The following is a 54,156-nucleotide window of genomic DNA, read 5'->3' on the forward strand; positions in this document are numbered from 1 at the left end:
GTGTCGAGCCGGGCCAGGCTGCCCATGACGAGCACGCAGTCGGCGTCGTACCCGGCGGCATGCTCGGCGAAAGCGAGCACGCCGGTGCGCTCTCCGGCCGCGCGCGCTTCGCGAACGGAAGACCCGATCCAGGCGGTCACCGCCGCCGGATCGCCTTGAACCAGCTGCATCTGCCCTTGCGGCGCGTAGTGCGCGTACTTCATGCCGGGCGAGCGCGGCGCCTGCACGGCGCCCGCATCCGCTGCGCCGTCGGGCGCGGCCACGGCATCATAGACGACCGCGGCCCCGGCTTCGCGCAAAGCCTCGGCGGTCACGCCGCCCGGGCGCAGGATGCGCACCGTGCCGCCGTCCACCACCTCGATGACGGTGGACTCCAGTCCGACGCCGGCCGCGCCGCCGTCGACGATGCCGTCGATGCGTCCGTCCAGGTCGCCCTGCACATGCGACGCCAACGTTGGGCTGGGACGTCCCGAGCGGTTCGCGCTCGGCGCGGCGAGCGGACAACCCGACTGCGCGATGAGCGCGAGCGCGACGGGATGGGCGGGCATCCGCACGGCCACGGTCTCGAGGCCGGCGGTTACGCGCGGCGACACCGCGCCGGGCTTCGCCGGGAGCACGAACGTCAGCGGTCCCGGCCAGAACCGGTCCATCAGCCGCTCGGCGAGCGCGCCGGCGCCCGCCGGTTCAAGCGGCAGCGTCAACGACGCCAGCTCCGCGCGGTCCGCGATATGCACGATGAGCGGATTATCCGACGGCCGGCCTTTGGCCTCGAAGATACGCTCGACCGCGGGCGTGCTCCGCGCGTCGGCGCCCAGCCCGTAGACGGTTTCCGTCGGAAACGCGACGGTGCCGCCCGCCTTCAAAAGCTCCGCGGCCGCCCGCAGCCGCCCGGCATCCGGCGTACGGCCCTCCACGCTCCACAAGCTTGTGTTTCTAACAGGTATGTTCACTTTCGATTCCCCGGCTTCTGCTGAATAGCTTCGTTTTATTTCTATTATACCATACGCGCCCCCGCGCGAAACAACGCGGCGCGCCGATGTGCGCCCGGTTCCCGCTTGATCGCGCACCCTCTTCCCCATTCGAAGCATTCGAGAGAAAAACGATGCTGCCGAATGCATGTATGCGCTTCAATTGACTGCTTTCGCCCGGAATCGCCTTGCGCCGTCTTTGACTTGTCGCGTTCGCGGCGTTATGCTACATAAGCTATGTTTATATGTCATTGGAGACATATAACGATCGAGGAGGCAATTATTCATGCAAGATCCAGCCACGGCTTCAAGCAAACCTGTTCGCATCGTGCCGATCATGATCGCCATATTCTTCGGCAGTTTCGTCTCGGTGCTTAACGTCAGCACGATCAACATCGCGATTCCGGTGCTGACGAATCAATTCCACACGGAGCTCAGCACCACGCAATGGACGTTGACGGGCTTCATGCTCGCGATGGGCACGTTCGCGCCGATTACCGGCTATTTCGGCGAGCGGTTCAGCTACAAGCGTCTCTTCCTGTTCGCCATGACCGGCTTCACGCTCGCCAGCATCTGCTGCGCGCTGGCCTGGAACGTGGAATCGCTGATCGCGTTCCGCATCCTGCAGGGCGCGTTCACCGGCATGATCTCGCCGATCACGATGGCGATCGTGTACCAGATCATCCCGCGGGAAAAGGTCGCCATGGCCATCTCCTTCTGGGCGGCCTCGTCCATGCTCGCGCCGGCTATCGGGCCGACGTACAGCGGCTGGCTGCTCGACAACGTAAGCTGGCACTGGCTGTTCTTGCTGAACGTGCCGATCGCCGTCGTCGGCATCATCCTGATCAGCATTTACATTCCTTACTATCGGCTGAACGTGCCGAAGAAATTCGACCTGATCGGCTTCGTCACGGTCATCATCAGCAGCTCCACGCTGCTCGTCGCCTTGTCGCACGGGAGCGAATGGGGCTGGGGCTCTTGGCAGACGGTCACGCTGTTCGCCACGGGCGTCGTCTTCCTCGGGCTGTTCATCTGGCGCGAGCTGGCGACGGACACCCCGCTGCTCAATCTGCGGGTCTTGAAAATATCCCGTTACAGCGTCGCGCTGCTGATCACGAGCATCATTACGATCAGCCTGTACTCCGGCACGTTCCTGACGCCGGTGTTCCTCCAGAACATTCAGAACGTCACGCCGCTCGATACGGGGCTTATCCTGCTGCCGGCTTCCTTGGCGATGGCGATCATGATGCCGTTCGTCGGCAAGCTGTACACCAAGACCGGCCCGCGCGTGCCCCTGGCGATCGGCATCATCCTGATGTTCATCGGCACGGTACCGCTCAGTTGGCTGAGCATCGACATTTCTCACAAGTACATCATCTTCTGCATGATCGTCCGGAACATCGGCATATCGTTCGCGATGATGCCGGCGAGCAACGCGGGCATGGAAGCCGTGCCGAAGCAGTACAGCGGCCACGCGTCCTCGCTGACCAACTGGGTCCGCAACGTGCTCGGCTCGTTCGCGATCGCCGTGTTCACGTCCCTGCTGACCTCGCGGACCGCGAGCCACGCGAAGGATTTCGTCCAATCCGGCGTGACGGACCAAAAGCATATCACGCTCATGTCCGTCACGATGAGCGTCGACGACGTCTACTTCATCGCCTCCATCATCGCGCTCGTCGCGCTGCCGGTCGCGCTGTTCATTCCGAAGCTGAAGCGCAAGCCCGAAGAAACGGTAGAGCAAGCGGCTTAAGCTCGATTCGGTTTTCCGGCTAATCCGCGTTAAAGATGCTGGATCGTCGGCTTGTTGCTCGGACGCGCTCAGGATCCTAACCGGATATGCAATAAAAACACGCGATACAGATATGCAGCTAAATACGAAAGGCTCACTCGCGAATCGCGCGAGCGAGCCTTTTTGTTTTTAAAACAAGTGCTTGAAGAAACTGAAGATGGACTTGAGGAACTCCCAGAGGAAGAATTTCACTTCCGGTTGTTTCGGCGTGCCGTCCTGGTCGGCATGCTGCGATTGTTGGCTTTGGTCAGCGTTTGATTTCACGTCGCCGCCGGCCTTGACCGCGCCGTCTTGCTGCTTGCCGCCGGCTTGCGCCGCCGCGGCCGTCGTTGCCGTCGCCGCCGGCGTCGAAGCTTCGCCGCTTACGGCGTCCACGAAGCACAGCGGCGGGAACAGGACGCACCACCAATTCTGGCCCGCGCCGGCGCCGAGGGTGATCCGGAGCGCTTCATAGTTGCCTGCAGGGTACACTTCCGTGCCGTATATTTTGGTGGGGAACGGCACGATGCCGAGCTCCGCCTTGTAGCCGTAATGGAAACCGCGCGCCGCCAGCTTCGCGGCGATGATCGTCTCGATATCGCTCATATGCGCGCGGATCGTGCCGCGGGCTTCTTCGATCGTTTGCGGGCCTGCGACCCAGGTTTTCATTTCTTCGACGACGGCGTCGCGCACCTCGCGCTTGACCAATTGATCGGACGCGCCGTCCGAGTTGGCCAGAATGCGCAGCCGGATGGACTCCGAAGGGATGCTGCCGCCGGCGATCGCCGCGTCGGCGCGCTGGTTTTCCCAGCTCATCAGAAGGATTGCCGCAATCAGCAGCACGTAGCCGTACACCGGACGATAAGGAAAGCGGGAATGAGTGCGGATCATTTGACACAAGCTCCTTTGTGGCACCCGTCGGTGCGGCGGCTTGCGTTCCGGAACGATAATACTCCCATTATGTCCGGCGATGCGGCTCTCTAAACCTCGCAATCCCATGAAAACGAAATGAAAACGCCGAGAGGGAAAAACGCGAAAAAGACGTCCCGTCCAGGACGCCTCCAGCGGCATAAACACGCGGTTCCCGCATGAGATTGGCATGCGGCCGCGCCTATCGGAATGGCTATGAATCTAGCGCTTCTATTCAATCGCCAGCACGTGCCGGTCGATGCCCGCGTAGTCGGGGATGATGCGCACCTCGCGCCATGCGCCGATGCCGCGAAGCAGATCGGCGACGGCCTCCGCTTGGCCGATGCCGAGCTCGAAGCCGACGATGCGCGGCATCGCGGAGAGCCGCGCGAGCTGCTCGGCCATGCGCCGGTACGGCGTCAGGCCGTCGTCGCCGCCGTCCAGCGCGAGGCGCGGCTCATGATCGCGCACCTCCGGCTGCAGGCCGGCAATGTCGCCCGCCGGGATATACGGCGGGTTGGAGACCAGCACGTCGATGCGCAGGCCGGCCACGCCGTCCCCGGCCGCTTCATCGAGCGCCTCGGGCCGCGGCCGCGCGAACGGCCCGAGCAGGTCGCCCTGCACGAACGTCATGCGCGCCGCCGCCCCATGGCGCGCCGCGTTCGCGCGGGCGACCGCGAGCGCGTCCGGCGACAGGTCGGACGCGCATACCCGCCATCCCGGACGCAGCGCCGCCAGCGTCACGCCGATGGCACCGCTGCCCGTGCCGACATCGACCACCGTCGGCACGCGATCATCGGCGGCGGCGCCGCCAGGCACGGCCTGCTCGCAGAGCGCCATGCCGCCTGCGCCATCAGCGACGCCAGCTTGGCCAGGCGCAGCGGCACCCGCGGCCTCCGGCCACAGCCGATCGGCCGCTTCCAGCACGGCCTCCACGAGCAGCTCCGTCTCCGGCCGCGGGATCAGCACCGCCGGCGTCACCGCGAACGGCAGGCCGTAGAACCACTGCTCGCCGATCAAGTACTGGACCGGCTCGCCCGCCGCCTTGCGCGCCAAGAGCGCTTCCCACGTCGCGCGGCGCTCCGCGGGAAAAGGATCCCGCCAATCCCGCAGCAGCGCCGCGCGATCCAGCCCCAGCACATGCAAGAGCAGCAGCTCGGCATTATTCCGCGGCTCCATAATGTCCCGTTCCTTCAGCATGGATGCCGCCCGCAGACAAGCTTCCCCGATCGTCTCCGGCAGCGTGCGTTCCGGCGCACCCGCCGTCTCGCCGGCTGTCCTCGCCAGCGCATCGCCGCTTGCCGCAGCCGCTATGCGCAAGGCATTCCCTGCCCCTGGCTCCCCGGTGCCGCCGGACGATGCCGCAATTGCTGCCCCGTCGCGCCGATGCCGTTGCGCCGCGTCTTCCGACAGGCCGTCGCCGTCCAGGGCCTCGACGCCGTCCGCGCCGTCTTTCCATTGCTCCGTCATTCTCGCACCATCCCCACTCCGTTCATGACTCCCGGCCGCCATGCGGCAAAAACGGGAGCATGCCCGGGGAGAACGCTGAAACTCATGTTCAGCATTGATCCCCTAGGCCGCTCCCGTTGCGTTCGCTTATGCCGTTCCAGCTTACGCGAGGTTCTCGCGCTCCATCAATTCCGTCTGCGCCGTCAGCGTCAGCGCGTTGATGATTTCTTCCATATCGCCGTTCAGCACGGAATCCAGCTTGTGCAGCGTCAGGCCGATGCGGTGATCCGTTACCCGGCTTTGCGGGTAGTTGTACGTGCGGATCCGCTCGCTGCGGTCGCCCGTGCCGACTTTGCTCTTGCGTTCGCCGGCGTACTTCGCCTCTTCCTCTTGACGGTGCATATCCGAGATGCGCGCGCGAAGCACTTGAAGCGCCTTCGCCTTGTTCTCGTTCTGGGACTTGCCGTCCTGGCATTGCGCCATGATGCCCGTCGGCACGTGCAGCACGCGCACGGCGGACTTGGTCGTGTTGACGGACTGGCCGCCCGCGCCGCTCGAGCAGTACGTATCGACGCGGATGTCTTTATCCAGAATCTCGACTTCGACTTCCTCGACTTCCGGCATGACGGCGACCGTCGAGGTCGACGTATGGATCCGTCCGCCGGATTCCGTGACCGGAATGCGCTGCACGCGATGCGCGCCGCTCTCGTACTTCAGCTTGCTGTACGCGCCTTTGCCCGTCACCATGAAGATAACCTCTTTGAAGCCGCCGAGATCGCTCTCGTTGGACTCCATCAGCTCGATGCGCCAGCCTTGGGCGTCCGCGAATTTCATGTACATGCGGTACAGATCCGAAGCGAACAGCGCCGCCTCGTCGCCGCCCGCGGCGCCGCGGATCTCGACGATGACGTTCTTGTCGTCGTTCGGGTCCTTCGGCAGCAGGAGGAAGTGAATCTCTCCTTCCAGCTCCTCTTTGCGCGCGCTCAGTTCGTCGATTTCCATCTTCACCATTTCGCGCATGTCGTCGTCGAGCTTCTCGTTCTGCATGGCTTTCGCATCCTCGAGCTGCTCCGACACTTGCTTGTAATCCGTATATGCCGCGTAAGCGGGCTGCAAATCCGACTGTTCCTTGGAGAATTCGCGCAGGCGCTTCGGATCGCTGGCCACATCCGGATCGCATAATAATTCGCTCAGCTTCTCGTAGCGGTCGGCGAGTGCTTGCAAACGGTCCAACACTGTCATTCACCTCTTGGTTATTAGAATGAATCCATTCTTCGTCTTCTTAGTATAACATAACGCGCGGCAATCCATAAACGTTACAATTATGGAGAAATGGAAGCCTGCCGCATCGCTTGCGAACCGTCAAAAAAAGGTCTTCCGCGCGCGCTTGACCGACGCGGGACTGACGAAAGTCCCGATCGGTCGCGCAGACGCATTCGCGCCCCGCGGAAGACCCTTAATTATTCGCATGGCATGAAAGCCGAAATCAATTGGTCATTTCGTTATAGCTCGTCACTTCTTCCACGGCCAGACGCACGGTTTGACGGCCCGGGTTCAACGCTTTGCCGACCGCGATCAGCATGATCGGCAGGTATCGCTCGCCGACGCCGAAGGTTTCTTTGAACTTCGCGGCGTCGTAGCCGCCCATCGGCACCGTGTCCCAGCCGCGCGCCCGCGCCGCAAGCATCAGCTGCATGGAGACGAGTCCCCCGTCCGTCGCGACGATCTTCGATTTCACTTCCGACGAAAGCGAGGAATACATGCCGACCATGCGCTCCACGTACGCTTTAGCCGTGTCGGCAGGCATGAAGCCCGCGTCGACCGTGCGGCCGTAAATCATTTCCGCCAGCGTGTAGGATTCCAGGTCGCCCAGCACCGCGATGACCGCGGAAGCGTCCGCCACTTGCTGCTGATTGAACGCGATCGGCAGCAGCTTCTGCTTCTGCTCCTCGGAGTCGATCACCAGGAAGCGCCACGGCTGAAGGTTCGAGGACGATGGAGCCAAGATGGCATCGCCAAGCAGGGCGTTGATGTCCTCGCGGGAAATTTTGAAGCTCGGATCGTACGATCTGACGGAACGGCGCTCGCGGATCACCGCGGAAAAAGCTTGTTCTTGCACTTGGGAATTAGTCATTATGAGTTCCTCCTCGAAATGTTGTCTGTGGAAAATATCGCACAGTATATGGCACTAAAAAATCGTTCTACGCGATTCAGGTCCAAACAGCTAACTGTTGCATTTATTGCACAGTATAATGCCGAATCGCCTTGCTGTCAATCGGCGGATTTACCCGTGCCTTCGCAACGATTGGCGCGGTCGGCCAAGCCCCCGAGCGTATAGGTTCCGAGCAGCGCTTTGAGCGATTTGTCCATCTCGGCGGCAAGCTCGGAGAAAATCGCGTTCATCTCCTGGCCGAACGGGTTCGAGCCCGTCGTATCCTTGATGCCGCAGCGAAGCGGATCCGCGACCTGCAGCGCGTCGAAGATATCGGCCAGCGATATCGCGTGCGGGTCCGTGCGCAGCCGGTAACCGCCGTCGCGGCCTTCGCGCGTCTCCAGGATGCCCTCTCTCGCGAGGATGGCGAGGATGCGGCGCAGCAAGGTCGGCTCGGACTGCAGATGCAGCGCAAGCTCCGCGCTCGGGCAGGTCTGGACCTGATCCCGGGACAAAATGACAAGTGCCTGCAGCGCAAGCCCGAACCATTTCGGATGATTGGACCCCGACCCCGCGCATTTCTCCATGTTCATTTTGAATCCCTCCTTCAAGCTTGGCGTGCTTGAATTGTATCGAATACGCGCGCCGCCAGCAAGAGGAAATTTCCTGCTTTCATGCATCGGGCGCGGGCTTCCCGCAGAAGTCGAGTACGGCGCGAAGCCGGTAGGGCTCGGCCGATTCAACAGGCGCGCGCGTCGGATATGAACAAAAGACCCGGTTCCCCGGGTCCTGTCGATCACGATTATCAAAACGAATCCTTACACGTTGAAACGGAAATGCATGACGTCGCCGTCCTGCACGATGTATTCCTTGCCCTCGAGGCGAAGCTGCCCGCGCTCTTTGGCCGCGTTCATCGAGCCCGCCGCCATCAGATCGTCGTACGACACCACTTCCGCGCGGATGAAGCCGCGTTCGAAATCCGTATGGATGACGCCGGCCGCCTGCGGCGCCTTCATGCCCTTGCGGATCGTCCAAGCGCGCACTTCCTGCACGCCGGCCGTGAAGTACGTGTACAGGCCAAGGAGCTTGTAAGCCGCGCGAATAAGGCGATTCAAGCCGGACTCCGTGAGACCGAGCTCTTCGAGGAACATGTCCTTGTCTTCGCCTTCCAGCTCGGCGATCTCGGACTCCACCTTCGCGCTGATCGGCACGACTTCCGCGCCTTCCGCTTTCGCGAATTCGCGGACGAGGTCCACGAAGCCGTTGCCGTCGGAGTTGGCCGCTTCCCCTTCGCTGACGTTCGCCGCGTACAATACCGGCTTCATCGTAAGCAGGTGAAGATCGCGAATGAGCGCCTGCTCTTCGTCGGAGAGGTCCAGGCTGCGCGCCGGCATGTCGTTGTACAGCGCTTCTTTGACGCGCTCCAGCGTTTCCACCTCTTGGGCTACTTTCTTGTCGCCGCCCTTGAGGTTTTTGCGGGAACGCTCGATTTTGCGGTCCACCGAGTCGATATCCGCCAGGATCAGCTCGAGGTTAATCGTGTTGATATCGCCGATCGGATCCACTTTGCCCGAGACATGCGTGATGTTGTCGTCCTGGAAGCAGCGCACCACGTGCACGATCGCGTCGACCTCGCGGATATGCGCCAGGAACTTGTTGCCGAGGCCCTCGCCCTTGCTCGCGCCTTTCACGATGCCCGCGATATCGATGAATTCGAACGCCGTCGGCACCGTTTTGTTCGGCACCACCAGCTCCGTCAATTTATCCAAACGCTCATCCGGCACCTCGACGACCCCGACGTTCGGGTCGATCGTGCAGAACGGATAGTTCGCGGACTCCGCGCCCGCTTGCGTAATTGCGTTAAACAGCGTCGACTTGCCCACGTTCGGCAAACCTACGATTCCAGCCTTCAAAGCCATGCCGTACACCCCTGTTCCGTATTAAACAATCTCACGCCATTATACCCGAAGCATGGCCGGATGGAAAGAAGGTTTGCCTGGGAGAACGGGGATCCGGGCCGGAACTTTCCGAACGGCAGCGCCCGTTTTTCTTTGATCGGCTCACATGAACAGCTTGGAAAGCAGCGCCACGATAATCACGTAAACGGCGATGCTGCTCCCGATGAAAGAGAACCGGCGCTCCCTGGACACTCGGGCGATCTCCAAGCCCGCGAGCAGGTTCATGGCCAGCGCCGACAGCAGCACGATGGATAGCGCCGCGAAGGAAAGGCCCATATTGACGAAAGCCAGCATCCCGGCCACGACGAAGCCGGCCGCGAACGTATATTGCGCGCCGCCGACGTAGGTCGCCAGCTCCCGGACCGAGAGCTTCCGGCCGCCCTGCCAGCTGCCGACGAGCCACAGCGTTGTCAGCAGCGACGCGAGCGAGATCACCGCGAGCACGAACAGCCTTCCGGTCAGCATGGAGCCGATCGTTCCGGACGTATCCCAGACATCCGTCAAGCCGCCGAAGCCGCCAAACCATCCTCCGAACAGCGAATCGATCTTCTTGCCGATCATCCAGACCCAGATCATAAAGCCGAGGATCGACGCGACCAGGCCGATCGCCCCGTAGATCCAATCCTTGCCCGGCTGCAGATTTTCGGCATGCTGCGGATTGCGGACCAGGGCCAGCATTCGATGGACATCCACCTTGAACGCGGCGGCTCCAGGCAAGCCCGGGTTGCCGCGATTGCGCGCCGAACCGAACCCGGCCGATGCCGCAGCCGTCTCTTGGCAGGCGTGCACCTCGCCATCGATCGTTTCCTGGCCGCATTGCATGCAATAATTCATCGTTAATAAGCCTCCGATTCGTTCATAGTCGTGATGTCTTAGTAAAAATTGCCATGATTAGACATTGAAGCCCATTATAACGAATCGAAAATGTCGAAGTATGTCGCATCCTGCAGCCATACGCACTTTTTACAATCGCTGCCATGAGCGGCGGACAGTAACGGCCGTCCCGCGCCTCCGCATGCGCCCCGCTCAACGCGCGCATACTATTTCCCGGAGGTGATTGTCGGCATGGAAAACCAAACCCACGAAGGCAACTACAAGGGCACGACCCGCATGAAGGCGAAAAACCAGGATATGGCGTTCGTCAACGACGTCCTCGAGGATGCCAAATCCGTCACCAACTACAGCAGCGTAAAAAAGAAGACGGATAAGTAAACAAGCCGGCGCCCGGCGGGTTATCCGCGAAAAAGGCGAATCCCATCCCTGTCGCGACAGGGATGGGATTCGTCCTTTTTATTGCGCTGCGTGCGTTAAAGCAAACATTGATTAATGCATAAGCAGTAACGTTCGCGTTCTTGTTCAGCATCGTGCGAAACGAAACTTCGGCGGCGGAACGAGCGCCCGATCCGGATCTTGCGCTTCGGTCCGGGGCGGTATCCAACAGCTTCGTGTCCCTGCATCGCTGTATCGCCTTTCCTCCGAGAGCTCCGACGTTGCCCGCTCCATGGATCTGCCGCTGCTCTCCCACGACGAGCCTAAAGGACGTCTTGTCAGGTCTCCGGAACCTATGGACTCCTTTTCTCGCCGCTCTTGCTCCCCTTGCTCGCAACGTTACTGCCCATTCCCCGCCGCGCCGGTATAAATATGGACCGCATCCCTCAGGAACTCGGCCGTTCCCGGCTGCTTCGCGTCGTAATACGCCTTGAACCGCTCGTCGTCGACGTACATCTGCGCCAAATTCGCGTGCGCTTCCTTGCTGTAGGCATCCCAGTGGAAGGTCAGCCATTGCCGGTGCAGGTCCGCCGCCCTCTGCGCGAGTTGGCCCGCCGGATCGCCGGTCTCGAACGCTTCCGCGAGCGTATCCGTCACTTCCTGCGTCAGCCGGTTCAACCGCTCATGCTCCTCCTGCGTCATGCCTTTCAGCTTCGCGTTGGATTTGTTCACGGCCTCGTCGCCGTATTTCTCCCGCGCTTCCTTGCCGTACCGCTGCTCGTTCTCGTCGATCATCCGCTGCTTGAAGCCCTCGAATTTCGCTTGATCGCTCATTTCCGTTCTCCCTTCGGCCGATGCGATCGTCGTCTCCACGTTCGCGATAAGCGCATCGAGCTGTTTTCGTTTAGCGAGAAGCTGTTCCCGGTGCCGGAGCAGAGCCGCCGCGCCGTCGAAGGACGGATCGGTCACGATCGCCCTGATGCTGTCCAAGCTCACGCCAAGCTCCCGGTAGAACAGGATCTGCTGCAGCTTGTCGACCTCCGCCTGCCCGTAGATCCGGTAGCCGGACGAATTGGTCCTGGCCGGCTTCAGGATGCCGATCTCGTCGTAGAACCGCAGCGTCCGCGTGCTGATTCCCGCGAGCCTGCCCAGCTTTTGCACGGTGTATTCCATGTTCTTCGCCTCCCGACAACCTCACTCTACACCTTTACGTTACGTGAATGTCAAATCGATCTTGCGTGGAAAATAAATCCGGCATTCGCCGCCTGCGACCGGCCTGCCGCCGCAGCGAATGGGCAAACCAAAGACCCGGCGCATCCCCTGCGCCGGGTCGCGTACTTATAGCCGAACTCCTTATACCCACGCGTCATTCGAGTAGCCGCGTTGTTCCCAATACCCGATATGGTCGCCGTCGATCAGCTCGATGCGGTTCAGCCACTTCACGGACTTGTACGTGTACATCTTCGGCACGACGAGCCGCACGGGTCCGCCGAGGTCGCTCGGAATCGGCTTGCCGTCGTGCATGACGGCGACGAGGATGTCGTCCATGTTCGCCTGCTCCAGCGTGAGCGCATCCGTATACACGCCGTCGCCGGAGTAGAATTTGACCGTCTTCGCGCCCGGCTGAACGCCCGCCATCGCGAGAAAATCCTTGAGCTTGATGCCTTCCCAGGTGTTGTTGTACACCGACCAGCCCGTCACGCAGTGAAAATCGCTCACCTGCACCTCGCGCTTGAGCGCCACGAACTGTTCCCAGTTCCACTGCAGCTTCTTGTTCACCAGGCCGTCCACCTTGAACGAGAACGTGCTGTTGTCGAATTTCGGAATCGGCGTGACCGTGTAGATCCGGAACGACCCTTTGCTGCCGCCCCCGATCGGCGGCATGGAAGCCGGCAGCGGCGCGGGAGCCGGAAACAGCTTGTTGGCGTCCGTCGCGACCGCCGCGTCGTAATCCGTGCCGGCGCTCAGCTGATTGCCGAGCCATTGCAGAAAGGACGGCCCCACCGTGATGGCGATCCCGGCGCCTATGGCCGTCTTGATGAAGCTGCTGCGCGACATGACGGCCGCGGGATTCGAAGCGGGATGCGGCGTGACGCCCTCGCCGTCCCGGCCCGTCTTCACGGTACGGCGATGCGGTTCCTTGAGCCATTTGAGCCGCGTGACGGAATGATAGATGATATACGGCAGGCCGACCCAGGTCAGCAGATCATGCACGACCAGCGCGTTGTTCGACCATAGCGGTCCGACGGCCCTGAATTGCCAAAGCAGCAAACCCGAGAGCAGCCAGCCGACGAGCAGCGCCAGCACGATGATCACGTTGACCCGCTGCGCCGTCTTCCCCCGCAGCTGCTTCCAATGCTTGCCGGCCAGCAGCAAGTAATACACGACCGGCACGAGCGATGCAATCCCCACGACGATATGTATGTAGCGGATAACCACGCGGCCTTCGCCAAGAATGCCCCGCCACAACCCTTGGAACAATATCAGCCCCGTAAACGCCAGCACGACGACAATCCAACCGTTCCACGTATGCAGGCTCGCCAATTTCTTGCCGTAGCCTTTCCTCACCTTCTGCAGCCACTCCGCCACCGGATCGGCCTCCTTTTCCGCGCATTCGCGTCCGCATGACTTTCCCTGCTTATTGTAACGTCGGGAACCACCTATTCGGTTCGATGTCTCGTTCAATTATCTTTAGTATACCGCTTAGCGCATCAATTCGCGAAGCAGACGAGGGACCCGCGCGAAGCGCAATCACTCACGCGAAGCAGACGAGGAATCCGAGGCGGCGCGAGCGCAAGCGCGAAGCGCCATCACTCCGCGAAGCAGACGAGGGAACCAAGGCGGCGCGAGCGCAAGCGCGAAGCGCCATCCCTCCGCGAAGCAGACGAGGGAACCAAGGCGGCGCGAGCGCAAGCGCGAAGCGCAATCATTCATGCGCAGCGCAAGCGAAGCCGGCCCAAATAAAAACGGGGCGAGACGAAGGAGAGCGACCTTGGTGTGAAACACCACGGAAGCGCTCATTCGTCTCGCCCCGAGTCCCGGGCCGGCAAGCTGCTCTACCCAGAGGGGGAGGGGGCAATGCCCCACATGTATTTCTGCCGCGCAGGTTTTGCGAATGGGAACGACTTTGGTGCGGAGCACCACGGGAGAGCCCATCGCAAAACCGGAGCATTAGATTTGGTTTTGGATTTTGTTTTTCAACGCGTCCTTCGACTGCAAGCCGACCATTTTGTCGACGGGCTGTCCGTCTTTGAAGACGATCAGCGTAGGGATGGACATGACGCCGAATTGGGATGCCAGTTCAGGCTCCTCGTCGACGTTGATTTTGCCGATCGTCGCCGTGCCGGAAAGCTCGGTCGACAGCTCGTCAACGATAGGAAGCTGCATTTTGCAAGGTCCGCACCACGGAGCCCAGAAATCCACGAGCGTTACGCCGCTCTCGATGCTTTGGTTAAAGTTATCTTTCGTCAATACTTGTGTCATGGTCAATCATCCTCTCTACAATAAGTTCGATGCTATGGGAAGGGGGGGAACCCGTCTCACCAAAAAAGGGACTCGGCGACGGCAGCTAACAATCGCTGCACTCCTTGATCTGGCCCAAAACGTCGGAAATCGTAATTCCGCCGAAATAAGCCTCCAACTGCTTCTCCGCCCTGCAGAAAATCCCGTCCATGACTTCCCGCATGTTGGAACCGACGACGCAATCCATGTCCGGATCGCCCGAGCACCAGCTCGGAATAACGGAGCCCTGCGCCATGAGCCGATAGATATCGGCCAAATTGACGACCGCCGGATCGAGCGTCAGCCGGTATCCGCCGCCCGCGCCTTCGCGCGTATCGACGTAACCGCCGCGTCTCAGACAGCTCATTACTTTGCGGATACGGGCCGGATTGGTGGAAACATTCTCGGCGATGGCCTCACTGGGCGCCATGCGCTCCGGCAAATAAGCCAAGTAAACTAAACTGTGGACGGCAATCGTGAATTCGCTGTTCATGGTTAACGGCACCCCGCTTTGTACTGTAATCATATCAGTTACAGTTGAAACTGTCAACGGCGGTTACCCTTTTATTTTGCAATAAAAACGAAAAGGCTATTCAAGCTCGAACAGCTTGAGCTGCTCCGGTTCATCCGGCGGCGGCGCAAGCGCGAAGGAGCCCCGCGGCGGCAGCTGGCCGAGCATGGCCATCAGCTGCAGGGCATTGTCGGCCGCGTCCCCGCCGGAATTGTTGTTGAACAGCACGCAAAGCTCGTCCGACAACCGCTCGAGACGCCGCAGGCGCGCAGCCCAATCCGCAAGCTCCGTCTCGTTGTACCGGTACAGGTAGCGCACGTCCCGCCAATTCGGCTGGCCCGCCGACACCCAGCCCTCCGCGTTGCGGCCGTGCAGCCGCACGATCGTCATGCCGTCGTCCGTCGCCGCCTCCACGATCGGAATCGATCCGTCCCCCGCTTGCGGTTCGTCGCAGACGGTATGAATCCACCCCTCCCTGCGGACAAACGCAAGCGTCTTCGCGCGCATGTCGTCCGAATACCAGCTCCGGTGGCGGAATTCCAGCGCGCACGGCACGTCGCCCATCCGCGCCTTCGCGGCTCTAAGCGTCTCGACGTTGCGGCGAACGCAATTGAACCACGGCGGGTATTGGAACAAGACGGCGAGCAATTTCCCGGCCGCGCGGATCGGCGCGATGGCTTCCAAAAAAGCCGCGAACATCGCATCGTCGTTCTCGAACGGCCGGCGCTCGCGCCCTCCGCGGTCATGGCCGGTCATGCCCTGGTACGCCTTGACCACGAACCGGAATCCCGGCGGCGTCTCGCTAGCCCACTTCTCCATAATATGCGGCGCTTGGATCGCATAGAAACTGCTGTCTACCTCTACTACCCGAAACCATTGCGCGTAAATCGGCAGCTTGCCGCGCGAAGCGCCCGCCTCCCGGTACAGCTCGGAATGGTCGCCCCAGCCGCATAACCCGATATCGATCATGCCTCACGCCTCCTTCGGCGGCCGCCCGCCTCCGCATCGTCTCCTTACCATTCTGCCTCGATACGGGTATATTCAACGCCTATCCAGCGAAACCTGCTGCGTGTTCTTCAAACGCCGGCTTGGTCCGCGAAACCTAGCGCCCGGCTTGAATGCCGACTGGCGGGGCAGCGAACGATTCCCTTCCGCGCTCATGAAGCAGGAATTGGATGAAGGCGCGCACCTGCTTCGAGATCTGCTCCTCCTGCCGGTAGACAAGACAAATATGGCGGCGGTTCACATGCCGGGGCAGGTCGCGCATGACCAATTCGCCGGATTCCGCCTCCCGCAGCACGCTGCGCTTGGGCAGCACGCCGACGCCGATGTTGCATTTGACGGCTTCCTTGATCGTCTCGATCGCCCCGAGCTCCATGAAGGAGCTCCAGGTCAGGCCAAGACCCGCCGCCCACTCGTCCGTCAGCTTGCGCGACGTCGACCCGGCCTCATGCAGGAGGAACGTCTGCGGCTGCAGGTCCGCCGCGGTCAGCTCGGCGCGACGCGCGAGCGGATGGGCGGGCGACAGCATCAGCTTCAGCTCGTCCTCCATCAGCTTCTCCATGACCAGGCCCTCGAGACGGTCCGACGGCAGCGATACGACGGCCGCGTCGATCTCGTATTTGCGAAGCATCTCCAGCAGGCTGTCTGCCTTCTTGACGCTGAGCTGGATGCGCACGCGCGGATGAAGGCTGCCGAATTCCGCCATGTAGGGCGGCAGGAAGTAGGTAGCAGGCGTATAGCTGGCGCCGAGCTTCAGCTTGCCCTCCCCCCGGTCCCGCCGCTCCTCCATCATCGACTCCACTTCCTCCATGAGCGCGACGATCCGCCTGGCGTAGGGCATCAAATCCGCGGCGTTCTCCGTCGGGAACAAGCTCCGCGACGGCTTATGGAACAGCTTCACGCCGAGCTCCTCCTCGAGCTTTCGGAGATGAAAGCTGACCGTCGGCTGCTTTAAGCCCAGCTTCTCCGCCGCCTCCTGCAATGTCCCTCCGCTGCATACCTCCACGAATACCCGTAACTGCTGCACGTTCACCTGCCGACCAGCCTCCTTCGCATTCTCTATTTCTGAATATAGATGCGATCTATGTTTATATCAATATGTATAGATGATATTTAACAAAACCTAGACGTCTCGTTAACGTTCGCCTGATACTTCTCGTCTAAATTGGATATAGACCATTAGACGGAGGAGAGAAGAACCAAAATGAAAACGATGACCAACGGAAAATTAGGAATGGTAGGAACGCTGCTGCTGCTGACGATCGTCACAACCGCTTGCGGATCTGGCAATAACGAGAACGGCAGTAACAATGCGGCCAACGCCGCGAACGCAAACGCAACGAATGCAGCCAATGCGGGTAACGGCACGAACGCCGCCGGCGCCACGAACGCGGGGACGACCGATGCCGCTGCGACGGATGCGACCCAAACCGAAACGACCGATGCCCCGGCCGGCGACAAAGGCACGGTAACCGTTTACCTGAACGACTTCGACGATATCGTCAAACCGATGTTCGAGGAACAAACCGGCTACAAGCTGGAGGTCGTCAGCGGCAACGGCGCCGAGATCATGTCCCGCATCGAAGCGGAAAAAGGCAATCCGCACTGGGACGTCGTCTGGATGGATTCCATGCCTTCGATCAACGGATTGGACAAGCAGGGCGAGCTGCTTACCGGCTGGACGCCGGCGAACGCTACCGGCTTGACGGAGTTCTCCAAATCGTTCGTGCCAACCGACGGCTCGTTCTACCCGACCGGCACGCATGCCGCGGGCGTCATCGTTTACAACAAGGACAAAGTCAAAGCCGAAGACGCGCCGAAAACATGGGCCGACTTCACGAATGCAAAATATAAAGGCCAAATCGGCATGGCCGACCCGGCCGTCGCCGCTCCGGCTTACCCGTTCGTCTCGTGGTTCTTCCAAGATCAAGGCATGGACGCGGCCAAAACCTACTTCAGCTCGCTGATGAAGAACGGCCTGCACGTCTATCCGAAGAACCCCAACGTCGTCGAAGCGCTGACCGGCGGCGAAATCACGGTTGCCGCGCTGCAAGAGAGCAACGCCTACGTGATGAAAACCAAGGGCGATCCGATCGAAATCGTCTGGCCGGAAGACGGCGCACCCGGCTCCGTCCGCGTAGCCGCTATCCAAAAGGACACGAAGAACGCGGACGGCGCCAAAGCATTCGTCGACTTCCTGCTTGATCCGAAGACGCAGCAAGCGCTGATCGACAAAGGCGACGAAAGCTACTTCGAACCGTCCGTCGCCGGCGTAACGCCGAAAGCCGATCGCCAGCCGAACGCGAAGCTGGTCGTGGCCAAAGCGGATTGGGCCGCCGATAACGAAGCCGAAATCAAGCAGTGGTTCTCCGACCAGTCGGTGAAGTAATGTTTGCCCGTTCTTCGGACGGCCGTCTCGGATGGCCGATAACCCTGCTGTTGTTCATACTCGTTCTTTGCCCGCTGGGAGCCGTCATCGTTCAGGTGATGCTCCCGGGCATTTTTTTCGGCAACCTGAAACTCGGCGACTGGCGGATCCTGTTCGAGATCGCGCAGCGGCCGCTCTGGCAGAAATCGCTGGAGAACTCGCTCGTTCTCGCAACGGGCACGACGCTCTTCGCAACGGCGCTCGGCGGCGTGCTGGCCATGGTTCGCGCCTCGCGCGCTTTTCCGACGGCGAAGGCGCTCGACGCGGCCGTCTGGGTGCTGCTTATCACGCCATCGTTTATTTTATCGCAGGGCTGGGTCATGTTCGCTTCGCCGAACGGCCTGGCCGCTTCCGTTCTCGGCGTTCATTGGATTAACGCTTTTATCTTCAGTCCGGCGGGCTTGATCGCGGTCATGACGCTCAGCAAGTTTCCGCTCGCCTACCTCAGCGTCCACTCGGCCATGGAATGGAAGGTGGATTCGCTGTCGCAGGCCGCGAGGCTGAACGGCGCTTCGCCCTTCACCGCATGGCGGACGATTCAAGCGCCGCTGCTGCTGCCGGCTTTTCTGGCGGGAGCCGCGCTCGTGTTCATGGATACGATCGGCGACTTCGGCCTGCCGGCTTCGATCTCGGCGGTTTACCGGTTTCCGACCTTGCCTTATTCGATCTACTCGGCGATCTACACGTCCCCGATCCGTTTCGACATGGCCGGCGTGTTGTCGTTCTACCTGGTCATCCTGATCGGCGCCGCGATGGTCCTGCAATTCTACGCCATGCGCCGTTCGCGGTACGACTTCCTGAACGGACGCGCCGAGCGGCTCGTGCCGCAGCCATCCGGCCGGCTCAAGTTCCCGCTGGCGGCAGGCAACCTGATCCTGCTCGCCGTCATCATCGGCATTCCGATCGGCACGAACGTCTGGATGTCCTTCGCGAAGACCGCCGGCGGCGGCATGAAGCCCGCCAACTGGACCTTCGCCAACTATTCGGCCTTGTTCAAAGACGGACAGCTGCTGCTGAAAGGATTGGAACACTCCCTGCTGATCGCCGCCGCCGCCGCCGTGCTGGCGCTGCTCATCGGCCTGGGCGTCGCTTACGTCCTGACGTATTCGGCCTTCCGCTTCAAACGGTTCGTCGAGACGATCTCCATCCTGACGCTCGCGGTGCCCGGCGTCGTGCTCGGCATCGGCTATATCTTCGTGTGGAACCAGCCGTGGCTGGAGAAGGTCGGGCTGCTGCTGTACGGCACGCCGTGGATTCTCGTGCTCGCCTCCGTCGCCGGCGCGATCCCGATCGTCACGCGGATGCTCGTCGGCGCGATGGCGAAGGTGCCCGCGCAGCTGCTGACCGCGGCCCAATTGTACGGCGGTTCCTTCTTCGAGCGGATCCGCGTCATACTCGTGCCGCTCATCCGGGGGGCGCTGCTGTCGGCCGCGCTGGCCGCGTTCGGTTCCGGCGTGTTCGACCTGGCGGTCAATTCGATCCTGTTTCCGCCGAACTTTCTGACCCTGCCGGTATCGATCAACAAAGCGTTCGAGGATCTGAAATTCGGGTACGCCTCGGCCGCGACCGTATTCGGTTCCGTTATCGTCATCCTGATCATTCTCGGATTGGAGCTCCTGCTCCGCCGCAAGGAGGTTAAAGCATGAGTCCGTCAACCGCGAGAGCCGAAGCATCACACACTACCGCGACATCATCCTTAACGACAACCCCGAACGCGCAGCCGTCCGAGACGCCGCTGCTCTCGGCCCGCTTCCTGAGCCGAAGCTACGGCGCGTTCCAAGCCCTGAAAGGCATCTCGTTCGACATGCGTCCGGGGGAAATCATCAGCGTCCTGGGACCGTCCGGCTGCGGAAAGTCGACGCTGCTACAGCTCGTCGCCGGCTTGCTCCAGCCCGACGGCGGGGAGCTGCTGCTGAACGGCGCGCTCATCGGCTCTTCCCGTACGATGCTGCCGCCGGAGAAGCGCAACGTGAACATGGTCTTCCAGGATTACGCCTTGTGGCCGCATCTGTCCGTCTACGATAATATCGCCTACGGATTGCGCCGTAAGCGGATGGCCCGGGGCGACATCGACCGCACGGTCGGCGAGCTGCTCGAGCTGCTCCGCCTCGCCGGCCTGGAGAAACGGCTTCCGCCCGAGCTGTCCGGCGGACAGCAGCAGCGCGTCGCCATCGCCCGCGCGCTCGCCACGCGTCCGCAGCTGCTGCTGCTCGACGAGCCGCTGTCCAATCTCGACATGCGCCTGCGCGTCGAGATGCGGACCGAGATGGCCGAGCTGTTCCGCAAGCTCGGCACGAGCGTCTTCCACGTGACGCACGACCCGGAAGAAGCGTTCTCGATGGCGGACCGCCTGCTGATCATGCGCGCCGGGCAGATCGATCAGATCGGAACGCCCGAGGAATGCTACAACCGGCCCGCCAGCCGCTGGGTCTGTTCCCTGCTGGGCGGCATCAACAGCCTGAAGGGCAAACCGGTCGTCCTGCCGGACGGCGCGACCGGATTGCTGCTCCCGGAAAACGATCGGCCGATCCGCGGCTTGTTCCCGCGCGGAGCAGGCATGCCGGAAGAGCCGCGCGCGGAGCTGATGTTCCGTCCGGAAGACGCCGCGCTGCTGGACCTGGAAGGAACGGATGCGCTCAAATCCCGCCCGAACGGCCTGCCCGTCACCGTTTCGAACAGCATCTTCGAAGGCAAGCACTGGCGCTGCAGAATACAATCGGATTGCGGGCAGAAGATGTACCTGCTGCATGAAGGTCCAGTCGAACCGGGCAGCCGCAAATGGCTGGCCGTGCCGGAAGTCTCCGCCCATATGTACGCCGAGGCGGAATAGAAAGGAAGAAGACGGTAGTGCCCTCTAATTCGATATCTCCCTCACGATTGCTTGCCATCTCCGACATTCACGGCTGCGAGGAGAGCCTGAAACGGCTTCTTGCGGCCGCCGAATACAACCCGTCGCAAGATCGGCTCATCCTGCTCGGCGATTATATCGACGCCGCCCATCCCGGCACCTACGGGACGCTGCGGTATATCCGTTCGCTCGTGCAGCAAGGCGCATGCGCGCTGCTCGGCAACCACGAGCTGAAGCTGCTGCGGCAATTCGACTATTCGCATTTGTCCGAAGAAGAGACGGCGGAATGGAGCGGCTGGATCCGAAGCCTGCCCCGCTACCGGATGGAGGACGGTTACCTGTTCGTCCATGCCGGTATCCGCCCGGGCGTCGGGCTGCTCGGCCAAACCCTTGCGGATTTGACCGAAATCCGGGATGACTTCCTGAACAAGCCGACCGACACGGAATACACAGTCGTATTCGGCCATACGCCCACATTCAAGCTGGGCGCCCCCGGGAAGCTGTGGTTCGGGGAAGGCAAGATCGGCATCGATACCGGCGCCAAGCATGGACATCGCCTGACCTTGTTCGACGTGCACAAGCGGCTCAGCTACTGGTGCAAGACCGATTCGAACCCCAAGGCGGCGGCCGTGAATAAAACCATTTACTGAAAACGATGGATGCAACAGACGTCCTCTACTTAGAACGCACCTCTTCGTATCGTCATCGGCGGAGCCTCCGGGCAGCCGACGGCCATGCCAAGGGGTGTTTTTACGTGACGGGACCGCTCTCCGTCGTCGCCCGCCGCGGGCTCGTCCGCATCCGATATTTGGGAACGATCGTTTTCCCGCGCTTGATTGATTCGCCGTTCTGCATTAGCATGGTTATATAAGAATTCAAGCTTGCCGTTCTTGCGCTCGCCCATTAACCGCCCTGCGAGGCAGTTCCAAAATACATGAGGGAAAGGTTGTCGCGATCATATGCATATTGACCTCTATTCCGATGTCGCTTGTCCATGGTGCCGTATCGGGAAGCAAAACCTGACCCGCGCTTTGCAGCTTTGGGAAGAACGGTGCGGCGAGCCGGTGACCGTCGCCTATCACGCGTACCAATTGGATCCCCATCTGCCGGAGGAGGGCCGCGTGTACGACGAAGCGATGATGCGCAAAATGGGCGGAACGGATCACCTGAAACGCGTCGCGGATCATGTCACGAGCGCCGGCGCCGCCGTCGGGGTGACGTTCCGGTTCGACCGCGTCGCCAAGATGCCGAATACCCGGCTGGCGCACCGCTTCGTCTCGCTGCTGCCCGAGGAGACGAAGGATGCCGCTATCGAAGCGCTGTTCAAGGCGTATTTCGAAGACGGCGTCGACATCACGGAATTGAAGGCCATCCTCGCGATCGCCGAAGGGCTCGGCGCGAACCTGCCCGACCTGCGCGAACGCCTGGAACGGGGCGAAGGCGCCGAGGAGGTCGAGGCCGACCTCAAGCGGGCGCGCCAGATCGGCGTCACCGGCGTGCCGTTCTTCGTGTTCAACAACCGTTACGCGCTGTCCGGCGCCTATCCCGCCGAAGAGCTGCTCGGTCTGATGGGCGGCGCCCGGGTGTAAGGAGCGGGCGGACCGACCCATGGACGGCCGGTTCTCCGGCGCGCCGAACGCGGCATGGTCCAGGATGCAGGATACTGGCGGCGCTGCGCATTTGGCGGCTGAAACGCGCCAAAAAACCGTCCGGTTCGGCGAATGGGCCGAATGCGGACGGTTTTTTGTCGTGGCCCGCGAGATGACCGCGGACCCTGTATTGCGCGCTTATTATTTGGCCGCTTTGGCGGAGTAGACGTTGATGTGGTCGATATGCGCCGTTTTGCCTTTGGCGACCGTGCTCGGACCAACGAATTTCAGCTCGTACGAGGACACGGGATAGACATAGATCTTGTCCGTTCCGTTGAAGCGGACTTCCTTCGGCATGCCGAGCGTCTTGATGACGGACGCGAAGGTCAGCGATTTGATCCCTACCGACTGATCGACCGATTCGCCGAAATTGCGAAGGTCGTAAATGATGCCGGATTTGTTGACGCCGAAGGCGAACGCGCCTTGTCCCATGCCGAAATTATAGCCCTCGTAATGGTTGCCCTTCGAATCGCCGCCCGTATCCGGCTGGCCCCATTTGTAATGGACCGCGGAAATCGGCGTTTTGCCGGCGATCGCGTTCAAGCCGGGGATTTTGCCCTGCTTGGCGAGCGAGTAAATGGTTTTTATATAGGTGCTGCCCGTTTGGGCGCTTAGGCTTGCCGGTACCGGCGCTTGCGCGCTGGTCGCGCTCGCCGCGTGCGCTTGAGGTTGTGCCGCGAATGCGACGGAACCTGCCGTGATCAATCCGGCCAGGGCCAGTTTGCTCCACGTCTTCATTGCTGGATTCATTTTTGCGTTCATGCTATATCTCACCTCTTCGTTGGATTGGCGACCAGTGACGTCGTTGCCTTACACGTTCATATTACCCGCCGCGGAGGCGCATTTCGTTACAAAAGAGTAACGAGAAAGTAACAACAAAGTAACGAATCACTTGCCCCGCAACCCGCGCGAAGGGCCGAACGAACAAAAAAAAACGGCCCGCTTAATGCGCGCCGCCGATGAATTTGAGCCCTGCCGCGCCGATGAAGATCATCCCGATAAACACCAGCTTGCGCTTGTCTCTGGATTCGCCGAACAGCAGCATCCCGAGAATGACGCTGCCGACCGAGCCGATCCCCGTCCAGATGGCGTAAGCCGTGCTGATGGGAATGTCCTGCAGCGCGCGCGATAAACAATAAAAGCTGACGAACCCCGATGCCAGGGCGAGCAGCGTGCCCTTCCAATTCTTGAAGCCGTTCGACAGCTTCATTCCCGTAACGCCTCCGACCTCCCCGAGTCCGGAGAGCAGCAAAAACAACCAGGCCACGGCGCAACCCCCCTCTCATGTCCGTTCGTGCTTAGTCCGCGGTGATTTTCGCGTTGGCCGCTTCGGCTGCATGCTCACCTTCCGCCCTGCCGGAAATCACCTTCAATCCGACGATGCCGCCGACGAGCAGCGCGATGAACAACAGCTTCAGAACGTTCACCGGCTCATCCAGCACCGCGATGCCCACGACGACGGTCCCCACCGTGCCGATTCCCGTGAACGCGGCGTATGCCGTCCCGATCTCGATGCGCTTCATCGCCTTGGCGAAGCAGAAGAAGCTCGCCGCCAGGATCGCGATCGTGAACAAGCTCGGCAGCCACTTGGTAAATCCCTCCGATTCCTGAAGGCCATATGCCCAGACCACCTCCAGTACGCCCGCGATCAGTAAATAGAGCCATGCCATGTCGTCCTCATCCTTTCCTTCCGCCCTGCTCGAGCGCCAGCGCGTCCTGCAGCCAACGCCACAGCAGCGCCTGCCGCCGGCGGTAGAGTTCCGTATCGTACAGCTTGTATTCCACCAGCAGTCCGTCCGTCAGCGCGAAGAACAGCGCGATCAGCCGCTCCGCCTGCTCGTTGTCGAGCGATTCCGTGCCGAGGCATTCATGGAGCAGCTCGGTCATGGGCACGGTAAAGACATCCTCGTACGCGATGAAATCCCGGCGAAGCCGTTCCTCCAGATTCCGCGGCGGCATGAGCATCGTCCGCTTCAGGAACGACTGCCCTTTCGTCAGGCCGTCCAAATCGGTGAAGAACCGGAAGGCGGCGTAAAAACGCGCTATAGGCGGCTGATCCTCCATGCTTCGGAGCAGCAGCGTGAATTTCTCGTGTTCTTCGTGCACGGCGTCCTCCAGCAGCGCGAGAAAGAGCTGCTCCTTGGACTCGAAATGCGCGTAGATCGACGGCGTCTTGATGCCGACGGATTTGGCGATCTCCGACAAGGAGACGCCTTCGTAGCCCGCTTCCGCGAACAGCGCGAGGGCGGTTTGTTTAAGACGGGTAGCGGTCATGCGGAGACACTCCTTCAATTCGTTCGAGTTTTACCTAACGATCGTTAGTTAGCATTTACTAGAGTAACGGTTCTCGCTCCGCGCGTCAAGGGTTTGCTTCAATTCGGGCAATTCGCGCATACGACAAACCGGCTGAAAGGAGATTCATGCATGATTTTCGCATTGGCGCTATTCCTGCTGGCCGGCCTGGCGGAGATCGGCGGCGGCTATCTCGTATGGCTGTGGCTCAAGGACGCGCGGCCGCTCTGGTTCGGGGTCGTCGGCAGCCTCATACTCGTCGCTTACGGCATCATTCCGACCCTTCAAAGCTTCCCGTCGTTCGGACACGTTTATGCCGCCTACGGCGGGGTGTTCATCGTGCTCGCGGTGCTGTGGGGCTGGCTGGTCGATCGGAAAACGCCGGATTTGCACGACTGGATCGGCGCCGCCGTCTGCATCGCCGGCGTATCCATCATGCTGTGGGCGCCACGGCCGGGATGAACGTTGCGGCGCCAAGCCTGCGAGCAGGCGCAATCCGCGGGATGCCATGATCGCCTGCCCCGACCGCGCAACCGACCGTGCGGACAGCGGTTCATCGATTCCCTGTCGCCGAGCGCATCGCTTTGCTCGAACGACCGCTCGCGAACGCGAATCAGACCAAAAAGCCGGGGCGCCTGCCCCGGCTGCTTTCTAATCAAATGCTCCTCGTCAAGGAATCGTCTGCTCTTCGTCGAAGTGCCCCGAACGATTCACTTTCGTCTGCAAGTATTTGCGGTTGAACTCCGAGATGTCGCCCCACAGCGGCACGCGCGCGCCTACGTTCATCCCGGATGCTTTGAGCGCCTCCATCTTCCGGGGGTTGTTCGTGATCAGCGTAACCGGCTTGCCGCGCAGATGCTTCAGCACCGTCAACGTGTCGTCGTAGCTTCGCGCGTCGTCCTTGAAGCCGAGCTCGAGGTTCGCTTCGACCGTGTCGTAGCCCTTTTCCTGAAGGAGGTACGCCATCGCTTTGCTGAACAACCCGATGCCCCGCCCCTCGTGATTCGCGAGATAGAACAGCGCGCCCGCGCCGTGCGCCGCGATCATCTTCATCGACTGATGCAGCTGATAGCCGCAATCGCAACGCTTGCTCCCGAAGATATCGCCGGTATGGCAGATGCTGTGCATACGGATGAGCGCGTCCTCCGCGTTCGCGAAATCGCCGTGGACGAGCACGCTCGACTGCTGCTTCTCCGCGAGATTGGAAGCCGACAGCTGCTCGATCAGAAACTCCGTTCGTTCTTTTTCCTTGCAGCCGCCTTCCTTATGGACGAGATCCTTGCAGGGCAGCCAGCAGTACCATTGAAACTCGACCGTCTCGCCGTCCAAATTGACCGGCAGCTTGATCGGTCCCACCAAGATGATCGTGCCCGACTTCCCCTTGATCGTGTCGATGTTCTGATCGAGCATCGACACGATGCTTTCATCAATGACTGGCATCATGGCGCCTCCTTGACTCTCCGTTTCTCCAGCTTGGTGCCGTTTACGGTAGGTTTCCCCCGGAAATCGAAAATAAGCCGCCCCGCGGGCGGTTGCCTTCGGGACGGCCGTTTGCGGCGGGCAAATCAGTGCGCCGACACCGCTTTCTTGATCATCGCGTTCACGCCGCCGACATCCGGATGGGACGGAATCGCCGCGTCGCTCAGCTTGTAGTTGAGCTTCAGCGTCAGGATGCGCGTCACGCTCTCGTCGATCCGTTTCTCCGAAATATCGCCTTTCCGGACGCTTTGCTTCAACGCCCCGAGCACGGTCTTGGCGTCCTCGTATCCATGCGCCAGCAGGATGATATCGCTGCCTGCCTTGACCGAGGTCATCGCCGCCTGCGCCAACCCGAAGTTCTCGGAGATCGCGCCCATCGTCATGTCGTCGGTGATGACGACGCCTTTGAAGCCCAGCTCGCCGCGCAGCTCGTCCGTGATGATCGTTTTCGACAGGGAGGCCGGCACGTTCTTATCGATCTTGGGGAACAGGATATGCGCGACCATGACCATGTCGACGCCGTCCTTGACCGCCGCCTTGAACGGCACCCACTCGAACGCCCTTAGCTGCGCCAAGCTCTTGTTTACGACCGGCAGCTCCAGATGGGAGTCCACCGACGTATCCCCGTGGCCCGGAAAATGCTTCACGACCGGCACCACGCCCTGATCGCGAATGCTATCCATCGCGGCCAAGCCCATGTCGGTCACCCGCTTCGCGGTCGTGCCGTAGGACCGGTCGCCGATGACCGGGTTCTTCGGATTGCTGTTGATATCGAGCACGGGCGCGAAATCCACGTTGAAGCCCATCAGCTTGCTCGCCGCTCCGAGCGCCGTCCCGATCTGACTGGCATAGGAGACGTCCCCCGTGTCCCCGATGACCCTGCCCGCGGGAATCTTGAGCAGACCGGGCAGCCTGCTGACGCGTCCGCCCTCCTGATCCACCGAGATCAGCAGCGGGGCGGGGTTGTCCGCGTTCCAGGCCTTGAGCTGATTGACGTAAGCGGCGACGCCGGCCGGGGTCGTGACGTTCTCTTTATAGAAGATAAAGCCGCCGATATGCTGCTCCTGAATCATCAGCTTCGCCTGCGCGCTAGCGGTCGTGCCGTCGAGGCCGGCGATGATCATCTCGCCCAGCTTCTCGTCCAGCGTCATCTTCTGCAGCTTCCGCGCGACGAGCTCCGCCGTCGTCGGCGCGGGCGGCACCGCCGGCTCCTGCGGAGCTGACGGCTCGCTGCCGGTATTGCCCGGATCCGCGGGCGGCGGCGATCCGTTATGGCCCGCATTGCCGCCATTGCCCGGCTGATTCGGCGTCTCGCCGGGAGCATTCCCCGCATCGGGGGTCTTGACCGGCGGCGGTGCCGCCGTGCCCGTATTGTCGCCATTTCCGGAAGAGCCGCATCCGCCGGCAAGACCGACCGAAAGCACCAGCAGGGCAAGCCATAATTTTCTCATTTCAACCACGCTCGTTTCATCGATGTCTTCTTAGTCTTACCCTTTCCGACGAAAGAAGACCCCGCAATTGTTGCACTCGACCGGCCGCTCGAGGTGGCGTTCATGGTCCGGAGACCGTGCCGAGGAAGGAGAAACGCAGAAAAGCCGCCCGCCCGTTTCCGGGCGAAGACGGCGAATTGCGCGCTCCGATCAAATCGTCCACAAGCTCCAGTCGCTGCGCCGCTTGCCGATCGATTCGATCCAGCGCAGCGAGACATCGAACAGCTCGTCGCGGGAGGCTTTGCTGGAGAAGGTATGGTCCCCTTGCAAAATGACCTCCTTGTCGCAGTTGCCCTCCTTGCGCAGCCAAAACATTTTCTGGTACAGGAAGCAATAGTCGACCGGGATGACCGTATCGGCCGTGCCGTGCACGATCAGAACGTCGCCGCCGTAGCCGCCCAGCTCGGTGAGCGGTTGGAACTGCGCCAGCGAATCGGTGAACCGCTTCGTGAACAGATAATGCATGTAGTCCGTCTTGCCGACGGTGTCGATCTCCTCGATCGCCTTCATGCCGACGATGTTGCGGATATCCATGTACGGATGCGCCACCGGCGCCCACAGCACGAGGGATTTGACGCGCGCATCCCGCGCCGCCGTGAGTACCGCGACCGCGCCGCCCAGGCTGTGCCCCAGGAGCACGAGCCGCTCCGAATCCACCAGGTCGAGACCGGAGGCATAGTCGATGACCGTCCGCGTCTGGGCGATAAGCTCATCCAAGCCGCCGCTGCCGTAGTCGCCGGTGCTCTCGCCGCAGCCGCCGTAATCGAAGCGAAGCACGAGATGCCCGCTGCGCGTCAGCTGCTCGGCGGCTTCCACGAACAGGCGGTCCGTTCCCATCCGGTTGCCGATGAAGCCATGGCAAATAATGACGATCGGATATTTGTTCCCGCATCTTGCGCCTTCCTGCACGACCGGATACTGCAGCACGCCGGCCAATTCTATATCGCCGCTCTTGATCGTTATGGGATGATTCATTATCGGCACCACCTTATTCCTATAATTCCTACCTACTTTGTTGGGATTAACAATACCATGGAAAACGCCGACCGTCAATCGCCATTTCCCCCGGGAATCGGCCAACGGCACGACATGCAAAACGCCTATTGCGACGGTCGCGCAAACGACCGCCCGCTCGCGGAAGGTACGCCCCGCTACGCCCCGATATGCTTCAGCGCCTCGCGCACGCTAAGCGGCGAAAGCTCGTGCTCGCGTACGAACGCCCGCACGGCTTCGGGATCGGTTTTGCCGTATTCCCGCAGCGCCCAGCCGATCGCCTTGCGCATGAAGAAATCGCCTTCGCGCGCCGTCCGCGTAATGAGCGCGAACAATAGCGCCGCATCCGTGCGCTCCTTGTAGCCGAGCTGAAACAGAATCGCGCTGCGCCGCAGCCACAGGTTGTCCGACGCGATCCATTTCTCCGGGAACGCCGGCACGAGCTCCGGATGCTTCGCGAAGAGCGTTCCGGCGAGATGGCTCGCGATCATGTCGACGGTGTCCCACCAGGCCTGCGTCGTGATGAGAAATTCCAGCAGCTCCGTCTGCTCCGCGCGCAGGTCCTTTTTGCGTTTCTCCAGCAGCATCAACGCCGTATACGGAAATTCGCGTTCCGGCAGCAGCCATAATCGTCGTACCGCGGTTTCAAGCTCCGCCCCGGCAGGCACGCCGCGCTCCTTCATGTACTGCTTGACGAGCGCCGTACGCTCCGGATTGCGAATGCCGAGAAACGAAAACTGATTGCGCATGTAAGCTTCCATCGAAGCCGCCTGCTCCGCGTTCGCATGGCTCCGCAGCAATTCCTCGAGCCCGTCCGCGTAGGCTATCCCGTTCCCCGTATGTATGGCCGTCATCCGGTCCGCCCCCTCTTAGCCTGATTATACAAGATAATTCGGCTCCAACCAAAACGCGACGCTTCGGAAATCGGGATGCTTCGCCAAGCACGTTCCCGCCCCCAGTCCTCTCGCCGACGCAGCAACAAAAAAGCCCCTTCTCTCGAAGGGGCCCGCTATTCCCGATGACGTCCAATCCCGCTGATTCGCCTCGCGCAGACGCGATCCGACCGCTCGCTCAAGCGACGTAATTGCCGTCCGCGGCGCCGAAGAACTTGCACATCGCCACCACCATGCTGCCCATCCGCTCCTCCTCCGGAAATAACACCTGCGCCACGCCCTCTTCACGGAGCGCCTCGGCCGACACCTTGCCGACGGCAGCCGCCAGCACGCTGCCCGCGAAGGCCGCCCGCAGCGCCTCCAGCTTGCCGCGCGCCGCCGCGCAGCCCATCACGCAGCGGACCTGCGCCGTGCTCGTGAAGGCGACGGCGTCCACTTGGCCGCCGATAATCTCGTCGATCAACCGATCGACGACATCGCCTTCCGGCGGGAGGTGGCGGTACGGCAGCAGCTCCTCGCAGACGGCTCCGCGGGCGGATAGCTCGCCGGTCATCCGCGGCGCGGGATCGCCGTACAACTGAAGCGCGACCCGCATGCCGGTCAAGTCGCTCTGCCCCATGACCCGAAGCAGGCCGGCCGTCGTGCCGTCGTCGTCGCGCGCATCCGGCGCGAGGCCGAACCGGCGCAGCGCGTTCACGGTCTTGTAGCCGCGGGCCGCGATCCGCATCCGGCCGAGCGCGGCGAGAAACGGCATCAGCAGCCCGAGCCGGTCCGCCGCGTCCAGCAAGGCCTCCGTGCCCGTGCCGGTCGTCAGGACGAGCCAGTCCGCCGGGTCGGCGATCAAGCCGCGCAGCTGCTCCTCGATCCGGGCGTCGTCGAGGAAGACTTCGCCCTGCGCCGGCCGAAGCAGCGTCGTCCCGCCGAATTTGGCCACCATTCTATTGAAGTCGTCCGCCTTGCGCGCTCCCGTCACCGCTATCGTTTTCCCTTCCAATCGCGCCATTTCCGCCGCCTCCCGCCTCGTAATCGCCGTTGTCCGGCCGTATGCCCGAATTCCCTCGCCGCCCGATTGCCGTTGCCTTCTCAGGATACCTTCGCTTCGACCTCGTCCTTCAGGAACAGGATCACGTTGCCGGCTTCGTCCACCTCGACCGGATACGCGTCGACGCAGCCTTCGTCCGGCGCCTGCACGCGTCCGTCGTGCAGATCGATCTTCCAATCATGCAGGGGACAATAGACATGATGGTCGCACACGATCCCTTCGGAAAGCCTGCCCTGCTTGTGCGGGCAGCGGTTCTCGACCGCCTTGACCGTGCCGTCCGACAGCCTGAACATCGCCAGCTCCAGCGTCCCCGCCCGGAACACCCGTCCCGAACGCGCCGGAAATTCGGAAATATGCCCTACCACCACTCGGTTCATCGCGCTTCCGCTCCTTCGCCCAGCCGCCGACCGGCGACGGCTCTCCATGATCGGACGGCGTGCGCATTTCCGCGCCCGTCGCCGCTTGCCGCTATCATCTCCCACGCGCCTCGCCGCTTGCCCATATCGTTCTCCGCCTGCTTCGCGGCTTCCGTTTACTTCCCGTCGGCGGCCTGCGCGCCGACCGTCGCCGTCATGACGCCGAACGCGCCGCGAAGGTCGTCGTTCTCGATGATCTGCTTCCACGGATCCTGCGTCAGCTCCAGCGCCTTGTCGATGCGGGCGTTAAGCGCGTCGCGGTCTTCCGGCTTCTCGAGCGCCCGCTTGATCGTTTCCAGCCCGACGCGCAAGGACCACTCGCTCGTACGCTCCATATAGTTCGCCGTCTCGCGGTAATATTGCAGATAAGCGCCGGTCCAAGCGAGCACTTCCTCCTCGGTCTTGACCTTCGTCAGCAGATCCGCCGCGCGGACGCGGGTGCCGCCGTTGCCGGCCGCGTAGAGCTCCCAACCGCCGTCGATCGCGACGACGCCGAGGTCCTTGATCGTCGCCTCCGCGCAGTTGCGCGGGCAGCCGGATACGGCGAGCTTCACTTTATGCGGCGTGTTCAGCCGTTCGAATTTCTTCTCCAGATCCACGCCCATCTTGATGGCGTCCTGGGTGCCGAAGCGGCAAAACGTGTTGCCGACGCAGGTCTTGACCGTCCGCAGCGACTTGCCGTAGGCGTACCCGGACGGCATGTCGAGGTCCTTCCACATGCCGGGCAGGTCTTCTTTCTTGACGCCGAGCAGATCGATCCGCTGGCCGCCGGTGAATTTGACGAGCGGCACTCGGTACTTCTCCGCGACCGTCGCGATCTTCATCAGATCCTCCGGCGTCGTCACGCCCCCGTAGATGCGCGGAACGACGGAGTACGTGCCGTCCTTCTGAATGTTGGCGTGGTTGCGCTCGTTGACGAAGCGCGATTCCCGTTCGTCCTCGTGCTCCTCCGGGAACGCCATGCCCAGGTAATAGTTGAGCGCCGGGCGGCATTTGGAACAGCCCTCCGTATTGCGCCATGCCAGCACGTGCATGACTTCTTTCGACGTCGTCAGGTGCATCTGCCGTATGGCGCCGACGACCTCGTCCCGGGACAGCGGCGTGCAGCCGCAGATGCCTTCCTTTACCGCCGCCACCCGATCGGCGCCGAGCGTCGCCGACAGAACCGCTTCCACGAGCGGCTTGCAGCCGCCGCAGCCGGCGGAAGCCTTCGTGCAGGCCTTCAGCTCGGGCAAGCTGGCGCAGCCTTTCTCCGCAATGGCTCCGACCAGCGTATCCTTGGTCACGCCGTTGCAGCCGCAGACGATCTCGTCGCCGCTCATCGCCGCGACCAGGTCGGTCGCACTCTCCGCTTTGCCTCCCGCACCGGACGGTCCGAACAAAACTTCCTTCTCGATGCCCGTGTAATCCTTCCCGCCCCGGATGGCCGAGAACAGCTTCGAGCTGTCGCCCGTATCGCCGAAGAGCACCGCGCCGACGACTTTGCCGTTCTCGAACACGACCTTCTTATAGATGCCGTCCAGGTCGTCCTGGACGCGGAGCGCCTTCGTGCCGGGTTCGTCCGCGAAACGTCCCGCCGAGAAGACATGGACGCCGGAGACCTTCAGCTTCGTCGAGACGACCGAGCCCTGGTAGCCGTCGCCGTCCGCGCCGGCCAGCTTCCTCGCCAGCACCGCGCCTTGCTCGTAAAGCGGCGCCACGAGGCCGTACGAGACGCCGCGATGCTCCGCGCATTCCCCCACGGCGTGGATGTTCGGGAGGCTCGCGGCCATATAATCGTCCACCACGATGCCGTCGTTCACGACGAGGCCGCTGTTCTTCGCCAGCCGCGCGTTCGGCCGGATGCCGACCGCCATGACGATCAGATCGGCCGCCTCATGGGAGCCGTCCTTGAACGTCAGTCCCGTGACGCGCTCTTCGCCCGTAATGAAGTCGGACTGCTTGCCCAGCAGAAACTTCATCCCTTGGCGCTCCAGCTCCGCCTGCAGCATGCGCGAGGCCGTCTCGTCCAGCTGCCGGTTCATCAAATACGGGCTGTTGTGGACGACGCCGACCTCCATGCCGAGATTGATCAGGCCGCGGGCGGCTTCGAGGCCGAGCAGGCCGCCGCCGATGACGACCGCCTTCCGGTACCGTTCGGCCGTCTCGATCATCGTCTCGCAGTCCTTGATGTCGCGGAACGCGATGACGCCTTCCTTGTCGGCGCCGGGCAGCGGCAGCATGAAGGGCAGCGAGCCCGTCGCGAACACCAGCTCGTCGTAAGGCAGCGTCTCTCCGCCATTCGTGGAGACGGTCCGCGCCGCCGCGTCCACCGCTACCGCTTCTTGCCCGGCGAGCAGCGCAATGCCGTTGTCGCGGTACCAGTCCCAATCGTTCAAAATGATATCTTTCATGCCGGCCTCTCCCGCGAGAACGGACGAGAGCATGATGCGGTTATAGTTCGGATGCGGCTCGGCTCCGATAATGGACACGTCGTACCGGCCAGGGTTAAGCTTCAACAGCTGTTCGACGAACGATACGCCGGCCATGCCGTTGCCGATCATGACGAGCTTCCTTTTCATGGCGATCTCTCCTCTTGGAAAAAGTGATGACGCGTCCCGGAAACCATAAAAAGCCCATCCCCGCGTCAACGATAAGCTGACGCGGAGATAGGCACCATTGCCGGATCGAATGGGCACGCCGTTGTGCCGCAGGATCGAATATTATGACTCGATTATAGATCGCTCTAAGATATATGTCAACTATATTGACATCAGTTGCGGTATTGCTTCATAATACAGCGAGAAGGTTCGCAAACACGCGCCATAATGAAACGACTATATGTCATATTCCATTACATCCTTGCCTCTGCAAACGTGAAATGAACGCCCAAGCCCAGCCAAGCGAGGTGATGATCGTTGAAAGCCATTCTTTTGCTTGAACAAGGAAAGTCCTCGGATGCCGCGCGCAGCCTGCGGCAGTGCTGCGAATCGCTGCACCGGGCGGAGCGCGCGGAAGAAGCCAAGCGTCTCGTCGGGAGCGTCGACGCGGTCGTGCTGCACGCGCCGGCCGATGCGATGCAGGAGTGGCAGTCCGCGATAGCCGGCATGCGCCGGCTTCCGACGCTGTGGCTCTGCCCGGATGCCGCGGTGCCGAAGGAGCCCGATTGGGGCTTCGCGTTGGACGGCATCCTCTTCGGTTCCATGAACGCCCTGGAGATGGACGTGGCGCTGAAATGGGGGCAGCGCGCGTTCCAACAACGCAAACGCTGGGCGGAGGAGCGCGAGCAGCTGTTGCAGCGGCTCGAAGAGCGCAAATGGATCGATCAGGCGAAGGCGGTGCTGTGCGAGATCAAAGGGATCACCGAAGCGGAAGCGTATGACTTCCTGCGCAAGCAGGCGATGAACGAACGCAAGCGGATCGGGGATGTATCGGCCTCCATCGTGAAAGTCTACCAGCTCATCCACGGTTGAACGCGATTCGAACGGCCGGCAAAATTTTCTTCGGCTATCCGCGTCAGGAATATTGACATCAGAATTCCCTTCCCCCTATAATGCAAACTAAGATCACAAAGTCGTGTATCGAACGATGAACCGGTCCGCACACCGACGTGCGGCCGATGGCGACGAGGCCGTATTGCAGTCCATGGACTGCGGTGCGGCCTTTTATTGCGTAATGCCCTTAGGAGCAGCGGCCGTCCGGGCACGCGAGCTTGCGAAAGTCCCGATTTGCCAGCCTGCGGATCCCGGCTTGCCGCCAGCAAGAACAGCGAGAAAAACAGAACGAGAGAGAGAAGAGCGATCCCAACCATGGAGAGGAGTTTTTCATTATGATGGACCGTAAAAGTTTTCTGAAGAGCGGGCACGGCCCCTCGCTGCTGAGCGCATTCCTGTATTTCGATCTGAGCTTCATGGTATGGTCCCTGCTCGGCCCGCTGGCCGTGGTCATCATGGCCGATTATCCGATGGACGCCGCGCAAAAAGCCAATCTGGTCGCCCTGCCCGTCCTGGGCGGCTCCGTGCTTCGGCTCGTGCTCGGCTATCTGACGGACGTGATCGGCCCGAAACGCACCGGGCAGATCGGACTGATCCTGACGATGGTGCCCCTCATCTGGGGCTGGAAATTCGTCGACTCGCTGAACGAGCTGTATATCGTCGCGCTGATGCTGGGTATCGCCGGCGCTTCCTTCGCCGCCGCCCTGCCGCTTGCCAGCCGCTGGTATCCGCCGAAATACCAAGGCCTCGCCATGGGGATCGCGGGAGCCGGCAACAGCGGCACCGTGTTCTCGACGCTGTTCGCGAACCGGATCGCCCAGCATTTCGGCACCTGGCATGTCGTGTTCGGCTTGGCGCTCATCCCGATCGCGCTCGTCTTCGTCGCCTTCACCGTCCTCGCGAAGGACAGCCCGAACCAACCCGCGCCGCGCAAGCTCTCCGATTACGGCTCCGTGCTGAAGCAGCGCGACACGTGGATGTTCTGCATCTTCTACGGCGTCACGTTCGGCGGCTTCGTCGGCATGTCCAACTACCTCACCATCTTCTTCAATACGCAATACGGCCTCAGCCCCGTACGGGCGGCCGATTTCACCACCCTCTGCGTCATCGCCGGCAGCTTCTTCCGTCCCGTGGGCGGCTGGCTGGCCGACCGGATCGGCGGCATCCGCATGCTCATGCTGCTGTACGGCATCGTCGCCGTCATGATGGCGTGCATCTCGTCGCTCCCCGCGCTGCCGGTCATGCTCGTCCTCCTGTTCGTCGGCATGATGGCGCTCGGCATGGGCAACGGCTCCGTATTCCAGCTCGTCCCGCTCCGCTTCCGGAACGAGATCGGCATCGTCACGGGCATCGTCGGCGCCGCGGGCGGACTCGGCGGCTACTTCCTGCCGAAGGTCCTCGGCAACCTGAAGCAGTCCACCGGCTCGTACATGCCCGGCTTCCTGATCATCAGCGGCGTGGCGGCGGTCTGCGTCGCGCTGATCTTCCTGATCCAAGGCTCGTGGAAACGGTCCTGGATCGGCAGCGGCGGCAAAGCCCGCGTCGACGCTCCCGTGCAGGGAACCATCGCTTCGTAAACGCCTGCCGGAACTGCCGGCGCGATGGCTCCGTCTGCCCCGGGCGGGAGCTTCGACCCGCATAAACATGCAAAGCCCCTGATCCTTGAAGCCATGCGCTTCGGAACAGGGGCTTTCTTGGCTAAAACGGATTGCTATTCGGCCAATCATCCGGCAAACGCCACTCGCCGTTCACTGCCGCAGGCCATCATAGTCCCCGCGCAAACGCAGGAACCGTTCGTAGAGCTCCGGCGTGTTCAAGTTGACGAACGCCTCTTCTTCGTCCGGCTCAGCGCTAAGCTCGATCGACCGCAGCGCGCCGAGCAGCGGCATGACGCGCAGGTCGTGCTGCCGCAAGCGCCGCTCCAGCTCCTCGCGCGCGCTCGTATGGTAGAGCGCATGGAAGGGCTGGCCCGCCGTGCGGATTAGCTGCGGCAAACGGGCCGAGTCCGGGGACGAAGCCGGGGATTCACCGGCATCTGTACGGCTGGCGCCGCCGTTATCCGATCGGCCCGCGGCCTCGTCGAATCTTCCCCCTTCTCCGGCTGCCCGCAGCATCCGCGCGTACAACGACGCCGAGATCGCCGGCATGTCGCAGGCCATCGCGAATGCGTAGCCGGGCTCCGGCATCGCGCCGAGCGCGGCATGAAGCCCCGCAAGCGGACCGCTGCCGGGGAAGCGGTCGACCGCAAACGCGAGATCGCCCGGCAGCTCCCGCAGCCGCGCGCGATACTCCGCTCCCCGCGCTTCCGTGCCGCAAGCGACAATGACGCGCGTCATTCCCAGCGCCAGCATCCGCTCCGCCAAGCGCCGCAGAAGCGGCTTGCCGTCCACCGGCAGCAGCGCTTTGTTCCGTCCCATGCGCGCGCTCCGTCCGCCTGCCAGGATGATACCGGACTGTCCGGCCGCCAGCTTGCGCTCGTCTTCCATTCGTTCGCCCTCCTTCCGTCCGATTCGCTCGTCCAAGCTGTTTCTTCCAGTATAGAGGCCGGTGAAAGGATTGTGAAGGAAGCCTGTCCGCAGCCGCGCGCCGGCGGCGAAAATCGGATGCGGCCATACAAAAAAGACCGCCCCGGCAAGGGACGGCCTCCTTAACATCAAGCCTTCGGATCGAACGAGCTCTTCAGCGAGACGACGCGGTTGAATACGACGAGTTCCGGACTCGTATGCTTCGGATCGACGTTGAAGTAGCCGTGGCGGAAGAACTGGAATTTGTCCTGCCCCTTCGCTTCCTTCATGTTCGGCTCGACGAAGCCTTGCAGCGTCGTCAGCGATTCCGGGTTGATGCGATCGAGGAACTCCTTGTCGGAATCGCCTTCCTCGTCCAGCAGCAGCGGCTCGAACAGGCGGAATTCCGCCGGAACGGCCTGCGACGCGTCCACCCAGTGGATCGTGCCCTTGACCTTGCGGCCGGTGAAGCCGGAACCGCTCTTCGTCTCGGGATCGTAGGTGCAGCGAAGCTCGACGACATTGCCGTTCGCGTCCTTGACGACCTCTTCGCACTTGATGAAGTACGCGTTCTTCAGGCGCACCTCGTTGCCCGGGAACAAGCGGAAGTACTTGCTCGGCGGGTTCTCCATGAAGTCGTCCTGCTCGATGTAGATCTCGCGCGAGAACGGGATTTGGCGGATGCCCATCGCTTCGTTCTCGGCATTGTTCTCGGCGTCCAGCAGCTCCGATTGCCCTTCCGGGTAATTGGTGATGACGACCTTCAGCGGCTGCAGCACGGCCATCGTCCGCGGCGCCTTCAGCTTCAAGTCCTCGCGGATGAAAAATTCCAGCATGCGTTCGTCCACCACGCTGTAGGCGCGGGACACGCCGATCTCGCGGCAGAAGGCGCGGAGCGCTTCCGGCGTGAAGCCTTTGCGGCGCAGGCCGCTGATCGTCGGCATGCGCGGATCGTCCCAGCTCTCGACTACACCCTTATCGACCAGCATTTTCAGGTACCGCTTGCTCATGATCGTATTCGTCACGTTCAGGCGGGCAAACTCGTATTGATGCGGCTTGTCCGCCATCTCGCACTCTTCGATGACCCAGTCGTAGAGCGGACGGTGGTCTTCGAATTCCAGCGTGCAGATGGAATGCGTCACGCCTTCGATGGCGTCGCCGATCGGATGCGCGTAATCGTACATCGGATAGATGCACCACGCATTCCCGGTCCGGTGATGATGGGCATGGGCGATGCGGTACAGCGCCGGGTCGCGCAGGTTGATGTTCGGCGACGCCATGTCGATCTTGGCGCGAAGGACGCGCTCGCCGTCCTTGAATTCGCCGGCGCGCATGCGGGCGAACAGGTCCAGGTTCTCCTCGACGCCGCGGTCGCGGTGAGGGCTGTTCTGGCCGGGCTGCGTCAGGGTACCGCGCATTTCGCGCATTTGCTCGGCGGACAAGTCGTCGACGTAAGCCTTGCCCTTCTGGATGAGCAGCACGGCGCGCTGATACATTTCTTCGAAATAATCGGAGGCGAACCGCAGGTCGTCCCACTCGAACCCGAGCCAACGGACGTCCTCCTGGATCGCTTCCACGTACTCGGTATCTTCTTTCACGGGATTCGTGTCGTCGAAGCGCAAATTAGTTTTGCCCTTGAATTCGTCGGCCAGCTCGAAATTAAGCGTGATCGACTTCGCGTGCCCGATGTGCAGGTAGCCGTTCGGCTCCGGCGGAAAACGGGTGACGATCTCGGCGACCTTGCCCGACTGCAGGTCGTCGCTCACGATGTTCTTGATAAAGTTAGAGGATGATGCCTTATTCTCCATAACGACCAACCTTTCCCACCTGAAATTCTTATCCTACTATTGTACACAATTTCGGACGCCTTTATAAATAGCAATCTTGCGCGATGCTAGAATAAATCGCCATCTTGACATCCGCCGCTCAAAATATATACTTAGGTTAGCTAATAAAATTAAAAGCACAAAGGAGCAAGACGCCATGCAGGACGACCACAATCCACCTCCTCCGGCCGCGCACGAGCTCATTCGCTCGCTGCGGCTGCTGCGGCAGCTGCCATGGAACGGCCGCAGCCCCATCGAGAACTGCACGCCCGCCGAGACGATGACCCTGTTCAGCATCCGCAGGGCGACGACCGAGAATCCCGCCGGCGTCAAAGCCTCGGAGCTCAGCGGCATGCTGAACGTCGCGTCCCCGACCGTCACGCAGAGCGTCAACATGCTCGTCGCCAAAGGGCTGCTTCAGCGGAACGCGGATCCGAACGACCGCCGGGCATCCCTCATCACGCTGACGGACGAAGGCGAGCGGCTCACCGGGCAGGCGCATGCGGCGATGCAGGCGCGCATGTCCGCGCTCGTCGCGCATCTCGGCGGGGACCGGGTGCATCAGCTGGTCAAACTGCTGGACGAAGTGAACGCGTTTTACCAAACCCTGGACGGGGGTTCCGAATCCGGAGGCGGCCCCGGCTGCGGGCCGGGGGCAAGCCCCTCTACTACGACCAAAGAAGGTGAATAAGTCGTCATGATCAAGTTGCTGCGCATGTTGAAGCCTTACCGGCTGCTCGTTTCATTCGTCCTGTTGTTCGTGCTGCTGCAATCCTTATCGGATCTCTACCTCCCCACCCTGCTCGCGGACATCGTCGACAAAGGCGTCGTCGCGGGCGACAATCCTTACATCTGGCGCATCGGCGGCTTCATGCTGCTCATCGCGCTCGCCGGCGGAATCTGCTCCATCGGCGCCAGCTTCCTCTCCGCCAAGTCGGCCGGCGGCTTCGGCCGCGACCTGCGCAGCCGCGTGTTCGCGCATGTCGAGAAATACTCCCTGCACGAATTCGATCAAATCGGCACGGCCTCGCTCATTACGCGGACGACCAACGACATCACGCAGGTGCAGCAGGTGCTCATGATGATGATGCGGGTCATGGTCATGGCCCCGATGATGTGCTTCGGCGGCATCGTCATGGCGCTCTACAAAGACGCCCATCTCTCGCTCGTCATCATCGCGATCGTGCCGCTGCTCGCGCTGATCATCTTCCTCATCGTAAGCCGCGGCGTGCCGCTGTTCAAGGTCATGCAGGTCAAGATCGACAAGCTGAACCTCGTGCTCCGCGAGAACCTGACCGGCATTCGCGTCATCCGTTCCTTCAACCGCACGAAGCATGAGCAGGGCCGCTTCAACGACGCCAACCTCGATTTGACGGACACGGCGATCAAGGTCAACCGCATCATGGCTTCGCTGATGCCGATCATGATGCTCGTGCTGAACTTCGCCAGCTTGTTCATCGTCTGGTACGGCGGGCTGCGCATCGACGGCGGCAACATGGAGGTCGGCGACCTGATGGCCTTCATCCAATACGCGTGGCAGATCATGTTCGCGCTTATCTTCGCGTCCATGATGTTCGTCATGATCCCGCGCGCCTCCGCGTCCGCTACCCGGATCAACGACGTGCTGAACACGGTGCCGGACATCTACGACCCTGCGCGCGCGTCCGCCGGGCGCGCGTCCGCGAAGGCCGAGCTGGCGTTCAACGACGTCTCCTTCCATTACCCGGGCGCCGAGATGCCCGCGCTTTCCGGGATCTCGTTCACGGCGGGGGCCGGCGAAGTCACGGCCATCATCGGCGGCACGGGCTCCGGCAAATCGACGCTGATCAACCTGATTCCGCGCTTCTACGACGTCTCGGGCGGCAGCATTACGATCGGCGGCACGGACATACGGGAGATGACGCAGGAAGAGCTGCGTTCCCGCATCGGACTCGTGCCGCAGAAGGCCGTGCTCTTCACGGGCACGATCGCCGACAACATCCGCTTCGGCAAATCGGACGCGTCGGACGAGGAGGTTCGCCATGCGGCCGTCGTGGCGCAGGCGTACGATTTCGTCACCGAGATGAAGGACGGCTTCGATTCACCGATCGCGCAGGGCGGCACGAACGTATCCGGCGGCCAGAAGCAGCGGCTGTCCATCGCCCGGGCGCTCGTCCGCAAGCCGTCCATCTATCTGTTCGACGACAGCTTCTCGGCGCTCGACTTCAAGACCGACGCCAAGCTCCGCGCCGCGCTGCGTTCCGAGACGACGGACGCGACCGTCCTTATCGTCGCGCAGCGGGTCAGCACCGTCATGGACGCGGACCGCATCATCGTGCTCGATGACGGCCAAGTATCCGCGATCGGTACGCACCGCGAGCTGCTGCAATCGTCCACCGTCTACCGCGAAATCGTGACGTCACAGCTGTCAGAGGAGGAGATCGCATGAGCGAACAACAGAAAGGCCCCACGGGCGGCGGTCCCGGCGGTCCGGGCCAGCGGCCGAGCGGACCCGCGCCGGGCAATTTCGGCTTCGGCCCCGGACGCGGCGGCCCGGGCGCCATGGGCATGCCGGTGCAGAAAGCGAAGGATTTCAAAGGCACGCTCCGCCGTTTGACCGGCTACCTGCGGCCGCACCGCACCGCGCTGCTGATCGTGCTGCTGACGGCCGTGCTCAGCACGGTGTTCTCGATCCTCGGCCCGAAAATCATGGGCAAGGCGACGACGGAGCTGTTCAACGGCATCGTCGGGAAGGTGCAGGGAACGCCCGGAGCGGCCATCGATTTCGGCTATATCTGGCAGATTCTCGCCGTGCTCGGCGTGCTCTACATCATCAGCGCCTTGTTCAGCTTCATCCAGCAGTACGTCATGGCGAGCGTCGCGCAGAAGACCGTTTACGACCTGCGCAAGGACGTCAATGAAAAGCTGGAGCGGCTGCCGCTCAAGTTCTTCGACTCCCGCACGCACGGGGAAATCCTGAGCCGCGCCGTCAACGACGTCGACAACATCAGCGGCACGCTGCAGCAGAGCTTGACGCAGTTCATCACGTCGTTCGTCACCCTCGTCGGCGTCATCGTCATGATGCTGACGATCAGCCCGCTCATGACGCTCATCACGGTCGTGACGCTGCCGCTCAGCTTCGTCGCGATCAAGATGATCGCGAAGCGCTCGCAGCTGTACTTCAAGGGCCAACAGAAGGCGCTCGGCGAGCTGAACGGCCACGTCGAGGAAATGTACACCGGCCATAACATCGTCAAAGCGTTCGGCCACGAGAAAAAATCCGTCGCCAAGTTCAACGAAGCGAACGAGCGGCTGTACGAATCCGGCTGGCGCGCGCAGTTCGTCTCCGGGATGATCATGCCGATCATGGGCTTCATCGGCAATATCGGTTACGTGCTCGTCAGCGTCGCCGGCGGCCTGCTCGTGCTGCACAAATCGATTACGATCGGCGACGTGCAGGCGTTCATCTCCTACTCGCGCCAATTCGCGATGCCGATCACGCAGACGGCGCAGATCGCCAACATCATCCAGTCGACGATCGCTTCCGCGGAGCGGATCTTCGAACTGCTGGACGAGGAAGAGGAAGTGCCCGAAGCGGCGAATCCGACCGCGCTTGCCGCCCCCGCCAAGGAATCCGTGCCGGGCAAAACCGCCAAGGTACGCGGCAACGTGAGCTTCAATCACGTGAAGTTCCGCTACAAGGACGACGCGCCGCTCATCGAGGACATGGACATTCACGTGCAGTCCGGCCAGATGATCGCCATCGTCGGACCGACGGGCGCCGGCAAGACCACGCTCATCAACCTGCTCATGCGCTTCTATGAGCTCAGCGGCGGCAGCATCACGATCGACGGCGCGAGCCTGACGGACCTGAAGCGCGGCGACCTGCGCAGCCTGTTCGGCATGGTGCTGCAGGATACGTGGCTATTCAACGGCACGATCCGCGACAACATCGCCTACGGCCGCAGCGGCGCGACGGAGGACGAAGTCGTGGCCGCGGCCCGCGCGGCGTACGCGGACCATTTCATCCGTACGCTGCCGGACGGCTACGATACGATCCTGAACGAGGAAGCATCCAACATCTCGCAGGGACAGAAGCAGCTGCTGACCATCGCCCGCGCCATCCTGGCGGATCCGGCGATCCTGATCCTCGACGAGGCGACGAGCAGCGTCGACACGCGGACCGAGATCCATATCCAGCGCGCCATGAGCGAGCTGATGGAAGGCCGCACGAGCTTCGTCATCGCGCACCGGCTGTCCACCATCCGCGACGCGGACCTGATCCTCGTCATGAACCACGGCACCGTCATCGAGCAGGGCACGCACGAAGGCCTGCTCGCCGCGGGCGGCTTCTACGCCGACCTGTACGAGAGCCAGTTCAGCACGCAGAAGCGGACGCAGGACGTGAGCTAGCGTTCCGGCCGCGGAGGCGGAGGCGCCGAGGATTGTCGTCGGCAGACTGCCGGCGGCGTTCCGCGTCTGCTCTGTCCGGCGCCAAGCCGCGCCGGGCAGCGAAGCGCGCGGTAACCGTCTGCCTATTGCAAAGGTGCTCGTTCATCCGCATAAAGTCGAAAAGCCCTCCGGCATCGGAGGGCTTTTCGACTTTTATAAAAATTCCGCGCAAACGACGATTTCTCCCGCTCTCAAAGCAGAAGAAGTTGTTCCACGTGCCCATGAACGTGAAGATGCCGAGCGTTGCGAGCGCCGGGTAGAGCAAAGGCGACACGATGGATTTCAGTACTTTCAGATGCCCTTGCCCCGTCGATCAAGCAGGACTCGATGATATCGCTCGGGATCGTGGCGATGAATTGCCGCAAGAGGAAGCAGCCGAACGCGCCCGTGAGGCCCGGCACGCCGCTCGTCGTGACCAACAGCGAGGAACTGCGCACCGTCCAGATCGGCCTGAGCTCCTTCCAGACCCAGTACGGCACCGCAGACTGGGGGGCCATGATGGCCGCCGCGACGCTCGTCAGCGCGCCGGTGCTGATCGTGTTCTTCTTCGCGCAGAAGTATTTCATCGAAGGGATCACGATGACGGGCATCAAAGGGTAACGACTTGCGCGAACGCACAAAGGGCGTTTCCGGCCATCGGCTTGAGTGGCGGCGGAAACGCCCTTTTTGTATGCTTTCGCGTGCGGCGGTTATTCCGGCGGTAATTCGGAAACTTCGGGGCGTCCTGTCGGCGTTATCGGCCGGGCGGTCATTAGCGTGAAGCTTGCCGCTCCGGTTGGTCGCCGACTATCGCGGCCGCCGGACTGAGCAGATTAATACGGCACGGTTTGCCGCCGGTTAGCGACCGCCTACCGTGCCAAGCCGCGCGAACCGGTCCGGCGCGAAGCTCGTCGCCGCTTCCAGGTGCGGCTGCTCGCCGCGCAGCAGGCTGCCGACCATCGCGGCCGTCGCCGGGCCGAGCAGGATGCCGTTGCGATAGTGACCGGCCGCGAGCAGCACCTCCGGCCGGCCGGGAACGGCGCCGATGAGCGGCCGTCCGTCGACCGTCGCGGGGCGCAGTCCCGCCCACGTCATCGCGGGCGCGCGCCCGTCCAGAAACGGGAATACCCGCGGCGTCCAGCGGGTCAGCCGGCCGATCCCTCGCGCCGTGACGGAGGCGTCGTAGCCGGCCGCGTCCTCGGAGGCGCCGCAGACGAGGCGGCCATCCCGTTTCTGCACCCAATAGGCTTGGCTGGAAAACACCATGTGCCGAACGAATTCGCTGTCCGCGCCGCTGCCGACGGCGCCGGTCTCCGAACCGCCCGAAAGGTCGAACGCGCAAATCTGCCCCCGTATCGGATGCACCGGGATCGGAAAGCCGCACAGCTCCGCGTAGGCGCCCGCCCACGCACCGGCGCAAACGACGAGCGCGTCTCCGCCGACCCGTCCGTATGCGGCCGTCTCGACGGCAGGAGCCGCGCCGCCGACCGGGTCGCGAGGCGCCGCGATGCTGCCCGCATGCTCGAGGAGGCGCACGCCGAGCCTGCGGCAGGCCGCTTCCAGCGCGGCCACCAGCTTCGGCGCATGCACGTGCGACTCGCCGGGACAGTAGAGCGCGGCCACCGCGCCCGGATGCAGCCTCGGCTCCATCTCGCGCAGCCGTCCCGGACCGACCAGCTCCGCATTCGCTCCGAATCGCCGCTGCCAGGCCAATCGAGCCTGGAGCGGCTGCAGATCCGCCTCGTGCAGCGCGACCGTCAAGCTGCCGGCGGCGGTCAGCTCCGCGCATAAGCCGGAGATTTCTTCGATCCGGCTCACCCATTCGGCGTAGCGGCGCAAACTGTTCAGGCACAGCCGGAAGAACGCATCCGGCTGCTCGCCGTTCTCCGTGAACGGCGCGAGCATGCCGGCCGCCGCCCCGGAAGCTTGGCCCCCGACGCGTCCCGGCTCCACGACGGTGACGGCGTCGCCGGCGAGCGCGGCCTCGAACGCGCAGGACAAGCCGATGATGCCGCCGCCGAGGACGACGATCGACCGGCTCATCGCGAGCCGCCCTTCGGCCCGGCCAAGCCGCCTCGCGCTTCCGGCCGAGAAACGATCGAATCCGCCGCTTGCCTGCACGGAGCCGCTTCAGCCGACGCGCCGCCGCACAACACGAAGATCGACCGGCTCATCGCGTTCCGCTTTCCGGCCAGTCAGAACCGTCGCCCGCTTTCGCCCGCGAACCGGCCGGACCCGCCGCTTGCCGGCCGTGAGCAGCTTCGGCATTCGAGACGCCGTAGGCCGCCGCGTAGCGCCCTTCCCCGTTCCCGCCCGGCAGCACCGATACGCCCTCCGTCTCGCTGCTGGCCGACGCGTAGCGCCGCTTCGGAATGCGGCCCGACAGATACGACAGCCGCCCCGCTTCGACGGCGAGCCGCATCGCCCGCGCCATGCCGACGGGATCCAACGCCTTGGCCACGGGCGTATTGACCAATATCCCCGAGGCGCCGAGCTCCATCGCCTGCACGATATCGGCCGCGGAGCCGATGCCCGCGTCCACGATGACCGGCACCCCGGCCTCCTCGGCGATGAGGCCGAGATTGTACGGATTCAGCAGGCCGAGCCCCGTGCCGATCGGCGCGCCGCCGGGCATGACGGCCGCCGCGCCGGCTTCCTCGAGCCTCCGACAGAGGATCGGATCGTCCGACGTATACGGCAGCACGACGAAGCCTTCCCGCACCAGCCGTTCCGTCGCCCGCAGCGTCTCGATCGGATCCGGCAGCAGCGTGCGCGGATGCGCGCTGATCTCGACTTTGATCCAGTCGCTCAAGCCCGCCGCCCGCGCCAGCTTGGCGATCCGCACGGCTTCGTCGGCGTTGCCCGCGCCGGACGTGTTCGGCAGATACGTATAGCCGCTGCCGTCCATATGCTGCAGGATGGCGTCATCCTCGGCATAATCCAGATTGACGCGGCGCACCGCGAACGTCACGACCTCCGCCGCCGACGCTTCGAGCGCCATCCGGAATACCGCCGGACTCGGAAACCGCCCCGTGCCGAGGAAGAAACGGGACCGCAAGCTTTTCCCGCCGATAATCAGCTCGTCCCCGATGCCGTCGTGCGCCTGGCCTTCCATAGTCGCCATCTTGTCAGCCTCCCCCCACGAAATGAACCAGCTCCAGCGACGCGCCGTCCGCAATCGCGGCGGTTGCCCACGCTTCGCGGGCGACGATCTCGCCGTTCAGCTCGACGACCAGGCTTTTGCCGGCCAGGCCGAGCGACTCCACGAGCGCGCCGACCGTTCGGGCGGACGTTCGTTCGCGGCGACCGTTGACGGTGATCGCGATAGACCCCGGCTCGCCGCCGGCCCGGGCGGCATCGAGCTTTGCCCGGAATGCCCGGCAAACCTCCGCCGGCCGCTCGCTGCCCACGATCGCGGACACCGCGCAGATCCGCGTCGCCCCGGCCGCCAACACCTCGCCGGCATTGGCGAGCGTGATGCCGCCGATGGCGACCCACGGGATCGACACGTTCGCGGCGGCCTCCCGTACGTATGCCGTCGTGACCGCCGCTCTGCCCGGCTTCGTGCCCGTCGGGTACACCGGACCGACCCCGATATAGTCGGCGCCTCCCCGCTCGGCCGCCAGCGCCTGCGCCAGGTTATGCGTCGAGATGCCGATAATCGCGTCCGGCCCCAGAATCCGCCGCGCCTCCGCAAGCGGCAGGTCGTCCTGGCCGATATGCGCACCGTCCGCGCCAGCCGCGAGCGCAACGTCGATATGATCATTGACGATAAGCGGCACGCCGTACCGCGCCGTCAGCTCGCGCAGCGCCCGGGCGTCGCGCAGCAGCGCCTCCTTCGGGGCGTCCTTCGCCCGCAGCTGCACGATGTCGGCGCCGCCGAGGATCGCCTGCTCCATGACCTCCAGCAGGTCCCGCCCGGGATGGTAGTTCGCCGCCGTGATGGCGTACAGCTTGAAATCCCGCCAGTTTCGTTTCTCCATGCTTCTTCTCCTCTCGCTTGTGCCGCTTCCGAAGCTGGCGACGCCTCCCCTCCGGAAGGCGCAAGGGCACCATTCCGCGGAATCCGCCGCCCGTCTACGAATAAATCGATCCGCCGCCCGAGCGGAACGCGCTCGCCTGCTCCTTCATGCCCGCTTCGACCGCTTCCTGCGTCTCGAGCCCGTTCGCCTCCGCGTAATCGCGGATGTCCTGCGTAATGCGCATGCTGCAGAACTTCGGCCCGCACATCGAGCAGAAATGCGCCGACTTCGCCGCCTCCGCGGGCAGCGTCTCGTCGTGGTACGCCATCGCCCGCTCGGGATCGAGCGACAGATGAAACTGGTCCTTCCAGCGGAACTCGAACCGCGCCTTCGACAGCGCGTCGTCGCGCAGCCTGGCGCGCGGATGGCCTTTGGCCAAGTCGGCGGCGTGGGCGGCGATCTTGTACGCGATGACGCCTTCCTTCACGTCCTCCTTGTTCGGCAGCCCGAGATGCTCCTTCGGCGTCACGTAACAGAGCATCGCCGTCCCGAACCAGCCGATCATCGCGGCCCCGATCGCCGACGTGATATGGTCGTAGCCCGGGGCGATGTCCGTCGTCAGCGGGCCGAGCGTGTAGAACGGCGCTTCCTTGCACACCTCCAGCTGGCGGTCCATGTTTTCCTTGATCAGGTGCATCGGCACGTGGCCCGGTCCCTCGATCATGACCTGCACGTCATGCTTCCATGCGATATGCGTCAGCTCGCCGAGCGTGTCCAGTTCGCCGAACTGCGCCTCGTCGTTGGCATCGGCGATCGACCCCGGACGCAGACCGTCGCCCAAGGAGAAGGCCACGTCGTACCGCTTCATGATCTCGCAGATGTCCTCGAAATGCGTATACAGGAAGTTCTCCTTGTGATGCGCCAGGCACCATGCCGCCATGATCGAGCCGCCGCGGGAAACGATGCCCGTGACGCGCTTTGCCGTCAGCGGGATATAGCGAAGCAGCACCCCCGCATGAATCGTGAAATAATCCACCCCCTGCTCCGCCTGCTCGATCAGCGTGTCGCGGTACACCTCCCAGGTCAGGTCCTCCGCCTTGCCGTCGACCTTCTCGAGCGCCTGGTAGATCGGCACCGTCCCGACGGGAACGGGGGAATTGCGGACGATCCATTCGCGCGTCGTGTGGATGTTTTTGCCCGTGGACAGGTCCATGATCGTGTCCGCGCCCCAGCGCGTCGCCCACGTCATCTTCTCGACCTCTTCCTCGATCGAGGAGGCGACCGCGGAATTGCCGATGTTCGCGTTGATCTTCACGTGAAAATGCCTGCCGATGATCATCGGCTCGCTCTCCGGATGGTTGATATTCGCGGGAATGATCGCGCGCCCGGCCGCCACTTCCGCGCGCACGAATTCCGGCTCCATCCCTTCGCGGATCGCGATGAATTCCATCTCCGGCGTCACGACGCCCTGTCTCGCGTAGTGCAGCTGCGTCACGTTGCGGCCGTTTCGCGCCCGCAGCGGTTTCCGCGCAAGCCCCGGAAACACGTCCGCGCCCCGCTGCGACGCCGCAGCTTCGCTATGAAATCCGTTATCCAGCGGCACGATCGTACGTCCCTCGTACGCTTCCGTATCGCCGCGCTCCGCAATCCATCGCCCGCGCAGCGCAGGCAGCCCTTTCGTGACATCGGTCGCATGGCCGGCGTCCGTATACGGCCCGCTGGCATCGTAAACCGCTAGCGGCGCGTTCTCCGTCTCGCCGTTCTTTCCCGTCGTGGGCGTCAGCCCGATCTCCCTCATCGGCACCCGAATATCGGGACGGCTTCCTTCGGCGTACACTTTGCGGCTCCCCGGCAGCGGGGTCGTCATAATCGGCATCTCGCAAAACCTCCTCGTCTGGTTGGCGCCTTCGCCGCTTCCTCCCGCCGTCAGGCAGGGGAACGGAAGCGAAGTCGGAGCTGGAAAAACACTAGGAGGCCTGCAGAGCGCGGGATGCCGCACGGACCCCGTCATTGCAGGCGGGGCGCTCATGCCTTTCCCATCCGCTGCTTGCCGGAGCGCCAAGCCGCCGACGCCTCGCCGTCCTTGCGACGACGCGCGTGCCCTGCTTGGAATTCGCGGAGAAACGGCAGCCGACCGGCGGCTCCGTCCTCATCCGCAAAACAAAAAAACCGCTCCGGCGAAGGAGCGGCAAAATGTCGCGGTCGGCTGCCCGCGGCTTCCGGAACGCTGAGGTTCCTGGCGGCGGGCGGAGTCCGCGGCAGTCGGAGCGCGGCGATTGCACGCCGGAAGCTCTGACGCGCGAGACTCGAGGTCGCACGTACATTCCCACTTTCCTACGCTGGCATAACCCAGATCAGGTTCAAAGGGACCAAGGCATTCGCCTTATCTCAGCCCGTGCGGGCGCCCCTAGTGGATTTCCTGTCAAGACTATACCCCCCCAGGGAAAAGTTGTCAACCGGTTGGGACGGGCAGGAAGAAAAAGGATTGACAGTCGGCACTTTCTGCCTCTATACTTACTTTAAATAATAAAGTACATTACTTTATGTAATTAATTATCGGAGGTTTTGTCCATGTCCACGTCCAAATGGCAAGTCGATGTCGCGCACAGCAGCGTAGATTTTACGATCAAACACATGATGATTGCGAAAGTCAAAGGCGCGTTCCATGAATTCAGCGCGGAAATCGAAGCGGATCCGAGCGACCTGACGACGGCGAACATTCAGTTCAACGTGGTGCTGAACAGCATCGATACGCGCAACGCGGACCGGGACAATCACCTTCGCACCGGCGATTTCTTCGATATCGAGCACTATCCGACGCTTTCCTTCCAATCGACCTCCATCCGCCGGACGGGCGACGGCGAATACGACGTGACCGGCGATCTGCATCTTCACGGCCTGACGCGTCCGGAAACGTTCCATGTCGCGTACGAAGGCAGCGGCAAGGATCCTTGGGGCAACGAGAAAGTCGGCTTCAGCGCCAAAGGCGCCATCAGCCGCAGCAGCTACGGCCTGACGTACAATGCCGTCCTCGAGACGGGCGGCGTCCTCATCGGCGACGACGTGAAATTCACGATCGAGCTGGAAGCCGTGAAAGCGAACTGACCGATCGCATAACGAAGGGCTCCCGTTGACGGGAGCCTTTTTTGCTTTGTTCGCACACGGCGAAACCGGCTGCCCTATTGCGATCATGTCGAGACCTTCGCCGCAATCCGAACCGAACGCACCCACGGAATCCGGCAAAAACGGATCGTTAAACGGAGGAATGTCACGTCGCCGTTTCCCATAAAATAGTAAAGTTACAGTTCAGCGCATGCCGTCTCCTGCGGCCGGCGCAAAACGGCGGGAGTGAAACGCGACGGACACGGTGATCGTATTTCCCCACTGCGCGTGGGACAATTTCCAGTACGGGAGTTTGGTCGAAAGGCTTGGGCGGGGCCGGTCCGTCCTCTTCGTCACGGGCGCGCAGGCCATGACCGGCGCGCCCCGGGAGTACGGCACGATTACGCTTCAAGGCTTGAATGCCCTGGATTGGGCGCATACGGCGGTCGTCGCGACGCATCCGAGCTGGGCATACGAGATCGCCGGCCGGAAGCCGGCGGCCCTGATCGCGCTTACCCCCGCCGAGCTCGAGAACGGGGACGAATCGCATTCGCGGTGCCGAGACGCCTTGTGCGCGTCGGCAACGCTCGTGGTGGCGAGCTCGGAGCCGTTTTATTTCGAACAGTGGTTCAGGCGGGGAGGCGTCTTCCTGCAGGATGGCCTCGACACGGCTTCGGATCTCCTGGTCGATGCCGCGGTCAGCGATGCCGTCGCGGGCAAATCCGTGGATGCGCTCGCGAGGCTGCAGCTGCAGCGCCGAATGGACTTCCGCGCGGAACAGCTGCGCGCGCTGCGTCCTTCCGCGATGCAATATTTCTTCCAAGCGGTGTACGGCTATCTCCTCGGCAAGGGAGAGGAAGCGGAGCGATGGGCTCTCGATGCGTTCCATTTGGCGATTTTGACGGCCGAAGAAGGTGCCGTGCAGACGTATTTCCGCTTCCTCTCGGCCGTCCGGCTGCTGCGGGAACGCCCGGATGACGCCATTGCGACCTACGGCATCAGCATAGCGACCGACGAGGAACGATCCGCATTCGAGGAAATGTCCGCGCTGCGCGCTGCCGGAGAGACGCATCTGGCCGCGGCGCTGCTTTATCGGATGAACGACGATTTACGCCAGGCGTCGGCGCTGCTGAAGACGATGCTGGAAGAAGCGACAGCAGGCGCGGAGCCAGCGGCATCGCCACCCGGCACGGAGCTTACTCGGAAGGAACTGGACGACGGCGCCTCCATGGCGGAAACGCCAGTGCGGGCACCCGCTACGTCCGATTCCGAGTCCGTTCCGCATGCCCGTCCGCTTGGTCGGCTCCCGAACGGACCGGCGGCTGCCGCACGCGCGACCGGCCTGCTGATCGAGTCGCATGAACGCAGCGGACGTCCGGGAGCGGCGCTCGCGCTGCTGGAGCCGCCGCGCACCGTGAAGGAGCGGCTGCGGCGAAACCTGTTGGAGGGGCGCGCTTGGGTCATGGAGGGAAGGCGGCATGACGCCGTGCGGGCGCTGCTTCAAGCGGCCATGACCGGCCTCGAGCCGCTGCATGTCATTGCCGAGATCGCATCCGTCGACGCGAAGGCGAAGCGAATGGCAGAGGGGGATTTCTCTTGAGCGTGCTGCGCAAGGCAAGCGGCAACAAGCTGACCGCCATGATGCAGGTCCGCAACGAAGCCGGCCGGTATCTCGAGGCGGCGCTGGCGGACTTGTCCGGCTTCGTCGACGAGATCGTCATCGTGGACGATGCCAGCGAGGACGAGACGCCGGACATCTGCCGGTCCTTCCCGAAGGTCGTCCGGCTCGTGCAGGTGCCGACGCCGCTGTTCGGGCAGGAGGGACGGCTGCGGCAGCTGCTCTGGCAGGAAGCGCTGCGGACGGAACCGGATTGGCTGCTGTCCATCGACGCGGACGAGTTTTTCGAACGCAAGGCGAAGACGCGGATTCGGACGCTCATCGACCAGGACCGGTACGATTGGGTTTCTTTTCGCATGTACGATTTCTGGGGCTCGCTCGCGTATTATCGCGATGACGATTTGTGGCAGCTGCACAGGCGGCATACGATGATGCTTGTCCGCTATCTGCCGCTCTACTCCTACATCTATCCGGATTGGAATCATCACGTGCCGCGCCTGCCCTTGACCTGCGCCGCCCTGCAGGGATTTCAATCCGAGCTTCGGGTAAAGCATTACGGTTGGGCCGGCGACGAAGCCGCGCGGCGGGCCAAGTACGACCGTTACATGAAGCTGGATCCGGACGGCAAATGGGGCAGCTTGGCGCAGTATGCGTCCATCCTGGATCCCAGCCCCGCGCTCGTCCGCTGGCAGGAGGACGAGGAGGCGGGGACGACATGAGAACGGTGACGATCTTAACGCACAGCTATCTGAACGGCTATTCGGAGGGCGAACAATTCACGCGGCCCTTCGGCGGCGGCCTGGAGCGGTACATGCACGAGCTCTGCGCGGTCGTTCAAGCGAAGGGCTGGCGATCGGTCGTGCATCAGCTCTCCTACTACAGAGCCTTCGATACGGTCTACGAGGGTACCCGCGTGCGCGGCTATCCCTATGAGCTGAACGATATCGCCGGCGCCTTCGACCGCATGGCAGAGGATGCCGAAGGACTGATCGTTTACGCCAGCTGCATCTGGCATCCCATCGCCTACAAGCCCGGCAGCATCGGCATCTGCCACGGCATCAACTGGGATTGGCCCGACTTCGGCGACAAAGTCAAAAGCGGCGTCGCCTACATGATCCAGCTTGCCGTCGACGGGCTTGACCGGCTGGTGTCGGTGGATTCGCATTTCCAGACGTACTGCCGCGCGGTGTGCCAGTTCGACGATTCCGAGAAGCTCGTGCTGCTGCCGAACGCGGTGGATACGGCGTGGTTTTCGAAAGCGGACGACGGCGCGGAGCCGCCGGACAGCGGCCAGCTGCGCCTGCTCTTCCCCAGGCGCCTCAGCTACGAGCGCGGCATCGTGCCGATGATGCTGGCGACCGACCTGCTGCTCGAGGAATTTCCGACGCTTACGGTCGAGTTCGCGGGCGAGCTCGTGGAGCAGACGCCGGTGGCGGTCGCCTTCCACGCATGGCGTCAGTCGCATCCCCGGCCATCGCGCATCGTGCACAACACCTATGCGTTCCAAGCGGTACGCGACGCCTACCGGGCCGCCGACGTCGTCGTGATTCCGACGGTCTACTCGGAGGGAACCTCGCTGTCCTGCCTGGAGGCGATGAGCTGCGGCAGCGCCGTCGTCGCCACGAACGTCGGCGGCTTGAACGACCTCCTGACCGACGGCTTCAACGGCAGGCTCGTCGCGCCGACCGTTCAAGCGCTGCATGCCGCCGTCAAGGAGCTGCTCGAGGATGCCCCGCTTCGCGCGCGGTATGGCGAATACGCCCGGAAAACTGCCGCCGCGTTCGATCTGAAGCGTTGGCAGCGGCGGTGGACCGCGTTGCTGGAGGAACAGTTCGCGCGGATCGGGCAGTGAGCGGGCGTGAGCAGGTTGTGAGCGAGCTGTGAGCGGGTCGTGAGCGAGGTATGAGGTTAGGGGACAATGTGAAATGCAGGGCATGGCGTGAGGGCGGTGTTGCCGCAGCGAACACCTGCATGCTGGCAATGTAGCATGCAGGACATGGCGTGAAGGCGGTCTGCCGCAGCGAACACCTGCATGCTGGCAATGTGACATGGCGGACACGGTGTGCTCGCTCCCGCTCGATCCCCCACCAAACATCCGTGCGGCGCCGCCGCGCTTATCCGGGCGGCAGTACCGCCGTGCCGAGGATGAGCGGCAGCGCCGCTTCGCTGTAAAGCGCGGGCAGCTCCCCGCCCGCGCGCGCATCGCGCGCCGCTGCCGCGCCCGCTGCGGCAAGCCCCGCGGAGGCCGCGCGCCGCTGCCATGGGCGCGCGCCCTCCGCCGTCGCTGCGGCGAAGTCGGCCGCC

51 protein-coding genes, 1 pseudogene and 1 riboswitch (1 of these 53 running past the window's edge) are annotated in these 54,156 nt (G+C 62.6%); of the genes and pseudogenes, 19 read left to right on the forward strand and 33 right to left on the reverse strand.

Translation table 11 applies throughout. The features are described from left to right. Positions 1-1,079, reverse strand: the 5' portion of a protein-coding gene (locus tag GT019_RS23220; RefSeq protein WP_161745811.1) for an L-threonylcarbamoyladenylate synthase. Its footprint begins 151 nt before the window's first position; the window shows 1,079 of its 1,230 coding nt (coding positions 1-1,079); it begins with the start codon at positions 1,077-1,079; the stop codon falls past the left edge of the window. A 175-nt stretch (positions 1,080-1,254) separates the two neighbouring features. Here GT019_RS23220 and GT019_RS23225 point away from each other — a divergent pair, with 175 nt between their 5' ends. Then, on the forward strand, positions 1,255-2,718 hold the full coding sequence (locus GT019_RS23225; RefSeq protein WP_161745812.1) for an MDR family MFS transporter: 1,464 nt from the start codon (positions 1,255-1,257) through the stop codon (positions 2,716-2,718). A gap of 168 nt (positions 2,719-2,886) precedes the next feature. Here GT019_RS23225 and spoIIR read toward each other — a convergent pair whose 3' ends face one another. The 7 genes from spoIIR to GT019_RS23260 all read right to left on the reverse strand — a co-directional run bounded on the left by spoIIR (position 2,887) and on the right by GT019_RS23260 (position 10,038). Further along, positions 2,887-3,627 (reverse strand): stage II sporulation protein R, encoded by a 741-nt coding sequence (gene spoIIR / locus GT019_RS23230; RefSeq protein ID WP_161745813.1) that lies wholly within the window; start codon positions 3,625-3,627, stop codon positions 2,887-2,889. 249 nt (positions 3,628-3,876) lie between these two features. After that, complete coding sequence (gene prmC, locus GT019_RS23235; RefSeq protein WP_407945097.1) at positions 3,877-4,875, reverse strand: peptide chain release factor N(5)-glutamine methyltransferase; 999 nt, start codon at positions 4,873-4,875, stop codon at positions 3,877-3,879. A 381-nt stretch (positions 4,876-5,256) separates the two neighbouring features. Next, positions 5,257-6,330: a peptide chain release factor 1 gene (gene prfA / locus GT019_RS23240; RefSeq protein ID WP_161745814.1), complete on the reverse strand. Its 1,074-nt coding sequence runs from the start codon at positions 6,328-6,330 to the stop codon at positions 5,257-5,259. A 250-nt stretch (positions 6,331-6,580) separates the two neighbouring features. Next, complete coding sequence (locus GT019_RS23245; protein WP_161745815.1) at positions 6,581-7,228, reverse strand: nitroreductase family protein; 648 nt, start codon at positions 7,226-7,228, stop codon at positions 6,581-6,583. A gap of 137 nt (positions 7,229-7,365) precedes the next feature. Then, positions 7,366-7,839, reverse strand: coding sequence for an RrF2 family transcriptional regulator (locus tag GT019_RS23250; RefSeq protein WP_161745816.1), 474 nt, complete (start codon positions 7,837-7,839; stop codon positions 7,366-7,368). 225 nt (positions 7,840-8,064) lie between these two features. Further along, positions 8,065-9,165: a redox-regulated ATPase YchF gene (gene ychF, locus GT019_RS23255; RefSeq protein WP_161745817.1), complete on the reverse strand. Its 1,101-nt coding sequence runs from the start codon at positions 9,163-9,165 to the stop codon at positions 8,065-8,067. Between the two features lie 141 nt (positions 9,166-9,306). Beyond that, positions 9,307-10,038, reverse strand: a complete 732-nt coding sequence (locus GT019_RS23260; RefSeq protein WP_161745818.1) for a hypothetical protein — start codon at positions 10,036-10,038, stop codon at positions 9,307-9,309. A 231-nt stretch (positions 10,039-10,269) separates the two neighbouring features. Here GT019_RS23260 and GT019_RS31630 point away from each other — a divergent pair, with 231 nt between their 5' ends. Further along, complete coding sequence (locus GT019_RS31630; protein ID WP_201755540.1) at positions 10,270-10,416, forward strand: hypothetical protein; 147 nt, start codon at positions 10,270-10,272, stop codon at positions 10,414-10,416. 396 nt (positions 10,417-10,812) lie between these two features. Here GT019_RS31630 and GT019_RS23265 read toward each other — a convergent pair whose 3' ends face one another. The 6 genes from GT019_RS23265 to GT019_RS23290 form a co-directional block, all read right to left on the reverse strand. Then, positions 10,813-11,586 (reverse strand): MerR family transcriptional regulator, encoded by a 774-nt coding sequence (locus GT019_RS23265; protein WP_161745819.1) that lies wholly within the window; start codon positions 11,584-11,586, stop codon positions 10,813-10,815. Between the two features lie 180 nt (positions 11,587-11,766). After that, a complete protein-coding gene (locus tag GT019_RS23270) occupies positions 11,767-13,002 on the reverse strand; it encodes a molybdopterin-dependent oxidoreductase (protein WP_161745820.1) in 1,236 nt (411 codons plus the stop codon). A gap of 582 nt (positions 13,003-13,584) precedes the next feature. Then, positions 13,585-13,896: a thioredoxin gene (trxA, locus tag GT019_RS23275; RefSeq protein ID WP_161745821.1), complete on the reverse strand. Its 312-nt coding sequence runs from the start codon at positions 13,894-13,896 to the stop codon at positions 13,585-13,587. 85 nt (positions 13,897-13,981) lie between these two features. Next, positions 13,982-14,407 carry an RrF2 family transcriptional regulator gene (locus GT019_RS23280; protein ID WP_161745822.1) on the reverse strand — a complete coding sequence of 142 codons (426 nt, stop codon included), beginning with the start codon at positions 14,405-14,407 and terminating at the stop codon, positions 13,982-13,984. Positions 14,408-14,503: 96 nt separating this feature from the next. Further along, positions 14,504-15,394 (reverse strand): DUF72 domain-containing protein, encoded by an 891-nt coding sequence (locus GT019_RS23285; RefSeq protein WP_161745823.1) that lies wholly within the window; start codon positions 15,392-15,394, stop codon positions 14,504-14,506. 133 nt (positions 15,395-15,527) lie between these two features. Beyond that, positions 15,528-16,460 (reverse strand): LysR family transcriptional regulator, encoded by a 933-nt coding sequence (locus tag GT019_RS23290; RefSeq protein ID WP_161745824.1) that lies wholly within the window; start codon positions 16,458-16,460, stop codon positions 15,528-15,530. Positions 16,461-16,631: 171 nt separating this feature from the next. Between GT019_RS23290 and GT019_RS23295 the strand changes: the two genes are divergently transcribed. Genes GT019_RS23295 through GT019_RS23310 form a run of 4 tightly spaced genes read left to right on the forward strand, consistent with a single transcriptional unit; the run spans position 16,632 to position 21,353 of the window. Continuing rightward, positions 16,632-17,816 (forward strand): ABC transporter substrate-binding protein, encoded by a 1,185-nt coding sequence (locus GT019_RS23295; protein ID WP_235949065.1) that lies wholly within the window; start codon positions 16,632-16,634, stop codon positions 17,814-17,816. Continuing rightward, on the forward strand, positions 17,816-19,501 hold the full coding sequence (locus GT019_RS23300; RefSeq protein ID WP_161745825.1) for an ABC transporter permease: 1,686 nt from the start codon (positions 17,816-17,818) through the stop codon (positions 19,499-19,501). Before GT019_RS23295 ends, GT019_RS23300 begins: the two co-directional genes overlap by 1 nt. Continuing rightward, positions 19,498-20,685, forward strand: coding sequence for an ABC transporter ATP-binding protein (locus GT019_RS23305; protein WP_161745826.1), 1,188 nt, complete (start codon positions 19,498-19,500; stop codon positions 20,683-20,685). Before GT019_RS23300 ends, GT019_RS23305 begins: the two co-directional genes overlap by 4 nt. Positions 20,686-20,702: 17 nt before the next feature. Continuing rightward, positions 20,703-21,353 carry a metallophosphoesterase gene (locus tag GT019_RS23310; protein WP_161745827.1) on the forward strand — a complete coding sequence of 217 codons (651 nt, stop codon included), beginning with the start codon at positions 20,703-20,705 and terminating at the stop codon, positions 21,351-21,353. 29 nt (positions 21,354-21,382) lie between these two features. Here the strand turns inward: GT019_RS23310 and GT019_RS23315 are convergent, their stop codons facing one another. Further along, positions 21,383-21,607 carry a hypothetical protein gene (locus GT019_RS23315; RefSeq protein ID WP_161745828.1) on the reverse strand — a complete coding sequence of 75 codons (225 nt, stop codon included), beginning with the start codon at positions 21,605-21,607 and terminating at the stop codon, positions 21,383-21,385. A gap of 55 nt (positions 21,608-21,662) precedes the next feature. Here GT019_RS23315 and GT019_RS23320 point away from each other — a divergent pair, with 55 nt between their 5' ends. Continuing rightward, complete coding sequence (locus GT019_RS23320) at positions 21,663-22,292, forward strand: DsbA family oxidoreductase (RefSeq protein WP_161745829.1); 630 nt, start codon at positions 21,663-21,665, stop codon at positions 22,290-22,292. Between the two features lie 19 nt (positions 22,293-22,311). Further along, positions 22,312-22,518, forward strand: a complete 207-nt coding sequence (locus GT019_RS23325) for a hypothetical protein (RefSeq protein ID WP_161745830.1) — start codon at positions 22,312-22,314, stop codon at positions 22,516-22,518. Here GT019_RS23325 and GT019_RS23330 read toward each other — a convergent pair. From GT019_RS23330 to GT019_RS23345, 4 genes are all read right to left on the reverse strand, one after another. Next, positions 22,494-23,114, reverse strand: coding sequence for a YjgB family protein (locus GT019_RS23330; RefSeq protein WP_161745831.1), 621 nt, complete (start codon positions 23,112-23,114; stop codon positions 22,494-22,496). The genes GT019_RS23325 and GT019_RS23330 overlap by 25 nt on opposite strands. Before the next feature lie 181 nt (positions 23,115-23,295). Then, the gene (locus GT019_RS23335; RefSeq protein WP_161745832.1) at positions 23,296-23,619 is read right to left on the reverse strand and encodes a DMT family transporter; all 324 of its coding nucleotides are present in this window, start codon (positions 23,617-23,619) and stop codon (positions 23,296-23,298) included. Between the two features lie 31 nt (positions 23,620-23,650). Then, the gene (locus GT019_RS23340; protein ID WP_161745833.1) at positions 23,651-24,022 is read right to left on the reverse strand and encodes a DMT family transporter; all 372 of its coding nucleotides are present in this window, start codon (positions 24,020-24,022) and stop codon (positions 23,651-23,653) included. A 7-nt stretch (positions 24,023-24,029) separates the two neighbouring features. Beyond that, entirely contained in the window at positions 24,030-24,626 is a 597-nt protein-coding gene (locus tag GT019_RS23345; protein WP_161745834.1) for a TetR/AcrR family transcriptional regulator, read from the reverse strand. 150 nt (positions 24,627-24,776) lie between these two features. Between GT019_RS23345 and GT019_RS23350 the strand changes: the two genes are divergently transcribed. Beyond that, on the forward strand, positions 24,777-25,106 hold the full coding sequence (locus tag GT019_RS23350; protein WP_161745835.1) for a YnfA family protein: 330 nt from the start codon (positions 24,777-24,779) through the stop codon (positions 25,104-25,106). 207 nt (positions 25,107-25,313) lie between these two features. Here GT019_RS23350 and GT019_RS23355 read toward each other — a convergent pair whose 3' ends face one another. From GT019_RS23355 to nirB, 7 genes are all read right to left on the reverse strand, one after another. Continuing rightward, on the reverse strand, positions 25,314-26,054 hold the full coding sequence (locus GT019_RS23355) for a GTP cyclohydrolase II (RefSeq protein ID WP_407945098.1): 741 nt from the start codon (positions 26,052-26,054) through the stop codon (positions 25,314-25,316). Between the two features lie 155 nt (positions 26,055-26,209). Beyond that, on the reverse strand, positions 26,210-27,574 hold the full coding sequence (gene nagZ, locus GT019_RS23360; RefSeq protein ID WP_161745837.1) for a beta-N-acetylhexosaminidase: 1,365 nt from the start codon (positions 27,572-27,574) through the stop codon (positions 26,210-26,212). A gap of 189 nt (positions 27,575-27,763) precedes the next feature. Further along, positions 27,764-28,588 (reverse strand): alpha/beta hydrolase family protein, encoded by an 825-nt coding sequence (locus GT019_RS23365; protein ID WP_161745838.1) that lies wholly within the window; start codon positions 28,586-28,588, stop codon positions 27,764-27,766. A 176-nt stretch (positions 28,589-28,764) separates the two neighbouring features. Continuing rightward, a complete protein-coding gene (locus GT019_RS23370; RefSeq protein WP_161745839.1) occupies positions 28,765-29,460 on the reverse strand; it encodes a DNA alkylation repair protein in 696 nt (231 codons plus the stop codon). 217 nt (positions 29,461-29,677) lie between these two features. Continuing rightward, a complete protein-coding gene (locus GT019_RS23375) occupies positions 29,678-30,502 on the reverse strand; it encodes a uroporphyrinogen-III synthase (RefSeq protein WP_161745840.1) in 825 nt (274 codons plus the stop codon). A gap of 80 nt (positions 30,503-30,582) precedes the next feature. Next, positions 30,583-30,918 (reverse strand): nitrite reductase small subunit NirD, encoded by a 336-nt coding sequence (gene nirD, locus GT019_RS23380; RefSeq protein WP_161745841.1) that lies wholly within the window; start codon positions 30,916-30,918, stop codon positions 30,583-30,585. A gap of 155 nt (positions 30,919-31,073) precedes the next feature. Next, positions 31,074-33,518 (reverse strand): nitrite reductase large subunit NirB, encoded by a 2,445-nt coding sequence (gene nirB / locus GT019_RS23385; RefSeq protein WP_161745842.1) that lies wholly within the window; start codon positions 33,516-33,518, stop codon positions 31,074-31,076. A 336-nt stretch (positions 33,519-33,854) separates the two neighbouring features. Here nirB and GT019_RS23390 point away from each other — a divergent pair, with 336 nt between their 5' ends. Together GT019_RS23390 and GT019_RS23395 are read left to right on the forward strand one after the other, a co-directional pair. Continuing rightward, entirely contained in the window at positions 33,855-34,409 is a 555-nt protein-coding gene (locus GT019_RS23390) for an ANTAR domain-containing response regulator (RefSeq protein ID WP_161745843.1), read from the forward strand. A 359-nt stretch (positions 34,410-34,768) separates the two neighbouring features. Beyond that, positions 34,769-36,007: a nitrate/nitrite transporter gene (locus GT019_RS23395; protein ID WP_161745870.1), complete on the forward strand. Its 1,239-nt coding sequence runs from the start codon at positions 34,769-34,771 to the stop codon at positions 36,005-36,007. Between the two features lie 171 nt (positions 36,008-36,178). On the opposite strand, the gene mobA is transcribed toward GT019_RS23395, so the two are convergent. Together mobA and GT019_RS23405 are read right to left on the reverse strand one after the other, a co-directional pair. Then, a complete protein-coding gene (gene mobA / locus GT019_RS23400) occupies positions 36,179-36,916 on the reverse strand; it encodes a molybdenum cofactor guanylyltransferase (protein WP_161745844.1) in 738 nt (245 codons plus the stop codon). A 167-nt stretch (positions 36,917-37,083) separates the two neighbouring features. Beyond that, entirely contained in the window at positions 37,084-38,742 is a 1,659-nt protein-coding gene (locus GT019_RS23405) for a glutamine--tRNA ligase/YqeY domain fusion protein (protein WP_161745845.1), read from the reverse strand. Positions 38,743-38,917: 175 nt separating this feature from the next. On the opposite strand from GT019_RS23405, the gene GT019_RS23410 reads away from it, so the two are divergent. The 4 genes from GT019_RS23410 (at position 38,918) to GT019_RS23425 (ending at position 43,791) form a co-directional block, all read left to right on the forward strand. Further along, on the forward strand, positions 38,918-39,451 hold the full coding sequence (locus GT019_RS23410) for a MarR family winged helix-turn-helix transcriptional regulator (RefSeq protein WP_161745846.1): 534 nt from the start codon (positions 38,918-38,920) through the stop codon (positions 39,449-39,451). A gap of 6 nt (positions 39,452-39,457) precedes the next feature. Further along, positions 39,458-41,188: an ABC transporter ATP-binding protein gene (locus GT019_RS23415; protein ID WP_161745847.1), complete on the forward strand. Its 1,731-nt coding sequence runs from the start codon at positions 39,458-39,460 to the stop codon at positions 41,186-41,188. Beyond that, a complete protein-coding gene (locus GT019_RS23420; RefSeq protein WP_161745848.1) occupies positions 41,185-43,152 on the forward strand; it encodes an ABC transporter ATP-binding protein in 1,968 nt (655 codons plus the stop codon). The genes GT019_RS23415 and GT019_RS23420 overlap by 4 nt, the downstream gene beginning before the upstream one ends. A gap of 366 nt (positions 43,153-43,518) precedes the next feature. Continuing rightward, positions 43,519-43,791: an ABC transporter permease family protein gene (locus GT019_RS23425; protein ID WP_235949070.1), complete on the forward strand. Its 273-nt coding sequence runs from the start codon at positions 43,519-43,521 to the stop codon at positions 43,789-43,791. A gap of 237 nt (positions 43,792-44,028) precedes the next feature. Here the strand turns inward: GT019_RS23425 and thiO are convergent, their stop codons facing one another. From thiO to thiC, 4 genes and pseudogenes are all read right to left on the reverse strand, one after another. Further along, positions 44,029-45,213 (reverse strand): glycine oxidase ThiO, encoded by a 1,185-nt coding sequence (thiO, locus tag GT019_RS23430; protein ID WP_161745849.1) that lies wholly within the window; start codon positions 45,211-45,213, stop codon positions 44,029-44,031. Between the two features lie 289 nt (positions 45,214-45,502). Then, positions 45,503-46,285, reverse strand: a pseudogene (locus tag GT019_RS23435) (thiazole synthase); the annotation flags it as partial. A gap of 13 nt (positions 46,286-46,298) precedes the next feature. Continuing rightward, the gene (gene thiE / locus GT019_RS23440; protein ID WP_161745851.1) at positions 46,299-47,153 is read right to left on the reverse strand and encodes a thiamine phosphate synthase; all 855 of its coding nucleotides are present in this window, start codon (positions 47,151-47,153) and stop codon (positions 46,299-46,301) included. Positions 47,154-47,247: 94 nt separating this feature from the next. Further along, positions 47,248-49,008: a phosphomethylpyrimidine synthase ThiC gene (gene thiC / locus GT019_RS23445; protein WP_161745852.1), complete on the reverse strand. Its 1,761-nt coding sequence runs from the start codon at positions 49,006-49,008 to the stop codon at positions 47,248-47,250. Between the two features lie 438 nt (positions 49,009-49,446). Beyond that, positions 49,447-49,551: riboswitch (TPP riboswitch) on the reverse strand. A 152-nt stretch (positions 49,552-49,703) separates the two neighbouring features. Here thiC and GT019_RS23450 point away from each other — a divergent pair. The 4 genes from GT019_RS23450 (at position 49,704) to GT019_RS23465 (ending at position 53,704) form a co-directional block, all read left to right on the forward strand. Beyond that, the gene (locus GT019_RS23450; protein WP_161745853.1) at positions 49,704-50,237 is read left to right on the forward strand and encodes a YceI family protein; all 534 of its coding nucleotides are present in this window, start codon (positions 49,704-49,706) and stop codon (positions 50,235-50,237) included. Between the two features lie 262 nt (positions 50,238-50,499). Beyond that, the gene (locus tag GT019_RS23455) at positions 50,500-51,834 is read left to right on the forward strand and encodes a hypothetical protein (RefSeq protein WP_161745854.1); all 1,335 of its coding nucleotides are present in this window, start codon (positions 50,500-50,502) and stop codon (positions 51,832-51,834) included. A 2-nt stretch (positions 51,835-51,836) separates the two neighbouring features. After that, a complete protein-coding gene (locus tag GT019_RS23460) occupies positions 51,837-52,571 on the forward strand; it encodes a glycosyltransferase (protein ID WP_328804028.1) in 735 nt (244 codons plus the stop codon). Further along, complete coding sequence (locus GT019_RS23465; RefSeq protein WP_161745855.1) at positions 52,568-53,704, forward strand: glycosyltransferase family 4 protein; 1,137 nt, start codon at positions 52,568-52,570, stop codon at positions 53,702-53,704. Before GT019_RS23460 ends, GT019_RS23465 begins: the two co-directional genes overlap by 4 nt. A gap of 262 nt (positions 53,705-53,966) precedes the next feature. On the opposite strand, the gene GT019_RS23470 is transcribed toward GT019_RS23465, so the two are convergent. Next, positions 53,967-54,156 (reverse strand): hypothetical protein (locus GT019_RS23470; RefSeq protein WP_161745856.1); only part of this gene is annotated, 190 nt, incomplete at its 5' end.

It is taken from the genome of Paenibacillus glycinis (genome assembly GCF_009909185.1).
Lineage (GTDB): Bacteria > Bacillota > Bacilli > Paenibacillales > Paenibacillaceae > Paenibacillus_Z > Paenibacillus_Z glycinis.

What these genes read in the sequence shown, in the direction of transcription:
- GT019_RS23225 (WP_161745812.1), top strand. Translation starts at nt 1,255, where the DNA reads ATGCAAGATCCAGCCACGGCTTCAAGCAAACCTGTTCGCATCGTGCCG.
- spoIIR (WP_161745813.1), bottom strand. Translation starts at nt 3,627, where the DNA reads ATGATCCGCACTCATTCCCGCTTTCCTTATCGTCCGGTGTACGGCTAC.
- GT019_RS23245 (WP_161745815.1), bottom strand. Translation starts at nt 7,228, where the DNA reads ATGACTAATTCCCAAGTGCAAGAACAAGCTTTTTCCGCGGTGATCCGC.
- GT019_RS23250 (WP_161745816.1), bottom strand. Translation starts at nt 7,839, where the DNA reads ATGAACATGGAGAAATGCGCGGGGTCGGGGTCCAATCATCCGAAATGG.
- ychF (WP_161745817.1), bottom strand. Translation starts at nt 9,165, where the DNA reads ATGGCTTTGAAGGCTGGAATCGTAGGTTTGCCGAACGTGGGCAAGTCG.
- GT019_RS23260 (WP_161745818.1), bottom strand. Translation starts at nt 10,038, where the DNA reads ATGAATTATTGCATGCAATGCGGCCAGGAAACGATCGATGGCGAGGTG.
- GT019_RS31630 (WP_201755540.1), top strand. Translation starts at nt 10,270, where the DNA reads ATGGAAAACCAAACCCACGAAGGCAACTACAAGGGCACGACCCGCATG.
- GT019_RS23265 (WP_161745819.1), bottom strand. Translation starts at nt 11,586, where the DNA reads ATGGAATACACCGTGCAAAAGCTGGGCAGGCTCGCGGGAATCAGCACG.
- trxA (WP_161745821.1), bottom strand. Translation starts at nt 13,896, where the DNA reads ATGACACAAGTATTGACGAAAGATAACTTTAACCAAAGCATCGAGAGC.
- GT019_RS23280 (WP_161745822.1), bottom strand. Translation starts at nt 14,407, where the DNA reads ATGAACAGCGAATTCACGATTGCCGTCCACAGTTTAGTTTACTTGGCT.
- GT019_RS23285 (WP_161745823.1), bottom strand. Translation starts at nt 15,394, where the DNA reads ATGATCGATATCGGGTTATGCGGCTGGGGCGACCATTCCGAGCTGTAC.
- GT019_RS23295 (WP_235949065.1), top strand. Translation starts at nt 16,632, where the DNA reads ATGAAAACGATGACCAACGGAAAATTAGGAATGGTAGGAACGCTGCTG.
- GT019_RS23300 (WP_161745825.1), top strand. Translation starts at nt 17,816, where the DNA reads ATGTTTGCCCGTTCTTCGGACGGCCGTCTCGGATGGCCGATAACCCTG.
- GT019_RS23305 (WP_161745826.1), top strand. Translation starts at nt 19,498, where the DNA reads ATGAGTCCGTCAACCGCGAGAGCCGAAGCATCACACACTACCGCGACA.
- GT019_RS23315 (WP_161745828.1), bottom strand. Translation starts at nt 21,607, where the DNA reads ATGGGCGAGCGCAAGAACGGCAAGCTTGAATTCTTATATAACCATGCT.
- GT019_RS23320 (WP_161745829.1), top strand. Translation starts at nt 21,663, where the DNA reads ATGCATATTGACCTCTATTCCGATGTCGCTTGTCCATGGTGCCGTATC.
- GT019_RS23325 (WP_161745830.1), top strand. Translation starts at nt 22,312, where the DNA reads ATGGACGGCCGGTTCTCCGGCGCGCCGAACGCGGCATGGTCCAGGATG.
- GT019_RS23330 (WP_161745831.1), bottom strand. Translation starts at nt 23,114, where the DNA reads ATGAACGCAAAAATGAATCCAGCAATGAAGACGTGGAGCAAACTGGCC.
- GT019_RS23340 (WP_161745833.1), bottom strand. Translation starts at nt 24,022, where the DNA reads ATGGCATGGCTCTATTTACTGATCGCGGGCGTACTGGAGGTGGTCTGG.
- GT019_RS23345 (WP_161745834.1), bottom strand. Translation starts at nt 24,626, where the DNA reads ATGACCGCTACCCGTCTTAAACAAACCGCCCTCGCGCTGTTCGCGGAA.
- GT019_RS23350 (WP_161745835.1), top strand. Translation starts at nt 24,777, where the DNA reads ATGATTTTCGCATTGGCGCTATTCCTGCTGGCCGGCCTGGCGGAGATC.
- GT019_RS23355 (WP_407945098.1), bottom strand. Translation starts at nt 26,054, where the DNA reads ATGCTCGATCAGAACATCGACACGATCAAGGGGAAGTCGGGCACGATC.
- nagZ (WP_161745837.1), bottom strand. Translation starts at nt 27,574, where the DNA reads ATGAGAAAATTATGGCTTGCCCTGCTGGTGCTTTCGGTCGGTCTTGCC.
- GT019_RS23365 (WP_161745838.1), bottom strand. Translation starts at nt 28,588, where the DNA reads ATGAATCATCCCATAACGATCAAGAGCGGCGATATAGAATTGGCCGGC.
- GT019_RS23370 (WP_161745839.1), bottom strand. Translation starts at nt 29,460, where the DNA reads ATGACGGCCATACATACGGGGAACGGGATAGCCTACGCGGACGGGCTC.
- GT019_RS23375 (WP_161745840.1), bottom strand. Translation starts at nt 30,502, where the DNA reads ATGGCGCGATTGGAAGGGAAAACGATAGCGGTGACGGGAGCGCGCAAG.
- nirD (WP_161745841.1), bottom strand. Translation starts at nt 30,918, where the DNA reads ATGAACCGAGTGGTGGTAGGGCATATTTCCGAATTTCCGGCGCGTTCG.
- nirB (WP_161745842.1), bottom strand. Translation starts at nt 33,518, where the DNA reads ATGAAAAGGAAGCTCGTCATGATCGGCAACGGCATGGCCGGCGTATCG.
- GT019_RS23395 (WP_161745870.1), top strand. Translation starts at nt 34,769, where the DNA reads ATGGACCGTAAAAGTTTTCTGAAGAGCGGGCACGGCCCCTCGCTGCTG.
- mobA (WP_161745844.1), bottom strand. Translation starts at nt 36,916, where the DNA reads ATGGAAGACGAGCGCAAGCTGGCGGCCGGACAGTCCGGTATCATCCTG.
- GT019_RS23405 (WP_161745845.1), bottom strand. Translation starts at nt 38,742, where the DNA reads ATGGAGAATAAGGCATCATCCTCTAACTTTATCAAGAACATCGTGAGC.
- GT019_RS23410 (WP_161745846.1), top strand. Translation starts at nt 38,918, where the DNA reads ATGCAGGACGACCACAATCCACCTCCTCCGGCCGCGCACGAGCTCATT.
- GT019_RS23415 (WP_161745847.1), top strand. Translation starts at nt 39,458, where the DNA reads ATGATCAAGTTGCTGCGCATGTTGAAGCCTTACCGGCTGCTCGTTTCA.
- GT019_RS23420 (WP_161745848.1), top strand. Translation starts at nt 41,185, where the DNA reads ATGAGCGAACAACAGAAAGGCCCCACGGGCGGCGGTCCCGGCGGTCCG.
- GT019_RS23425 (WP_235949070.1), top strand. Translation starts at nt 43,519, where the DNA reads ATGATATCGCTCGGGATCGTGGCGATGAATTGCCGCAAGAGGAAGCAG.
- thiO (WP_161745849.1), bottom strand. Translation starts at nt 45,213, where the DNA reads ATGAGCCGGTCGATCGTCGTCCTCGGCGGCGGCATCATCGGCTTGTCC.
- thiE (WP_161745851.1), bottom strand. Translation starts at nt 47,153, where the DNA reads ATGGAGAAACGAAACTGGCGGGATTTCAAGCTGTACGCCATCACGGCG.
- thiC (WP_161745852.1), bottom strand. Translation starts at nt 49,008, where the DNA reads ATGCCGATTATGACGACCCCGCTGCCGGGGAGCCGCAAAGTGTACGCC.
- GT019_RS23450 (WP_161745853.1), top strand. Translation starts at nt 49,704, where the DNA reads ATGTCCACGTCCAAATGGCAAGTCGATGTCGCGCACAGCAGCGTAGAT.
- GT019_RS23465 (WP_161745855.1), top strand. Translation starts at nt 52,568, where the DNA reads ATGAGAACGGTGACGATCTTAACGCACAGCTATCTGAACGGCTATTCG.